Genomic DNA, 57028 nt, shown 5'->3' with positions numbered 1-57028 from the left:
AAACGGGGTAAAGCGCGCATTATCGATGATCGGGTGTACGTCAAGGGTTCGCATGGCATCTGTCGCTCTTGTTTTTGTTGTGGAGGAAAGCTGTTGCCGTGAGGTTGCTGCTCAGCCGAGGTCGCCGCCCCCTACCGGCAGGGTCACGCCGGTGATGTACGAAGCCTCGTCAGAGGCAAGGAACAAAATGGCGCCCACCTGCTCGTCGATGCTGCCGTAGCGGTGCATCAGGCTACTGTCGAGGGTCTGGTCGACGATCTGCTGGTACCAGCGTTTTTCCTGCTCGCTCTGCTCGGCGCTGTTACGCGGCACGCGCCGGGGCGGTGCTTCGGTGCCGCCGGGCGCGGTGGCGTTAACGCGGATGCCGCGGCCGGCGGTTTCAAAGGCCAGGCACGCGGTCAGCGCGTTGACGCCACCTTTGGCCGCGCCATAGGGCACACGGTTGACGCCACGGGTGGCGATGGACGAGACGTTGACGATGGCACCGCTGCCGCGTTCGAGCATGTACGGCAGCGCGGCATGGCAGCACCACAGGGTCGGGAACAGCGAGCGGCGCACTTCGGCTTCGATCTGCTCGACTTCGTAATGCTCGAAAGGCTTGGCCCAGATAGTGCCACCAACGTTGTTGACCAGGATGTCCAGGCGGCCGAAGGCTTGGACCGCACTGGCCATGACTCGGGCGCAGTCAGCGTGTTGCTCCAGGTCGGCAGTGAGGGTGAGCATGCCCTCGCCGGCCAGTTCGTGGACCAGCTCGGAACGGTCTACCGCGACCACTTGCGCGCCCTCGGCCTTGAGCCGCCAACACACACCCCGGCCGATGCCTTGAGCGGCACCGGTGACCAGGGCGACCTTGCCTTGGAATCTATTGTTCATATCCATCTCTCCGGTTCACCACGATCCCTGTGGGAGCGGGTTTACCCGCGAATGCGTCCGACAAGACATAACCGCTGTACCGGCCGGCCTCTTCGCGGGTAAACCCGCTCCTACAGGGGGCAGTGTTGTGTTCGGGGTAAAGGAGTCAGGCCGCCGCCGCGAACTTCTCGTAGTAGAAGTTGGCCGGGGTAATGCCCTGCTCACGCACGTACTGGCTGACCGCTTCTACCATCGGTGGCGGCCCGCACAGGTACACGTCCACATCGCCGTCATTGAGGTGGCGTGGCTCGATGTGCTGAGTCACGTAACCCTTCTGCGGGTACTGGCTGTCCGGGTTGGCCACGCAGGCGCTGTAGGTGAAGTTGGGGATGCGCGACGCCAGCGCTTGCAGGCGGTCGAGTTCGACCAGGTCGAAGTCGTTGGTCACGCCATAGATCAAGTGCAGCGGATGCTCGCTGCCCTGCTCGGCGATCCTCTCCAGCATTGCAGTGAACGGTGCCAGCCCGGTCCCTCCCGCCAGCAGCAACAGCGGGCGCTGGATTGGCCGCAGGTAAAAGCTGCCCAGCGGCCCGGCCAGGCTCATGTTGTCGCCGGCCTTGGCCAGGTTGGTGAGGAAGCTGCTCATCAGCCCGCCCGGCACGTTGCGAATCAGGAAGCTGACTTCGCCGTCCTTCTGCAGTGAGCTGAACGAGTAGGCGCGGCTTTGCTCGCTGCCCGGCACCTTGAGGTTGACGTACTGCCCCGGCAGGAATGCCAGGCGGCTGAGGGCCTCGCCCTTGATGGACAGGGCAATGGTACTGGCCGACAGTTGGCGCACATCGCTGATGGCCGCCTCGAAACTGGCTTGCTCGGTCTTGCACAGCTGCGACGAAGCCGGAATGCGGATCACGCAGTCGCTTTCGGCGCGCATCTGGCACGTCAGCACGTAGCCTTCGGCGATTTCGTCTTCGCTCAGGGCGTCTTCGATGAAGTTGTCGCCCAGGTCATAGCGCCCGGATTCGGCCTTGCATTTGCAGGTGCCGCAAGCACCGTCGCGGCAGTCCAGCGGAATATTGATGCCCTGGCGATAGGCGGCATCGGCCACGGTCTCGTGGCCGCTTGCCTCGATGAAACGGGTAACGCCGTCTTCGAAATTCAGTGCGATCTGGTAGCTCATGTTGCACCTCGCGGGCGAGCCGGCCCACGGCGCGTCGCAGGACGCACCGGGCAGTGCTCGCAAAACCTTGTGTCAGATGTGGTAGATGTCGATGACCTGACGCACGTAGTCGTTTTTCAGCACCACCTTCTTGGCCTTGATCAGCGGCTGTTCGCCGCGCAGGTCGAGGGTGTAGAAACTGGTGCCGAAATAACTGTCAGTGGTCTTGTAGCGGAAGCTCAGGGTGTGCCAGTTGAAACGCACCTGGCAGCTGCCCTCGCCCTGTTCGACGATCTCGATGTTGCTGATGTTGTGCGAGGTGCGGGTGTCGGGCACGGTCGCGCTGGAGCGTTCGGTCTTGATGCGGAACACTCGGTCTTCCAGGCCACCCCGGTTGCCGTACCAGATCAGCGAGATTTCGCTCTGTGGGTCTTCGGTCAGGGTATCGTCATCATCCCAGCTGGGCATCCAGAAGGTGGCGTCGCTGGCGTACAGCTCCAGCCACTGGTCCCACTGGGCGTCGTCCAGGTAGCGCGCTTCGCGGTAGAGAAAGTCGCGCACGGTTTCATACAGGCTCATTGCACGGCCTCCACGGGGATCAGTTGCTGTTCGTCCTTGAGGGCCTGGATCATGGTGTCCTGCCAGTACTTGTGCTGCAGCACGAACAGGCCTTCGTCCTCGGTGCGCACGCCGGACAATAGCGGTTCGAGTTCGATTTCCTTGGCGGCCTCATCAGCGCCTTCGACCCAATGTTTAGCACCGCGGGACATATCGTTCCAACCGGTGCCGCCGCCGTAGCCGGTCTGGCACGAGCGGAACTCTTCCAGGTCGTCCGGGGTGGCCATGCCGCTGACATTGAAGAAGTCTTCGTACTGGCGGATGCGCTTGGCACGGGCATCGGCACTCTCGCCTTTCGGCGCGATGCAATAGATGGTGATTTCGGTCTTGTTCACCGAAATCGGCCGGGCAACGCGGATCTGCGAGCTGAACTGGTCCATCAGGTAAACATTGGGGTACAGGCACAGGTTGCGCGAGTTTTCGATCATCCAGTCGGCGCGGGCCTGGCCGAAGTCGGCGGCCAGCTGGTCGCGGCGCTCGTAGGCCGGGCGGTCTTCGGGGTTGGCCCAGCGGGTCCACAGCAGCAGGTGGCCGTGGTCGAAGGAGTAGAAGCCGCCGCCCTGCTTGGCCCAGGAACCGGCGCTCATGGTCTTGATCTCGTCACCCGCTTCGCGCTGCTTGCGCTGGTTCTGGGTAGCGGCGTAGTTCCAGTGCACGGAGCTGACGTGGTAGCCGTCGGCGCCGTTTTCGGCGGTGAGCTTCCAGTTGCCTTCGTAGATGTACGAGCTGGCACCGCGCAGCACTTCCAGACCCTCCGGCGACTGATCGACGATCATGTCGATGATCTTGGCCGACTCGCCCAGGTGTTCCACCAGCGGTTTTACATCGGCGTTCAGGCTGCCGAACAGAAAGCCCCGGTACGACTCGAAGCGCGCCACCTTGGTCAGGTCGTGGGAGCCGTCGCAGTTGAAGCTGTCGGGGTAGCCGGCATTGCTCGGGTCTTTCACCTTCAGCAGCTTGCCGCTGTTGTTGAACGTCCAGCCGTGGAATGGGCAGGTGTAGCTGGAGCGGTTACCGCGCTTGTGCCGGCACAGCATGGCGCCACGGTGGCTGCAGGCATTGAGGAAGGCATTGAGCTCACCGTCCTTGTTGCGCGAGATGAAAATCGGCTGGCGCCCCATGGTCAGGGTGAGGAAGTCGTTCTTTTCGGGGATCTGGCTTTCATGGGCCAGGTAGATCCAGTTGCCCTCGAAGATGTGTTTCATCTCCAGGTCGAACAGGCGTGGGTCGGTGAACATCTCGCGCTTGCAGCGGTAGATGCCCTTTTCACGGTCGTCCTCGAGCATGGCATTGAGGTAGTCGAATCCCAGGGACATGGCCAGGGTCTCCATTGTTATTGTTTAGACCTGGTCAGGTTAGGGAGACGACTGGCGGGGGACTATCCGGATTGTGCAGAGTGCTATCCAGCTTTGCCGGGATCTCGCACTTTTGGAACGCGCCATCTGGGGTCATGGAGCCAGCTTGCAACAACATCGCTCACAAGCGTGTTCGCGCCTGCTGACGCTTGCATTTTTTCGTTGAGTGGCGCGACTACCGCGAGCGCCTCGATCAATTGACTGTTGGACGATTTAAGGGGCGCAGCCGCATAGGGAGGATAGCCAATGGCTTGTTTCAAGTTTTCTCCAATGTTGCTTGATAGCTTCAATGCGGTGCCTTGCACTAATAATTTTTGAGCACCTGACCAATGCGGTGAATTCATGATGGGTTCTATTTGATCCCCGTAACCGCGTCCAAGGTTGTTGATAGTCTCTACAACTTTCTTGCTTACAGTATGGTCAGCCGCATATTTTCTGACACTTGGTAGCTTTGTAGGTTGCTGACGAGATCTTGGAGTTTCAGGGGCTTCCCATATTGTCCGAAGCGTAGGCGCTTTTGCAATCTTAGGATGCCTGTAGTACCCACTGGGATCAGTATAATTAACCGGGTCCCCACCACAGTAGGCATAACAGTTTATTCCTCCACCCGCCAATGGGCTCAAACTGTCAGGGCTGTGGAACCTCATCAAAACCGGATTGAACGCGCGGTATCCATTGCCCAGCAAGTAATGCCCTGTAGCAGGCTCTTTTCTCTGCCCGCTGAAGCGCAGCACTGATGGGCATTGCTCGCATCCGTCGCACCCATAAACGGTGTACTGCAGCGAACAAGAAGAAATCTGCGACGTCGACATGGTTCCCACCTCTTAGCCGAAATAGAGCAAATGGTGGGCTGTGCATGAAATGTAAACAACTGGCAGAAATATCAGGTGACCACACCAACGCGTCTCATCCCCGTCGCTTGAACGTCTGCGAGGGCAGCTCTCCAAACTGCTGCCGATACACCTCGGAGAACCGGCCTAAATGCAGAAAGCCGTAATCCAGGGCAAGCTCTGTCACGCTGCGCACGCCACAAGTCGGGTCGTTCAGGCATGCATGCACCCGCTCCAGCTTACGCTGGCGCACGTAATGCTTGGGCGTGGTGCCCAGATGCTGATCAAACAACGCATACAATGAGCGCAAACTCATACAGGCCTGCTCTGCCAGCACTTCTGCAGGCAGCTCCAGCTTCAGGTTGCGTTCGATGTAATCAAGAATGCGCTCAAGGCCAGCTTGCGGTGCGCTCAGGCTTTCGCGGCGGATATTGGTGCTCATCAGGGTCAGCAGCTTGCTGGCGACAATCTGGCTGTAATGGCCCTGCACCCTGGGTAGCGAATCGCTCACTTCCGCTTCATGGCAAACCATCGCCAGCAGGTTCACGAACCCGTCCAGTTCATCCAACCGATAATGGTTGCGCAAGAACCGCACGCCGCCTTCTGGCCGATGCCAGCGCTGTTCATCGCAGATCGAGTCCAGCAAGCGGGTCGGCACCTTGAGGATGAACTTCTCGCAGTCTTCTGAGTAAGTCAGATCAACTGGGTCGTCCGGGTTGATCAGCAGCAGCTCCCCTGGAATCAGGTGCTGTTCGCGCTTGTGCCCGCGCCACAGGCAATTGCCGTTGAGCAGCACTTGCAGGTGGTAAATGGTTTCCAGTGCTGGCGAGGTAACGCGCACGCTGCCACCGTAGCTGATACGACACAAGTCGAGTTCGGCGAACTTGCGGTGGCTGAGGCTGGCCTGAGGGTGGGTGGTACGCGACAGACCGATGCAATGCTGGCCCACATGCTGGTTCACATAATCGGACACAGCATAAGGGTCGGCGTGGTGAAACACGCTACTGCGTTCGCTCAGCAGGCGGCTTTCCATAGGCAAGGCACTCGGTATCGTTATTGTTCTGGTCGCCGCGTCCTACTGCCTTGTGGGCTGTGGTTGCGGTCGTCACGGTCATTCTATCGGGCCGGTTGCGGGTCGCGGGGGCAGGCGACAACCGGTGGATGGGCACACTACAGCAAAAAGGCGGGGGTTGGGCAATGCGGCGATGGGATTGGATGGGCGGATAACGGACAGGCCAGGTGCAGCCTGTGTTCGTTTATCGAACAGTTTCTTCCTGCCGCCCTGCCCACCCCTGGCTACGGGCACGATATTGGCGCGGAGCAACGGCAAACAACTCACGAAACCGCCGATAGAAATGCGGGAAGCTGATGAACCCGCTGGCCACTGCCACCTCGGTCAATGACTTGCTGGTGTGTTGCAACAGTTGGCGCGCATGGGTCAGGCGCAGCTCCAGATAGTAACGCGGTGGTGTGGCCTGCACATGGCGGCGGAACAGCCGCTCCAAGTGCCGGCGAGACAAGCCGGCATGTTCGGCGATTTCGTCGATGCCAATGGGGTCTTCGATATTGGCATGCATCAATTCCAGGGCCAGGCGCACCCCCTTGGGCAGGCTGGGGTCGATTTCCGGGGCGCTGGCAGGTGCGTCGCTCAAGACCCTCGCACGGTCACAGGCCAGCATCTGCTCCACGGCCCGGCGCAAGGGTACGCCACCGCACTGTTCAAGCATTGCCAACATCATGTCCAAGGCACTGCTGGCACCGGCGCAGCTCATATGTCGCCGGTCCAGCACATGGGCCTGGCGGCTGATACGTACTTTGGGGAACAGCTCGTTCATCATCGCTCGGCCATCGGGGTGGAAGGCGCAGTCGTGATCATTGAGCAAGCCAGCCTCGGCCAGGAAGTAAGCGCCGTTCCACAGCCCGCCCAGTTGGCAGCCGTACTGGTCGGCTTGGCGCAACTTGGCACGCAGTTGCGGCGCGGCTTCCAGGCGCACGCGAAAGCCACCACACACCAGCAGGCAGTCAAGGCCGTGCACATCCAGGTCAGCGAGCTGAGTGTTGACCGGCAAGGCGATGCCCAGGTCGCTCATCACTTGCGCGCCCTCGCCCACCACCTGGATCTGGAACAACGGCGTGGCACTCATCAGGTTGGCGGTGACCAGGCTGTCCATCGCCGCTGTGAAGGCCATCATCGAGAAGTGCTCGCGCAGGACGAAGGCCACGCGCTGGCACGGCATTGAAAGCGAAGTGCGGATGGCCGGGGCCAGGTGGGCCAGGTTGGTGCTTTTGAGGATGCTTTCGAAGTGGCTCATGGCTTTAACTCAACTGCGGGAGTTGCATTGGCTTCCACGCGGGCTTGCCCGCGAAGAAGCCAGCAGTGCTGGAACAGGTTACTTGCCGGCCTGGGCCGCTGCGTCGCGTGAGGCTTGCAGCCACTGATCGAACTGCTGGCGGTGAGCGGCAACCCACTCCTTGGCATGGCGCTCAATGTCTTTAGGCTTCTTCTCGCCCTGCTGCATCTTCAGGTTCTGGTTGCTCTCGTCGTCGGTGCTGATCTGCACCAGCGACAGGAACTTCAGCGCCGCCGGGTTCTTTTCGGCAAAGTCCTTGTTCAGCACGGCCACCACCTTGTCGATGGCAAAGCCCAGGTTTTTGCCGTGGTAGGTGGTGTCGACGTCGTTCTTGCCATCAGGCAGGTCGGTCTTCGGCACTTCCAGCCAGACCACATCCTTGCCTTCGACCAGCACGCTGGCGATCCACTGCGGCACCCAGGTGAAATACAGGATCGGCTTGCCTTCCTTGTAACGGGCGATGGTGTCGGCCATCAGCGCAAAGTACGAGCCTTGGTTGACGTTGACACTCTTGTCCAGGTCGTAGGCCTTCATGTGGTGGGAAATCACCAGCTCGCAACCCCAGCCCGGATTGCAACCGGTCATGTCGGCCTTGCCGTCGCCGTCGGTGTCGAACAGTTTGGCGATTTCCGGCTTTTTCAGGTCGGTGATGTACTTGATGTTGTACTGGTCGGCGGTTTTCTTGTCGATCAAGTAGCCCTGGGCGACACCCGGCAGAATGTTGCCGGTCTTGACCATCACATCATCGCCGCCAGCCTGCTGGTAGAACTTGTCGTGCAGTTTTTCCCACAGGTGCACGGTGAAGTCGGCATCGCCGTTGGCCAAGGCCACCATCATCACGCCGTATTCGGTCTCCTTGGGTTCCTGCACGTTGTAGCCCAGCTCGCGCAGGCCTTCCATGGCCACTTCACCGCGGAAACGCTCTTCGGCGATCGAGGGGAAAATCGGCGTTACCTTCACGCCATCACCCGGTTTGTCCGCCGAAGCGTTTGCGCCCAGCGCAGCGGCCACCAGGGTCAATGCCGTGGCACATTTGAGGATGCTGCGGGTGAATTTGGATTCGTGCATCGTCGCTTACCTTCTTCTGATTTTTATCTTCAAGTGCGGCAGATCGAACGTATCAAGTGTCTTGCTGTGCTCAGGCGGTCTTGCGCCGCCCTTTCACGGGCGCTGCGCCACACAGGCGCATCACCACGCCTGCGGGGCCAGTGTGGTACCAGCGCAGGCTCGGGTCGGCACTGGTGCGGGCGCCCATGGCCTGGGTCAGGCGGTCGAGGAAGATCGCCAGCAGCACCAGCCCCACGCCACCGACCGTGGCCAGGCCCATGTCCAGCCGGCCGATGCCGCGCAGTACCATCTGGCCCAGGCCACCGACCGAAATCATCGAGGCGATGACCACCATCGACAGCGACAGCATCAGGGTCTGGTTGAGGCCAGCCATGATGGTCGAAGTGGCCAGCGGCAGTTGCACGCGGGTCAACATCTGCCGTGGGGTGCAGCCGAAAGCGCGGGCGGCTTCGATCTTGTCTTCCGGCACCTGGCGAATACCCAGGTTGGTCAGGCGCACCAGCGGCGGCAGGGCGAACACGATGGTCACCAGCACGCCAGGTACATTACCGATGCCGAACAGCATCACCACCGGGACCAGGTAAACGAACGCCGGCAGGGTCTGCATGGCATCGAGCAGCGGGCGGATAATGCTTTCCAGGCGGTTGCTGCGGGCGCAGACGATACCCAACGGAATGCCGATGACCGCGCAGAAGAACACCGACGTCAGTACCAGGGCCAGGGTGGTCATCGACTCCGACCACACACCGATCAGGCCGAGCAAGGTCAGGGTGATGAAGCACAGTACCGCCATGCGCTTGCCTGCCAGCTGCCAGCCCAGCAATGACGAAAGGAGGATGCCGATGGTGGGCGGGATGCTCTGCAGGGTGAACTCGATGCCATTGAGCACCTGGTCGATTGGCCAGCGAATGGCGCGGAACACCTCGCGGAAGTTGTGCACCAGAAAGTTCAGGGTCGCGGTGACCCAGTCGCCCAAGGGGATGGTGGCCGCCTGGAACGGGTCAAGCAGGCTGAATTCGGACATGAGGGCTTACCTGTTCTAATAAACGCTACGGGCGCTTCTTGGATTAGTTGCGGCTCAGGGTCTGCAGCAGCTCGTTCTTCGACAGCGTGCCCTTGAAGGCGCCCTGACGGTCGAGCACTGGCACCGGGTACGGCAGGTCGGCAGCAATCCCGAGGACTTCGTGCAGCGGCGTGTCGGTGTACACCGGGCGCTGTTCGTGCAGGCTGTAGCGGTCACTGGCAGTGGCGCCGTTGACGTCGGTGTCGACCACGCCCAGCAACTGCCCGCGCTCGTCGACCAGGTAGCCAAACGGCACGCCGGCCTGGAAGCTCGGCGCCTTGCCATTGACCTTGCACACCACGGCCGGGTCGAACCTGGCCACATCGCCGGCCTTGAGCACCCGCGAGCTGTCGAAGCTCTTGAAGAAAGTACGCACGTAGTCGTTGGCCGGCTGGTTGATCAGCTCTTGTGGGGTGCCGATCTGCACCACACGGCCACCTTCCATGATCGCAATGCGATGGCCGATGCGGATGGCTTCTTCGATGTCATGGGAAATGAAGATGATGGTGCGTTGTTGCTCAGCCTGCAGGCGGATCAGTTCGCCCTGCATCTCGCTGCGGATCAGCGGGTCGAGTGCGGAAAACGCCTCGTCCATCAGCAAGATCGCCGGGTCGTTGGCTAACGCCCGGGCCAGGCCCACACGCTGCTGCATGCCACCAGACAACTGGTGCGGGTAACTGTTCTCGTGACCGGCCAAGCCAACCTGGCTCAAGGCTTCACGGGCGCGGCTGTGGCGTTCGGCTTCCGGCACACCGGCAATTTCCAGGCCGAAGGCGGTGTTCTCAAGCACGCTCATATGCGGCATCAACGCGAAGGACTGAAACACCATGCCCATTTCCTTGCGGCGCACATCCAGCAAGGCTTTGTCTGAAAGACCGGTAATTTCCTTGCCGTTGAGGTGAATGCTGCCGGAAGTGGGTTCGATCAGGCGGTTGAACAGCCGCACCATGGTCGACTTGCCCGAGCCCGAGAGGCCCATGATGACGAAAATCTCGCCACGCTTGACGGAAAAGCTTGCATCGAACACGCCGACAACGTGGCCGGTCTTGCTGAAGATTTCGTTCTTGTCGGCGCCCTTGCGGAGCATCTCCATGGCCATGTTCGGGTTGGGACCGAACACCTTGAAGATGTTGTTTACCGAAAGAATCTCATCGGCATGGCTCATACGACCCTCTTTATTATGCTTATTAACCAATCAATCAACATCGCACTTTCAATAAGGCGGGTAGCGATCAGTGCGAGTACGCTTGGCAGTCCGTTCAAATTCGAACGTGAGTCAAAACCGGCACGCAGAATGTCCTGCTTCAAAAAGTTATCCGACATCGATGTCTCGAATGTCGCGCCGTGGCGTTAACGTTAGGCCTTGCGCCAGAGGGGGTCCAACGACATTTGCATGGCGCTAACCATTACCTGAAGTTATCAATCGGGCGCTGAGGCCGTAGGTAGAGCCGCCCGCACATTTACCTGTTGGCGAGGAACAGGCTAGAGTGGCCTGATTGGCTAGATGAAGGACCTCCCCCCTACCCATGGTCAGACACTCCGAACCCGATCAGACGCTGATCAAGATGCCCTCGCTGCGTGCGGTCAAAGTCTTCGTCGCCGCCGCCAAGTACCAGAACTTCACCCGTGCCGCCGAGGCGCTGTGCGTCACCCAGGCTGCAGTCAGCCGGCAAATCCGCGAGCTGGAGACCTACCTGGGCGCCGAGTTGTTCACCCGTGTGGGCCGTGCGGTGGAGTTGACCGTGGCCGGTTCGATCTTCTTCGATGCGGTGCAGTTATCGTTCGTCAACATCTCCCAGGCGGCCGAGCGTATCCGCAGCAACACCAATACCAAGCAGGTAGTCACCCTGTGCTGTTCACCGGCCTTTGCCGCCTTGTGGATGGGGCCGCGCATGCCGAAGTTCTTCGCCGAGCACCCGGACATCGACATCAACCTGGTAACCACCCAGAACTTTCTGTCGATGGAGCCTGGGGTGCGCCCCGACATTTACATCACCAAGCTGGGCAAGGTGCAGGCAGGCTATAGCTCGCACCCGCTCAACCATGACGTGATCTACCCGGTGTGCACACCGCAGTATTTGGCGCAGCACCCGGAGGTAGGAACCCTTAAAGGGTTGCGCGATGGTACCTTGCTGAACCTCAGCCCCTATGGCCGCTCGCAAGTCGCCGAACATGTGGACTGGAATGTGTGGCTGGCCTTCCATGACGTCGACCTGAAAAGCCGCGCCAGTACCGCACCGCATTTCTTCAATGCCAACGACTACAACCTGTTGGTGCAACTGGCCCTTGGCGGCCAGGGCGTGGCGTTGGGCTGGCATCACTTGGTCGAGTCGCTGGTGGCACAGGGGATGCTGGTAAGGCCAGTGGCAGAAGAACTGGTGCTCAAGGACACCTTTCACTTCCTGGCATTCAATGAAGACAAGGAGCATGAGGCCAGCTGCCTGCGCTTGCGGGACTGGTTGCTGGACGAGTTTCAGCCGTTGTTGGAGTCGTTGGGTAATCGGTAACCCTGCGCTTTCGGAAACAGCTTGCAACCAAACCAACCTGCCATCCCGTCACTTTTTCGACACCCAGCACAGTGCTTCTGCTAGAAAGCCCACATGCCTACTCTCTTCGTCACCCACCTGCGCCGCCGCTGGCTCCCCTGGGTGTGCGCCATTCTGCTGGTCATCGGCCTGCCCACCAGCTGCGCCGTGCTGCAGTACAAGGAGCGCGAGCTGGTGTTCCGCATCGAGCCTGGCCAAGCCAGTTGGTTTCGCGGGCTGCCTAGCGGCGTGCAGGAACTCGACCTGCGCCCGCACAGCTTCAGCGATAACCAAAGCCTGCACGCCTGGTGGTGGCCGGCCAAACGCGCCAACGCGCCGGCCATCCTTTACCTACACGGCGTGCGCTGGAACCTTACCGGCCAGTTGTTCCGCATAGAACAGCTGCATGCCATGGGTTATTCGGTGTTGGCCGTGGATTATCGTGGCTTTGGCCGAAGCCGTGGCGACCTACCTTCCGAGGCCACGGTCTACGAAGATGCACGCATTGCCTGGGAGCGCTTCGCCCAGCTGCAGCCAGATGCCGGCAAACGCCTGATCTTCGGCCATTCTTTGGGGGGCGCGGTGGCGGTGGAACTGGCCAGTGAGCTGACACGCGAATCACAGAACAACGGTGCCAGTGTGCCGGCACGCGGGTTAATCCTGGAGTCGACCTTCACTTCACTGGGCGATGTCGCGGCGGCAGTGGCCAATACCTCCTTGCCAGTGCGCTGGTTGATGTCGCAAAAGTTCGACTCGCTGGACAAGATCAAGGGGGTTGGCCTGCCTGTGCTGCTGGTACACGGCCTGGATGACCGATTCGTGCCAGCACGTTTCAGCCAGCAATTGTATGAAGCAGCCCACCAGCCCAAGACATTGCTGCTGGTGCCCGGGGCAACCCATAACAACAGCATGAGCCTGGCCGGGCAGCGCTATAAACGCGCCATACAAGCGCTGCTCTGAAGTTACTGCACCGGCAGAAAGTTCATCAGCAACAGGCTCTGCGCATAATTCAAGCCAATCCGCCGATACCGCTCATCCAGCAGCTCGGCCAGCAAATCCAGCCGCGCGACGATCTTGCCGAACTCCACGGCAAAACTCAGGTTGCTGCCCTCCTCCGAGATTTCGTTGGAGAACAACAGCAGCACCCCATTGGCGTCCTGTCGCTGGCTGAGCATCCACGTCGCCTTTTCGATATTGCGCGCAGCGTTGTTGATGAACAGCGGGTCGATGGTGTCGGTCATGTAGAACTCGGTACGCCCGCCGTGCGCGGTGATCAGCATGCTGCCGATGGCGTAGATGAAGGCGCCGACGCGGTCGCCGCGAAACTCGGGGCTAAGGGCGTAGCTCAATGCCGCCAGGTCGCGGCGGTTGCCCAGTTGCGGCAGCGGCCGGCGCTGCTCGATGGCGATGCGGATCTGGCGCTCGGCAGTGGCGGCGTCGACGTAGCCCGACATCTTCCACTGGTTGGGGTTGCGCAGGTACAGCTTGTTCATCAGCAGGTACAGGCTTTGCAAATTGTCGCGCATCGACAACGTGGCCAGGCGGTCGACGCTGGTCTGGAACAGCTCGCTGGGTTTGCCATTGCCGAACTGGCTGACCATATCGCGGCCCTGTTCCTGCGTGCAGGCACAAAGGCCCGCAAGGGCGCCGGCCAGCAGCAGGCGGGGGAAGAATTTGGGGTGTCTTGCAACCATCGGCACCGGGTCAATATACGGCGGCTGCTCTGGGGATCAGAGCAGCCTGGCCAAGCATAGAGCCCGGAAATTGGAAAAAGTGCGGTGACCAGGAAAGCAGTATCCTGTAAGGGCTCTTCGCGGGTAAACCCGCTTCCACAGGTTCAGCACTAGTTTTGAAAACTGTGCCCCACTTGTGGGAGCGGGTTTACCCGCGAAAAGGCCCGTATAGGAGACACACCCATCACATGGCGTGACGCAACATCTCCACCACCTGCGCATGCAGCGCCGGGTCACCACAGGCTACGACGCAACCACCGTTCTGCGCCGAGCTGCCATCCCAGGCCGTAATGACCCCACCCGCCCCTTCGATGATCGGCATCAGCGCCTGTACGTCATACGGCTGCAGGCTGGCCTCGACGATCACGTCGACAAAGCCCGAGGCCAGCATGCAGTACGCGTAGCAGTCGCCACCATAACGCATCAGCCGCGCCTTGCCGGCAACGGCCTCGAACGCGGCCTTGCGCTCGGCGGTGTCGAACATGTCTGGCGTGGTGCACATCAGCGTGGCCGAAGCCAGGTCGGCACAGGCACGGGTCTGCAAGGGCGTGCCACTGCGCCAGGCGCCTTCGGGGGTGCCGACAAAGCGCTCGCCGGTGAACGGCTGGTTCATCACTCCAACCACCGGGCGCGTGCCGTCGTTAAGGGCAATCAGCGTGCCCCACAGCGGCAGGCCGGTGATGAAGGCGCGGGTGCCGTCGATCGGGTCGAGCACCCAGGTCAGCGGGCTGCTGCCGACGGCCACGCCAGCTTCTTCGCCAAGAATGCCATGCTCGGGGTAACGCGCCTGGATCAACTCGCGCATGGCGTCCTCGGCGGCCTTGTCGGCAACCGTCACCGGGTCGTACAAGCGCCCGCCCTTGTCCTCGACCTCCAGGCTGGCGCGAAAGTACGGCTTGATCGCCACAGCGGCAGCATCGGCCAACTGCTCGGCGAAGGTACGGAATTCGCCGATCTGTTCAGCGCTCAGGGACATGGGGCAGGCCTCGTGACAATGATGGGGCCAGCATCATACCCGACACGCCGTGCCAGCCGCACTCAAACAGCCGTCAGGTGCTCATACAGGATGGTCGCGCCCACCAGCATCAGCACGATGCCGCCGATGATCTCGGCACGCTTGCCCACCACCGAACCCAGGGCCCGCCCCAGCATGGTGCCGAGGGTGACCATGGTCATGGTCGCCAGGCCGATCGTCGCAGCCGCCACCCAGATGTTCACATCGACGAACGCCAGGCCAATGCCCACCGCCAGGGCATCGATACTGGTCGCCACCGCCGTCACCGCCAAAATCCAGAATGAGTGCTGGCTTTGCTTTTCTTCCTCTTCCTCATCCGGCTTCAGGCCGGCATGCACCATGTGCGCGCCCAGCAATAGCAGCAGGAAGAAGGCAATCCAGTGGTCCCATTGCTCAACGTACTGGCTGGCCGCCTGGCCCAGCAGCCAGCCAATGACTGGGGTTATGGCCTCGATGACACCAAAGATCAGGCCGGTGCGCAGGGCTTCGGCCAAACGGGGTTTATGCAGGCTGGAACCTTTGCCGATGGCGGCCGCGAAGGCATCCGTGGACATGGCGAAGGCAAGGAAAACGAGGGAAATGGGATTCAACGATCAGGCTCCGCCGGGCTACGAGTCAACGACAGCTCCCTGCAGGCCCGGCTTGGCTACAGAAAGGTCGTTGGTCTCGCCAATCCAGCTGGATGCACAGGCCATGGCAGGTTGCCAAATATGTTGACCGGTGCGCCTTCGCTTGGGTGCGAAGGCAGGCTACTCCCCAAAGAGTGCGGCGATGATAACAGCCCCAGGTGAAAAAAGCGTGAACGGCTTTACCGGCCACACAGGACTAGACTGAACAGAACCAGGTGACCGGGGGGCTGCCACACGTGGAGGTGTGAGATGAGCCAGTTCAAGCGTCTGTTCGTCATGCTCGGCCCGCAAATGCGCCACACGCCAGCGCTGCAACGCGCAGCGGCGCTGGCGGAATCCAGTGGTGCTCTGCTGGATATCAATGTGATCGTCGACGACGTCGACACCTTTGGCTTGATGAGCGATGGTCGCGAGCGTGAGCGGCTGCTCAGCGACAACCGCCAATGGCTGGCGGACGAGGCCGAGCAACTGGGCAACGCCGGCCTCGACGTGTCCACCGAGCTGTTGTTGACCCGCGACCCACTAGGCTGCGTGCTGGAGCGGGTCGAACGGCTGGGCTGCGACCTGCTGGTCAAGGACGTACAGCACGAACCGGTGCTCAAACGCCTGCTGGTCACGCCACTGGACTGGCAGTTGCTCAAGGACAGCCCGGTCGCCGTGCACCTGGTCAGCGACATCCGCCTGCCCCTGCCCCGGCAAGTCGCCGCCGCGGTGGACCTGAACAGCCATGGCGCAGGCGAGCACCTGGACGAGCAGGTAATCCACTGCGCGCACGCCCTGGCCCTGCAATGCAACGCCGAGCTGCACCTGTTGCATGTGTGCGACGCGGCCAAGACCCACATTGCCGACTTCGGTGCTGGCACGGTGACCATGCCCGGCTTCGAGGGCAGCGTGCGCACTGCGCAGCGAGCAGCGTTCAACCGCCTGGGCGACCATCATCAGATCCCGCTGGAACGCAGGCATTTCCTGGAGGGCGCAGCGATCAAGGCCATTGCTCAGTTCGTCGGCCACAGCCGGGCCGATGTGATCGTGATGGGCAGCCACCGGCATGACGCGATGCAGACGTTCCTGGGTGGGACCACGGCGCATGTGCTGGAGCATCCGCTGTGTAACGTGCTGGCGATCAAGGCCGTGCGCTGAATGTGGGTAAGCCTGAACCGATCTCTTCGCGGGAATGAATAGGAGCAGCGCAAGGCTGCTCCTATCTTGTGTCAGAAACCCTTGCTGTAGAACAGCGAGTACGACTCGATCCCGTCGTTAGGCTGCTTGAGCCCAGCGTTGGAGTAGTGCATCGCGCGGATCCCGACTTTTTGCTCGCCCGGCAACTTCAGACCAAAACCGATGCGGTCTTCGAAGTTGACCGACGAGCCCAGGCGCTGGTCGCCCACGTCGGTCTTGGAAAACGCCGCCAGGCCAATACCAGCCTCGATGTACGGTGTGTAGGTGAAACCGCTGAACTCGTACGTGAACACCGGGCTGAATGACAGCGAGTGTGCGCCACTGGCGTCACCGCCCTCCCAATAGGTGTAGGCGGCATCCCAGTAACCGGTCACGTAACCGGTACTGCTTTCCAGCCATTTCTTGTCCCAGTCGAACGACAGGCCGATACGGTAGGTCATGTCGCCTTGGCTAGTGGCGCCCACGGCACCGGATACCTGCGCGGCCTGGGCCAGGTTGGCCCCTGCAAAGGCCAGCACTGCAGCGGCCAGCGAAGCTGCGAGACGGGTTTTCATCAACGACTCTCCTGATGGTCTACACGGCAAGCGGGGGCTTAGGCCCCTCGATCTTTTAGGGTGGACCGGCGCATCCAGACCGGTCACACGAAGTAATAGTTTTTTGATTATTGTCCAGATAATCAGAAAGTTGAAAGTGTATTGCCACTATTGGCTAAATCGCTTGCTTAAGATGTGCCTTGCCGTGCACAGCACTTCAGTCGTATTCCGCCTCTTCATGCTCACCCAGCAAACGCCTTTGCCGAGGCGTGGCTTCCTCCAGCACCTGCGGGTTGAAGCGCCAGTTCAAGTACGGCGAGAACTTCTGCGCGACCATGCGCCGGCCATAGTGCACCTGCAGCATGTCGCGCTCGCGAGCCTGGCTGCAATTGGGCCCGGCGCTGTGCCAGACATCGCTGCGAAACACCAGTGCATCGCCCGCCTTGCACAACACGGCCTGTGCTTCACGCCCCTGCCAGTAATCTTCCCCCGCCTGGGGTGGCCGCGCCGCGCGGTGGCTGCCGGGTACGATGCAGGTCGGGCCGATGCCGTGGTCGATGTCGCTGAGGTACAGCTGCGCAGTGAGGATTTGTGCGGGTTGGGTGAAGTCGCCTTGCGCGCTTAGCCAATCAGGCAACTGCATGGGCAGATAATCCAGGTGCAAGGCCATGCCCGGGTAACCCGGATGGCTGCGCCAGGCAGTTTGCCCGATCAGATGGCAATCAGCGCCCAGCGCCGCTTCAGCCAGGGCTATCACAGGCGGCAGGTCGAGAAAGGGCAACCACAACGGGTTGCGGTTGAACACACACTTGTAGTGTTCCAGCAGCCCCTGGTAGTCCCAGTGAATCGGCTGCAGGTCATCGATGGCGCAGCGCAACAAGGCGATGCGCAGGGGTTCGAGCACACCGGGGAGCAGCACATAGCCCCGCTCGTCCAACATCTCCAGCTGAAGGTCCAGGTTCATGACGATGTGCTCCGCCATGACGGGAGCACATTTGTACTCCCGCCCGTTTATCCATCAACGCCAGTTCAGGTTCACGGTTGTGGGGGCTTTGCCATTCACGGTCACCAATTGCTGCACCGTCTCACCCTGGGCGTTGCCCATGATCTTGTACTTGCCAGGAGGCAACTGCACATACAGCAGCGGCCCGGCATCCGTGATGCTCAGTACAGGCTGGCCTTTTGCGTTCTGGATATCGACTGAAGCCCCGCTCTGGAATTTGCCTTCCGGGCCAGTGGAAAGCTCCACATGCAGGTCATAACCAGATTTCTTGCGCAGCGCATTGGCCTCATCCTGGCCGATACCGCCTTGCAAGTAATGCACGCCGTTCTGTTCCTGTGGTTGCAACTGCACGGCCTGCATGTCGATGGGGGCATTGAGATCGGCGGCGGCAGCCAGGGTCCATGGCAAGGCCAGGGTTAACAGCAACGCGGCGCCGAGTGCATAGTGATGGTTACGCATGGTACGACCCTCCTTTAGAGGATGGCTTACCTATTATCTGATCCTCTCAGGGGGGTGGTGTTCGTGCTGATGCATGGTCGTCATCGTGATATTCGGCACTAAGCCATCAAATAAACGTAAATTTAGCTGTTTATCAATTGGTTGTGCGCCCTTCCTCTAGTAGTTTCACGAACATGCTCAAACTGCGCGATACTGTGCCTCTGCGCCATACCAGCCAGGTTTTCAGGTAGCGGAAGTCCTCCGACATCGGCCAGGCGCTGACGGTGCTGCACCCGGGCATGTTGTCGAGCATGCTGCGTGGCATCATGGCCAGGCCGGCACCGGCGCTGACGCAGGCCAGCATGCCGTGGTAGGACTCCATCTCGTGGATCTTGCCCGGCACTGCCTGGTCCTGCACGAACCAGCTTTCGAAATGATGACGGTACGAACAGTTGGCACGGAAGGCGTAGATGCTTTCGCCGTTTACGTCCTGGGCGCGGGTTACGGGTGCATGGTTCAACGGGGCGATCACCATCATCTCTTCCTCAAAGACCGGTATGCCCTCCAGCGTCGGGTGCAGCACCGGGCCGTCGACGAACGCGGCCACCAAGCGGCCAGACAACACGCCTTCGAGCATGGTCCCGGAAGGCCCGGTGGACAGGTCCAGGTCAACCTTGGGGTAGCGTTGGTTGTACGCCGCCAGCAAGGCCGGAATACGCACCGCTGCGGTACTTTCCAGCGAGCCCAGAGCAAAGGTGCCCTGTGGGTCTTCACCTGCTACGGTCAGCCGCGCCTCGTGTACGAGGTCCAGAATGCGGCGCGTGTATTCGAGGAAGTTCCAGCCTGCAGGCGACAGGCGCAGGCGGCTCTTCTCGCGAATGAACAGCTCCACGCCCAGGTCTTCTTCCAGCTGCTTGATGCGCGTGGTCAGGTTCGACGGCACCCGATGGATGTGCTGCGCGGCAGCGCTGATGCTGCCCTGCTCTGCCACGGCTTTGAAGATCTCCAGTTGCACCAGGTCCACAGCCTTTCTCCAAACGTGAATGTTTCGCTCATTATTATTCAGTTTTCATTAAAGCCATAGCCCACTAGTCTGGCGTCATTGATTAACAACAACGAGAGTGTCCCGCCATGAGCGCGATCAGCAGCCTGACCCACGCCATCTCCCTCGACCCGTACAGCGGCGAGCAGATCGGCGCCTACCCATTCGACACCGACGCCGCACTGGAAGCGGCGCTGCAACGTGCCAAGGTTGGCTACCGCCAGTGGCGCCAGGTGTCGCTGGGTCAGCGCAGCGAGTACTTGCTCGCCCTGGCCAGCACCCTCGAAACCAAGGCCGAAGCCTTCGCGCAAATGATCAGCCGCGAAATCGGCAAGCCGATTGCCCAGGCACGCGGTGAAGTCAGCAAATGCGTAGGCCTGTGCCGCTGGTACGCCGAACACGGCCCAGCCATGCTTGCCGCCGAGCCAACCCAGGTGGAAAAAGCCCGTATCGAATACCGCCCACTAGGCCCCATCCTGGCGGTGATGCCGTGGAACTTCCCGGTTTGGCAGGTACTGCGCGGCGCCGTGCCGGCGATTCTGGCGGGCAACACCTACGTGCTCAAGCACGCCCCGAACGTGATGGGCAGCGCTTACCTTATGGGTGAGCTGTTCAAGGACGCCGGCCTGCCGGAGGGCGTGTTCGAAGTGCTGAACGTGACCCCGGATGGCGTCACCCGCGCCATCAACGACCCGCGTATCGCCGCTGTGACCCTGACCGGCAGCGTTCGTGCCGGCATGGCGATTGGCGCCCAGGCCGGCGCAGCACTGAAGAAGTGCGTGCTGGAGCTGGGGGGTTCCGACCCGTTCATCGTGCTGGCTGACGCCGACCTGGATGCTGCCGTCAAGGCTGCGGTGATCGGCCGCTACCAGAATACCGGCCAGGTCTGTGCTGCCGCCAAGCGCCTGATCGTGGAAGCAAGCATTGTCGAGCAATTCACGCAAAAGTTCGTAGAAGCCACGCGCCAGCTGAAAGTCGGCAATCCGCTTGAAGACGACACCTACATCGGCCCGATGGCCCGCTATGACTTGCGCGACGAGCTGGATGGCCAGGTCCAGGCGACGCTGGCCGAAGGCGCCACCCTGCTGCTGGGCGGCAACAAGGTCGAAGGCGTGGCCAACTTCTACGCCCCCACGGTGTTCGCCAACGTTACCCCGGACATGACCGCATTCAAGCAGGAGCTGTTCGGCCCGGTGGCGGCGATCATCACCGCACGCGATGCCGACCATGCAGTGGAACTGGCCAACGACAGCGAGTTTGGCCTGGCATCGACCATCTACACCGCCGACTATGGGTTGGCCGAGCGCATGACCGCCGCGCTGGATACCGGTGGCGTGTTCATCAACGGCTACTGCGCCTCCGACCCCCGTGTGGCGTTTGGTGGCGTGAAGAAGAGCGGTTTCGGCCGTGAACTGTCGCACTTTGGTGTGCGTGAGTTCACCAATGCCCAGACCGTGTGGCTGGACCGTAACTGATTCAAAGGCATTGGGGCTGCTTCGCGGCCCCAACTGCTTCAATCCCGAACCTGGTCCTTGACCCAGTCCAGCATCCCTCCCGGCACGATCAATTCATGCCGCGCCCGTGAACAGGCGGTATACAAACCCGCCAGCATCCGCGCCCGCTCATTGCGGTTCCCGGCCACCTGAGGCGCGACCATCAGCTCTGGCGACACCATCACCCGGGCAAACTCCATGTTCTTCACATCCCGCACCCGGCCCAGGAACAATTTCGGCGCCTTGTCCCAGCGGTAACGGCTCTTGGCCTTGGCGAAGTGCTCCGGTGTATAGCCCTTGCGCAGCATGCTGGCCACCGCGAGAAACGCTTTGTCGTCACCCTTGTCCTGCTCCAACGCCTGCCAGCTGGGATAACGGAACAGCATTGGATGGCGCGCCCGAGTGCCGTAGCGGTACAGCTCGATACAGTCCTCGACGAACAGTTCGAAGTCCTTACGTGCGCTTTTCAGCAAGATGAACGGCACGCCCTGATGCGTCAGGCGCTGGAACCAGCCAAACAGGCCCCATTCGTCGTCGACGATCAGCGCCGTGGGCTGCTGCGGCACTGTCACCGTATCGAAGAAACTGACCCGGGTGTAATGCTCGGCGCTGCCACTGAAGGCCGCCTGAATCGCGGCAGGGTGCGCCTGGATCAGCGGGTTGAGCACGTTGTCCATTGCCGGCCCGGCGCGCAGCGAATGGTCGATGCAGCGCTGGCGGATGAAGCTGCCATGATGCGGGCTGAGGCCGTTGAGGTTCTGCAGTTCGTCACCCAGGGCAATGATCGACTGCGGGCTGCGATCGAGCACGGCAAGCATCGGTGCAGACAGCTCATGGGCCTCATCGACGATGACGTGGGTGTAGCGGCTGTCAATCACATGATCCGTCAGCGACAACAGTTTCACCCGGTGATAGTCACGCACCGGCAGCTGGATGTCCCGCGCCGACGGACGAATCAGCTCCTGCCAGTACAAACGGGCCTTTTCCAGCAGCACCTCTTGATCCAGCGGCGAGGTGCCCGGCCCGGCCCAGGGCAAATGGTGCAACTGCAACTGGGTATCGGCACTGTGGCAGAACGTGCGCACGGCGCGGATGCACAAGGCGACCACATCACGCGCAGCGAGCGGCCCTATGTCGGGGATGGCCAGCCAGCGCACCACCTGCGCGTCCTGCGGGCGCCATGACAGTTTGGTGCGATAAGGGTCACGCAGGCGCCAGCCGTTGCTGGTGAGGTCGCGGTTGAGCAGCTCGTCGGCCAGCTGGCCGAAGGTCAGCGCGGTGTACGCCGAAGCGTCCTTGACCCGCGCCTGCAGGGCGCGCAACTGGCCTTCGGTCAGTGCCAGCAGCAACGTGCGCTGTGGCTCCAGCAGGCGGGCGAACTGGTGAATCAGAAAGGTCTTGCCGGTGCCGGCGAAGCCTTGCACGGCCACCGATTCGTCGACGCCACTTAGGAACTCACGCAGCAGACGGTTCTGCTGGTCGCTGAGCATCAGGTCGCTGGCCAACGACGGCAGGTGCACCGGATGCAGCGGGGTGGCACGCTGGCGGTAGCTGTCGGCGAACTGGAAGTTCCACTGGCCCTCGCCATCGAGCAGCTCGACTGCCTGATACGCCACTTCGGCCGACAGCAGCGCAATGCCATTTTCGCCGAGCATGCCCAGGCCCATGGCGAACGCCTCATGATCGAAATGCTGCGCCACCTGACCTTGGAATCGCCCAGGCGCGACGCCTTCGACTTCGTTGGCGATGCGCACGATTTCGGCAAAACGGCGCTCCTGCGCGTCGGCCGAGGCGGTGGCGGGCTGGCGTGGCAGATTTTGGATAAACAGTACCGCAGCGGCATCAAGCATGCTGGCAGTAGTGAAGAAGTCGCTGTCAGGCGCGTTGGCGAGGCGGTCGGCCTGGTCGCTGGGCAAAGGCAGGTAGAACATCGGCACCTCGGGTGGAAACAGGGCGGCACGATAGCAACTTTCAGTGAGGAATGCTGATTTTAACCCCTGCCCCGCTTCAACGTCTCGCTCGGAAACTCCTTGAACAGTTGCCTGTAACTCTCTGAAAACCTTCCCAAATGCCAAAACGACCAACGCATTGCTACCTCGGCCACCGTCACCCCACCCCCGCGCAAGAGATCACGCCGCGCACCATTGAGCCGGCGTAACCGTAACCAGTGCGCAGGCGGCATGCCGGTGAACGCTTTGAAGGCCTGCTGCAACTGGCGCAATGAAACCCCGGCCACCTCAGCCAACTCCACCAGGTTCAGCGTCTCCTCCGGGCAGTCGGCCGCCCATTCGCTGACCCGCCGCATGATCGCCCGCTCCTCGTCGCGCCGCCCCAAAGCCACGCCCTGCAAGCGCTGGCAGGCGTTGTCGAGTATGAACAAGCAGTCTTCGAGCAGTTGTTCTGCCAGGGCCTGCCCCTGCAGCGGGCAATCGGCCTCGCCCAACCGGGTCAGCGTTGCGCTCAGCCAACTGCCGAACAGTGCATTCTGGCCGCTGCCCAGCGGCACCATGAACAACCCTTCCAGGCGCTGCGGGTCCAGCCCATGGCGGGCCAGGAAGGCCTGGTCGAACACGACCGCCACCTCCTGGTAGTTCTCCGGTGTGATCCAGATATTGCGGCTTTGTTCGTTCAGCAGGTACAGGCTGTTCTCGCTGCGGTCGAAGCAGAACGCCAGCGAACCCGTTGGCGCACGGAAAAACTGCTCCACCCGGGTGTTGAGCCGCTCTTCGTACACCTCCACGCCATCGAGCCCCAGGCAACGCAGCTCACCGCTGAAATGCCCCGGTGACATCTGCCGGTACTGCTGCTGCCACCCAGGGGTGGCGCGCACTTGTTCGGTGACGTCGGTGGTGTGGAAAGCCTGGACCTGCAACGCATTGGCGATTGTCACGCATCTTCCTGTATGCACTCTTTTGGTGCATTCGATACTGGAGAAAGTGGATAGATTGCCCCGGGGGGCTGCGACCAAGATAGTCTCCAGCGCGTCACCTGGGAAGCGCAGCGCCTTCGAAACCGTGTAACGACTTTCGTCAGCGAAGTGGCTCCCACACTAAAACCCAACCAAGAGGTCTGTATGAACGCCCCCTTCGATCAGCTGTCCACCTGGCTGAAAGAACACCGGATCACCGAAGTCGAATGCGTGATCAGCGACCTGACCGGCATTGCCCGCGGCAAGATCGCGCCCACCGCCAAGTTCCTCCACGAGCGCGGCATGCGCCTGCCTGAAAGCGTGCTGTTGCAGACGGTCACCGGCGACTACGTTGACGATGACATCTACTACAACCTGCTCGACGCTGCCGACATCGACATGGTCTGCCGCCCCGACCCGACCGCCGTGTACCAGATCCCGTGGGCCATCGAGCCTACCGCGATCGTGATCCACGACACCTTCGACAAACAAGGCAACCCGATCGAGCTGTCGCCGCGCAACGTATTGAAGAAGGTCCTCAAGCTCTACGCCGACAAGGGCTGGCAGCCGATTGTCGCACCAGAGATGGAGTTCTACCTGACCAAGCGCTGCGAAGACCCGGATTTGCCACTGCAGGTGCCACTGGGGCGTTCCGGTCGTGCCGAAAGCGGCCGCCAGTCGTTCTCGATCGATGCCGCCAACGAATTCGACCCGCTGTTCGAAGACGTCTACGACTGGTGCGAGATCCAGGGCCTGGACCTGGACACGCTGATCCACGAAGACGGCCCGGCGCAAATGGAGATCAACTTCCGCCACGGCGACGCGCTGGACCTGGCGGACCAGATCACCGTGTTCAAGCGCACCATGCGCGAGGCGGCACTCAAGCACAACGTGGCCGCCACGTTCATGGCCAAACCGATCACCGACGAACCGGGCAGTGCCATGCACCTGCACCAGAGCGTGGTCGACATCGCCACCGGCAAACCGGTCTTCGCCAACGAAGACGGCAGCATGAGCCAGCTGTTCCTGCACCACATCGGTGGCCTGCAGAAGTACATCCCCAAACTGCTGCCGATGTTCGCGCCCAACGTCAACTCGTTCCGCCGTTTCCTGCCGGACACTTCGGCGCCGGTCAACGTCGAGTGGGGTGAAGAAAACCGCACCGCCGGCTTGCGCGTGCCCACGTCCAGCCCCGAGGCGATGCGCGTGGAAAACCGCCTGCCAGGCGCCGATGCCAACCCGTACCTGGCCATCGCCGCTAGCCTGCTGTGCGGCTACCTGGGCATGGTGGAGCGGATCGACCCGAGCGCGCCGGTACAGGGCCGCGCCTATGAACGGCGCAACCTGCGCCTGCCGATCACCATCGAGGACGCGCTGCAGCACATGGAAGACTGCGAGACCGTACAGCAGTACCTGGGCAAGCAGTTCGTCCAGGGCTACGTGGCGGTCAAACGGGCCGAGCACGAGAACTACAAGCGTGTGATCAGCTCGTGGGAGCGTGAATTCCTGATGCTGAGCGTCTGATCCACCATGGGGGCTTTGCAGCCCCCTGCACCTAACTCGAAGAACAAGACCAACGAGGTGTCCCCATGCGTCATCTGCAAGCCCTGATCCCCGCCGCATTCACCCTGCTGTTCGCCACCACCACCCACGCCACCCCTTCGGTCAGCGTGTACAACTGGACCGACTACATCGGTGACACCACCCTGGCCGACTTCCAGGCCAGCAGCGGAATCAAGGTGGTCTATGACGTGTTCGACTCCAACGAAACCCTGGAAGGCAAACTGCTGGCCGGGCGCACCGGCTACGACGTGGTGGTGCCGTCCAACCACTTCCTCGCCCGCCAGGCCCAGGCCGGTGCCTTCCTGCCGCTGGACCGCAGCAAGCTGCCGAACTGGCAGCACCTGGACCCCAAGCTGCTCAAGCAGCTTGAACAGAATGACCCCGGCAACCAGTACGCCGTACCCTATCTGTGGGGCACCAATGGCATTGGCTACAACGTCGACAAGGTCAAGGCAGCCCTGGGTGTGGACCATATCGATTCGTGGGCGGTGCTGTTCGAGCCGGAAAACCTGAAAAAGCTCAAGCAGTGTGGCGTGGCATTCATGGACTCGCCCGACGAACTGTTCCCGGCCATCCTCAACTACCTGGGCATGGACCCACGCAGCGAAAAACCGGGCGACTATGCAAAGGCCGAGGCCCGTCTACTCGAACTGCGCCCCTATATCACCTACTTCCATTCCTCCAAGTACGTCTCCGACCTGGCCAACGGTGATGTCTGCGTGGCGTTCGGCTACTCCGGCGACGTGTTCCAGGCCGCCAACCGCGCTGTGGAGGCGAAAAACGGCGTGAAGGTGGCCTACAGCATTCCCAAGGAAGGCAGCAACCTGTGGTTCGACCTGCTGGCCATCCCCAAGGACGCCAACAACCCCGAGCAAGCCCTGGCGTTCATCAACTACCTGCTCGACCCCAAGGTGATTGCCAAGGTCAGCGCCACGGTCGGTTATGCCAACGCCAACCCGGACGCCAACGCCTACATGGATGCATCGCTGGTGAACAATCCCGAAATCTACCCACCCCAGGAGGTGCTGGACAAACTGTACATCTCCAGCACCCCGAGCCCGAAGATCATGCGCGTCATGACCCGTTCCTGGAGCAAGATCAAGTCCAACCGCTGAGTCGAGAACGCCCATGCCTTTGAACAACCAACACACCGCTTCGTACTACGCCGCCACGGCGCGCGACGCGGCACCCTACCCTAGCCTGGACGGCGAATTGACAGCCGACGTGTGCGTGGTGGGCGGCGGGCTGACCGGGGTCAATACGGCCCTGGAGCTGGCCGAGCGCGGCCTCTCGGTGGTGCTGCTGGAAGGCCGGCGCATCGGCTGGGGCGCCAGTGGTCGCAATGGCGGCCAGCTGATTCGCGGTATTGGCCATGATGTCAGCGGCTTTGCCCGGCATGTCGGCCAGGACGGTGTGCGCTACCTCAAGCAGGCCGGCATCGATTCGGTGGAGCTGGTGGCCGACCGTATCGCCCGCTATGGCATTGACTGCGACCTGCGCTGGGGCTTTTGCGAGCTGGCCAACACAGCGGCGCAGTTCGCCGCCTTCAAGGATGAGCAGGACGACCTGGCCGCCCTGGGCTATCGCCATGAAACCCGCCTGGTCGGTGCTGGGCAGCTGAACGAGGTCGTTGCCAGCGACCAGTACGCTGGCGGCCTGGTGGACATGGGCTCGGGCCACCTGCACCCACTTGATCTGGTCCAGGGCGAAGCCCGCGCGGCCCACAGCCTGGGGGTGCGCATCTTCGAACAAAGCCCGGTACTGCGCATCGAGCACGGCCCCAGCGTGACCCTGCACACCGCCCGTGGCAAGGTGCGCACCAGCAGCCTGGTGCTGGGCTGCAACGCCCACCTCGACGAGCTGGAGCCGCGCCTGAGCGGCAAGGTGCTGCCGGCCGGCAGCTATGTAGTGGCCACCGAGCCCTTGCCCGAAGCTTTGGCCAGCAGCCTGATCCCGCAGAACATGGCGCTGTGCGACCAGAAGGTCGGCCTGGACTACTACCGCCTCACCGCCGACCGGCGCCTGCTGTTTGGCGGGGCCTGCCACTATTCCGGGCGTGACCCCAAGGACATTGCCGCGTACATGCGGCCCAAGGTGTTGAAGGTATTCCCGCAACTGGCCAACGTGCGCATCGACTACCAATGGGGTGGCATGATCGGCATCACCGCCAACCGTTTCCCCCAGGTCGGGCGCCTGAACCAGCACCCCAACGTCTATTACGCCCAGGGCTATTCCGGGCACGGGCTGAACGTGACGCACTGGACAGCGAAGCTGCTGGCAGAAAGCATCGCCCTTGGTCACAGCCACGGCCTGGATGTGTTCAGCGCCGTGCCGCACCTCACCTTCCCTGGCGGCAAGGCATTGCGCTCGCCGTTGCTGGCACTGGGCATGCTGTGGTACCGGTTGCGCGAAGCGCTGGGGTGAGTTCGGGGTGGATTTTGCGGCGCCCGGGAGATCGAGCGCCGCGCGGGCGGCGCTCGGTCTTCCAGGCACCAGATGATCCAAGACGAGCACTTGGGATTAAACCCACTGGCCAACTGTCACGCACCTGCTAGCGTTGTTGAGGCCGACCTCTCAAGGATGCCTCTTCATCATGAAATCACTGCCTCGCATTACCCTGTTGTGCGCCGCCCTGCTTGCGGTGGCCGCTTGCTCCAGCAATCGCGTGGACCCCAAGGATTACTCCGGCTTCCTCAAGGATTACAGCCGGCTGCAGGAGGCCAAGAGCCCGTCGGGTGACCCGGTAATGCGCTGGATCGACCCCAAGGTCAACGTCAACCAGTACAGCCAGGTGTTCATCGAGCCCAGCCAGTTCTACCCCAAGCCGCAGCCGACAGCGGTGATCTCGCAGCAGACCTTGCAGGAGATCACCCGCTACTTCAATGAAGCTCTGCGCCGTGAAATGGGTAGCGTAGTGCCCTTGGCCAAGGGGCCAGGCCCCGGGGTGATCGTGGTGCGCCCTGCAATCACCGCGGTGTCTACCAGCAACGAGGGACTCAAGCCGTACGAGGTGATCCCTATCGCGCTGATTTCGGCGGGGGTGAACACCGCCATGGGTGGCCGTGATCAGGAGGTGGATGTCGGCGTGGAAGCAGCATTCCTCGATGGTGCCAGCCAGAAGGTACTGGCCCAGGTGGTACGCAAAGGTACCGGCCAGGAGCTGGAAAACGATACCCAGAAGCTGACCTTGAATGATGTCAAGCCAGTGCTCGATGGCTGGGCCAAGGACATGCGTGCGAGCTTCCTGGCGGCGAAGCAGAAAGCTCGCTGATGCGGTTTTGACCTGGTTGTTCAATGCGGTCGCTTGCAGGAGCACGCCTGCAAGCGACTGCGTTAAAACTCAGCACTCAACAAACGCAACAGCCAAACCGCCGCGCGAGGTTTCCTTGTAATTGGCATGCATATCCGCACCGGTATCACGCATGGTGCGGATGACCCTGTCGAGCGAGATGAAGTGCTCGCCATCTCCCCGCAGCGCCATCTGTACAGCGTTGATCGCTTTGACTGCAGCAATCGCATTGCGCTCGATGCACGGCACCTGCACCAGGCCGCCCACCGGGTCGCAGGTCAGCCCAAGGTTGTGCTCCAGGGCAATCTCGGCCGCATTTTCCAGTTGCGGCGGCGTAGCCCCCAGCACCTGCGCCAGGCCAGCAGCGGCCATCGAGCAGGCTGAGCCGACCTCCCCCTGGCAACCCACTTCGGCACCGGAGATCGATGCATTCTTCTTGCACAAGATGCCGACTGCCGCTGCGCCAAGCAGGAAGTCCACGACATCAGCGTCGCAGGCGTTGGGATTGAACTTCATGTAGTAGTGCAATACCGCCGGGATAATACCGGCGGCACCGTTGGTGGGCGCGGTAACCATACGCCCACCGGCGGCATTCTCTTCATTGACCGCCAGGGCGAACAGGTTGACCCATTCCATGGCGCCAAGGGTCGAGCCAATCACGTTGGGCTTGCCCAGTTCCTGCAGGCTGCGGTGCAGCCGCGCGGCGCGACGCTTGACGTGCAAGCCGCCTGGCAGGATGCCCTCATTGCGCAGACCGTTCGCCACGCACTCACGCATGGCCGCCCAGATGCGCAGTAACCCTTCCCGGACCTCGGCCTCCGGGCGCCAGGCGCATTCGTTGGCCATCATCAGTTGCGCCACGCTCAGGTCATGGCCCTTGCACAAAGCCAGCAATTGGGCGCCACTGTCGAACTCATAGGGTAGTCGCACTGCATTCGTTTCGCCTGCCGGCGCATCGATCTCGGCCTGCTCGACGATGAAACCGCCGCCCACCGAATAATACGTCTGGCACAACAGGCTACCCTGCCCGTCCATGGCCTCCAGGCTCATGGCATTGGGGTGATAAGGCAGGTTCTCGTCGAGCAGCAGCATGTCACGGCCATATTCGAAGGCCAGCGGATGGCTGCCATCGAGCATCAGGCAGTGCTCCTGCAGGGCCTGGCCTATACGCGATTCGATAGTGGCTGGGTCGATGCGGTCTGGCCACTGGCCCATCAGGCCAAGCAGGCACGCACGGTCGGTGGCATGGCCAACCCCGGTCGCCGACAGCGAGCCATACAGCCGCACCTCCACGCGCGTTACCCGCGCCAGCAGCCCCTGCTCGCGCAGGGCCTGGGCAAAGGTAGCGGCCGCCCGCATCGGGCCGACGGTGTGAGAACTGGACGGCCCGATGCCGATTTTGAAAAGGTCGAAAACACTGATAGCCATGCTAATGCCTGACCGTACCCTGATATGCATCCACAGTACGGTTGTCTGAAGAAATTGAGCGATATTGCGATTTTGCGCGATACTGACGCGCTGACTCACGGATGACCAACGAAACTTTCTAAGCAAGGCTTTAGTGGTACTAAACGATGCGACGACAACTCAATGGTCAGATGTTCGTCTGGCTGCATGTATTCGCCTGCGCAGCCCGGCACCTGTCCTTCACCCGCTGCGCCGAAGAACTGCACATCACCCCGGGCGCGGTCAGCCAGCAGATGCGTCAGCTGGAAGAACGCCTGGGCTATCGGCTGTTTCTGCGTCGAGCGCGGGGCGTGGAACTGAGCGCCGAGGGGCAACGCCTCGCCCAGACTGTGGCCGAGGCCTATGGCAGCATCGAGGCCGAGCTGCTGCGGCTGGACGCAGGAGAAATTCGCGGCACGTTGCGCGTCCGTTCAATCCCCTCATTCCTGGCCAAATGGCTCACGCCTCGCTTACCGCGTTTTCAACAGCGTTACCCGGATATCGAACTGCGTCTGGTAGCCGAAGACAGCGCCCAGGCGCTGACCCCGGGTGACTTCGACCTGGCCATCGACCTGAACGATGGCAGTTACCCCGGCATGCTCTCGACGCCACTGCTGGACGAGCAGATCTTCCCGGTGTGCTCACCCATGCTGTTGCGCGGGCGCCCGCCGCTACACGGGCCCGCCGATCTGGCGCACTACCCGCTGCTGCACGACATCACTGCCTGGCGCGGTAGTTCGGAATATGCCGAGTGGGAGTTCTATCTGGAAGGCATTGGCGCCGTCGGGCTGGATGTGCGGCGTGGGCATACCTTCAACCGCAACCACCTGACCATCGAGGCCGCGATTGCCGGCATCGGCGTAGCGATCGCCCGGCGCACGCTACTCAACGACGAACTGGAGCGCGGCGCTTTGATCGTGCCGTTTGGTGTGCCAATCGCCAACCACAAGCGTTATGTGGTGCATTACCCGCCAGGTGGCTTGAACCAGCCAGGCGCGCGGGCAGTGCATGACTGGCTGGTGGAGGAAGCGCGTGTGTTCAGGGAGCTGCATCCGCTGAACAAGGAATAGCCCAACAGGTTCAATAGGCCTGTTTACCTGTGAACGCATTGAGCGTGCGCACCAGGATCACGAAGTCCAGCCACAACGACCAGTTGTTGATGTACTCGATGTCCGAGTCCACCCGCTGGATCATTTGCTCGATGTCTTTGGTCTCCCCTCTGAACCCGCGCACCTGCGCCAGGCCTGTCATGCCGGGCTTGATGTTGTGGCGGGCAAAGTAGTCGACGATATCCTGCGAATACAAGGTGTCGTGCTGCAAGGCATGTGGCCTGGGCCCGACCAGCGACATTTCCCCGGTCAGCACATTGAACAACTGCGGCAGTTCATCCAGGCTGGTACGGCGGATGAACGCGCCAATACGCGTGAGCCGTGGGTCGTTTTTCTGCGCCTGTTTGACCTCGCCATTCTCTGGCTGGTGAACGTGCATGCTGCGAAATTTCCAGATACGGAATGATTCCCCTGTCCAACCGGTGCGCTCCTGGCGGAAGAACACCGGGCCGCGGCTGTCGAGCTTGATAGCCAACGCAACCGCCAACAGCACCGGTGATGCGAACAGCAGAATCAAGGCTGCCAGCACCCGGTCCTCGAGGTTTTTCAAGAACAGACTCATGCCCGTCAGCGGCGTTTCCGACAAGGTCAGCACCGGAATGCCGGCAATTTCCCGCACGCTGTGGTTGATCAGGCGCAACGAGAAGATATCCGGTACCCAGTTGACCGCAATGCACTTGTCGAGCAACTTGAAATACACGTCATTGATGACTTCGGAGCCGCCCAATGGCGTTACCAGGTACACGGTGCGGATTGCATGTTGGGCCACCAGTTCGTCGAGGTCGGCAATGTGCCCCAACACTGGCAGGCGCTGTTTGCCCTCGGCATTCTCGCGCCCCTGCTCATCGGCCTTGTCGATCAGTACACAACCTAGCACCCGCTCGCCAAACCAGGGGTTGTTGCTGATCTTCTGGTACAGGAAATTGGCCAGGTCGCCGGCGCCAATGATCAGGGCATTGTCCAGGCGCGCATGCGCGCTAAAGCGTTTTTGCAGTTCGCGTACGGCAAAATGCAAAAACAACTGGGCGATATAGCCAATGACGAATAGCTGCCCCACCAATAGCCGCGAATAGGTTTCGCTCTGTTTGGTCAGGAAGGCCATGACCACCAGGAAGCAAAAGGTTGCCGACCAGGCTTTGAACAGGCGGAAGGCCTTGATCGAAAGCCCCACGTTGGTGCGATAAATGGCGTAATGATCATAAATCACGGCCAGTGCGCCAATCAGCAACAGCAGCATGATCACGTAATCGGAGGTGATGTAGCCGAACTGGTCGTAGATCAGGTACCAGGCGATACCGGTCACGGCAATGCCATCGAGGCCGGCCTGAATGGCGTTACTGACACTGCTTCTTCTCTGGAGTAAGGAACGACTGCTTCTGGGTTCGAAAACCATTTCAGACCTCATCAATTTGAGCGTAGCAAGTGCCTTCCATCAAACAGCAAGTCTTGAAACCAGCTTATGCAAAGCCAGTGAAGCAGGTTCGCGGGGCCCCCAAGCCATTGATCTCACTGTAGCAGCCACCCGCCGCTGGCGTGCCCGGAATCGCCGCTGCTACGCATTTTGGCCGATTCATACGGTGCGCCTGGCCGAAACCGCCGCCCGCCGGTACAACAACGTGCGCAACAGGAACAGCGGGTTACCCACCACATAACGCAGGAACAGGCGCTTGGGTTCGCGCAACAACCGGTACAGCCACTCGCCACCCAGACGCCGCAACCACTCGGGGGCCCGGCTGACCTTGCCGCCGAGAAAGTCCAGAATCGCCCCGCCGCAGACGATCAGACAGGGCACGCCAATGGCTGCCAATTCTGCCGCTACCGCTTCCTGCTTGGGCATGCCCATGCCCAGTACGATCAGTTCGGGCTGCTGCTCGCGGGCCAGCTGCAGATAGGTTTCAACGTTGGCAAAACCATCGTGAACTGACACCGGCACAATGCCAAACTCGGCTTCACAGCGTTGTACCGCCTGGCCCAGATAAGGTTGCCGTGTGCCCCAGAAAGCGACTTTGCGCCCACGGTATGCAGCCATGAGGCGGGGAATGAAGTCGGTGCCATTCATGTTCAGCCCAGGCTCCAGCCCCAACCGGCGATACAGGATCGCCATGCCAGAACCATCACGCAGCAGCACATCCGCGGCAGTTAGTGCCCCGCAGTAGGCGCCATCGCGCACCACCAGGTTCATCGCATGGGCATTGACGAAGCCCAGCACGGTGGCCGACTCCGGCGTGGCCAGGCGCTCGAGCAGGTGCTGCGCGGCAGCGTCGTCGACGACCACTTCCAGCTTTTCGATAACACGCTTCCAGCGATGTGGCCACTGTGCCATCAGTCGTCATCCCGTTTTGAACGCACCCATTCAACCTGGCGCTTGATCAGGAAACTCAAGTACAAGGGGACCTTTCTGGCCGCGTAGAACGGCGCGTACAACAGTACCGAGAACGGTATCAGCTCACGACAGAAACGCGCCCAGGCCAACACCACGGCCAAGCCCAGCATGGCCAAGGCGGCAAGTGCCAGCCACGCCGGTGCCGCCAGGCCAAACAGCAGGTACGCCAGCCAGGCCAGCAGGTTAAGCCCGAGCAAGGCCAACACCAGCAACGCCAGGGGGGGCACCAGCAAGTCCAGGGTCATGGCCGCCAGGCTGCCGTTGCGCTGAGTAATGGCAGCCAGCGCCCGTTTGGGCGCGTCGGCCAGCATCAAACCCAGATGGCCGTGCTCCCAGCGCGTGCGCTGGCTGTTGAGGCCTTGCTGGCTGAGCGGAAACTGGCTGGTAACCAATGCCTCGGGGCAGAACACAGGGGGCTTGCCCTGCTGGCAAAGGTCCAGGCCAAGCTTCACATCCTCGACCAGGTGACCATTGGCCAGGTTGATCAGGCTCAGGTCATGCCAACCAAACGCCATGCCTGCACCCATCAGCTGGCATGGCAGGCCCAGGCGCGACCAGCCGCGTGGCCGCACCAGGTTCTTGACGCGCCAGGCGAACTCGGCCACCTGCACCTTCAACCCAGCACCTGCCGGGGCACGCATCAGGTACAGCGACTGTACTGGGCGGGCAACTTCGCGGCAGCGGCGCGCCAGGCAGTCGATTGCCCCTTCGCCCACCTGGCAGTCGGCATCCACCACGATGACGACTTCGGGTGGCCGCTGAGCCAGGTGACGCACGCCAAAGTCCAAGGCGTAGCCTTTGCCGCGCAACCGCGTATCGTAGCGCTCGACCACTTGCGCACCAGCCTCTCGCGCGAGCTGGGCAGTGTCGTCCGAGCAGTTGTCCGCCACCACCAGCAAGCGGTCACCGTCCAGCAGTTGCGGGACAATACTGGCCAACGTCGCGCGAATGATCGAAGCCTCATCGTGGGCAGGCACCAACACCGCTACCGACGGGCGCCCGCCAGTGCCCTGGGGCTTAGACCGCGCCGGCAGGCAGGCCAGCAACACCTGCAGCAACAGCACCAACACCGGCACCAGGACGATGATCGCCAGCAGGCCCAGTAACCAACCCAATACACTTATCATGCGTATGCCTTGAAATAGCCGGCCAGCCTGGCCGCCTCGGTGTCGATGTCATGCCGCTGCAAGACTCGCTGGTAGGCCGCTTCGCCCATGTGCTGCAGCACTTCGGCCGGTTGCGCCAGGCAGTCGGCCATGGCTGCCGCCAGCTCGTCCACGGCACCGGCAGGGAATAACCAGCCGTTCTCGCCAGGGCGTACCAGCTCAGGGATACCCGCCACATAGGTAGTCAGCACGGGTCGGCGCAAGGCCATGGCTTCCATGATGACCACGGGCAAGCCCTCGGCGAAGCTGGGTAGCACCAGCGCACGGGCGGCAAGGATTTCTTCGCGCACCTGCGCGCTGCTGATCCAGCCGGTGATGCGCACCTGCGCCTGCAGGCCGTGTCGGGCAATCAACGCCCCGATCTCCTCGCGCATTTCCCCGTCACCTGCCAGCACCAGCTCGAAGTCGATTGATTGGGCCGCGAGGCGGTGCGCCGCCTCAAGCAGCAACAACTGGCCTTTCTGTTCGCAAAGGCGCCCGACACACACCAGGCGTGGTGCGCAAGGCACGTTAACCGGCGCCACATCATGGAAACCACGTTCCAGGCCGCAATGCACCACCTTCACCTTGCCCCAATGCTCGTGGGCCACCCACCGGTACAGTTGGCTGCGCCCGTACGAGCTTACCGCCGCGACAAAGGCGGCACGCCGCACCTTCTCACCCATGTGCAGGAACTGCGGTTTATCGAACTCTTCCGGCCCATGCACGGTGAAGCTGTAAGCCGGCCCGCCCAGGACGTTGGCCAGCATCACCACTTCAGTAGAGTTGGTACCGAAATGTGCATGCACGTGTGTCGCCTCCCCTGCCTGCAACCACTGCAGCACCTGGCAGGCCTCGGCCAGGTAGACCAGATGGTAGGGCCAGGCACGATCGGCCCGTAAACCAAGGCGCATGGCCAGCCACAGCGCCTGGAAAAACCGCCGCGGCTGCGCACGCAGCACTTGCCACGTAGGCCCCAGCAGCCCCTTCAGCCCGCCTTGCAGTACGTAGCAGGTCTTGTCCCGTTCGGTTGCATCCTCGGCATCCTGCACCTGGGCGTCCCACCCGCGCAGCGCTATACGCTGCACATCCATCCCCTGGCGCTCCAGCGCCAGAATTTCGCGACGTATGAAACTGTGGCTGACCTTCGGGTACTGATTGATGAAGTAAGCAATGCGCATACGAATCCAGATCCAAACCCGCTTGATGACGTACCTTCCCTGGCAACCTTCACTTCAGGCTGTCGACCACGGGAGGTCTGTCCACTGCCGATGCACTCACAGCAAATGCATCCCCCTGTTTTCCTTGTAGTCCAAGGTTGTGATTGCTGCTTGGCAATGCTGCCTGCAAGCGGGTAAAAACATCGTCGAGCAACGCCTCGCGGCGGCGGTACATCGCCCTTTTCTTCGCCGGGATGTCGGCTTGCGCCCGTTGCGCCGGGGCCTGCGGCAGGGTGAAAAAGTCCTCACGGTCAGACGCGGTGGCGCCGTGCTCCTGCCAGATCACGTCATAGTTGGCTGCAAGGTCCTGGCCCTTGTCGTTGCCAAAATACGGGTGTCGATGGTGCCGACAGGTATCGTTGACGGCATACAGCCGCGTCACACCCAAGCTCCTGGCCAGGCATTTCAATGCTTCGAGCAGCAGGCTGCGTGGGCGCAGCCCTTCGAAGTCCTTGGTCAGGTCGCGGTAGATGGCCAGCGAAGTTTCACTGTCGATGCCTTTATGGATGCCCTGCACCGCACCGATGAACAGGCTTGGTTCACCTTGGCCATGGCCCAGGGTAAAGGCCAGGGATGCCACGCGCAGGTCGCCTTGGAACAGGTTCAACACCAGCTCGCCTTCGCGCTTGAACCAGATCGGCCGGTCCAGCACCAGGCTGCAGCCCGGCGAATGGCTGGACAGGTCACACAGCCGCAGGCTTTCGTCGCGCCCCAGCAGTAACAACGCCGGAAACTGCCCAGTCACCAGTTCGAAGTGCGTAGCCACCACATCCAAACGCTGTGGGGCCTCCCAACATTGGCTGATGTAAGGCCATTGCACGACACCAATGCAATCCACACCCAGCCGATGCAAACCATCCGGGCCCAGCGCCGAGGTCATGCGCCGCATGAACCCGTTCAGCTCAGGCCACTGCCTGGCGATCTGCCGCGTCAACTTGTACTTGTTGTGCAACGCCCGCAACGAGTAACCCGGTTGCAAGGTGAACACGCTTTTCACGAGGGTGCCGAGCATCATGGGTTTCTCTCACTTGTACTCGATCAAAGCCGATTTACCAGCCGCCAGGCGGTGGCGCAGGAACTTCAGCTGGCCGAGCATTTCCGGGAACTTGCCCAACACCAGAAACACCGCCTGCAGCCAGTTCTCGCGCGCCGACTTGCCACCACGGCGGGCCAGGCGCAGCGCCTGCAGTGGGTAGATCAACAGCAACAGCAGGCCCCAGCCGCCTGACACCAGGCAGGCCAGTACGATCAACACGGGTATGCCCAGCCCCCATATCCAGGCCCGGCGCGACTCGCGCAGCCAGTGCCGTTCGGGTGGCTGGCCATGCAAGTAGGCACCCTCGGCATAGGCATGCCCAGCGCGCAGGCTACGCCGCCACCATTGGCTGAAGCGGGTCATGCCGGCGTCGTGCAGGGTCATTTCGGCGGCCAGGCGCCAGACTTTCCAACCGTAGGCCCGCAAACGCACGCACAGCTCTGGCTCTTCTCCCGCGATCAGGTCAGGGCGAAAGCCCTCAACCGCAGCAAAGGCATCTGCGCGCATCAGCGCATCGCCGCCACAGGCCTTGGCCTCACCGACAGGGGTGTCCCATTCAAGGTCACACAGCAGGTTGTACACCGAGCGCTGAGGGAAGCGCTCACGCCGGCGACCACACACCACCGCCACTGCAGGGTGCTGCTCAAGAAATGCCTGCGCGGTGGCCAACCAACTGGCATCCACCTCGCAGTCGCCATCGACGAACTGCACCAGTTGCATCTGTGGCAACAGCTGCTGCAAGGCGGCGAAGCCTTCGTTGCGAGCACGTGCCGCAGTGAACGGGGTACTCATGTCCAGCGCCAGCACCTCCACCCCCAGGTTGGCGGCCAACTGCAGCGAACCGTCGGTGGAACCCGAGTCGACATACATGACCTTGTCCGCCCCCTGGGCCAACGAACGCAGGCAGCGCTCCAGGCGCTGGCCTTCATTGCGGCCGATCACTACCACACCGATCACAGTCGCCATGGGCCTCACTCGACTGGCGCTGCAGCAGCCGGTTGCCGAGCCTTGATGATGGCCGGTACCCCCACCGCCAAAGAATTGTCAGGCACATCCACCAGCACGACAGCATTGGCGCCGATGATCACGTTGTTGCCAATGCGAATGCTGCCGAGCACTTTGGCACCGGTGCCAATATCGACGTTGTTGCCAAATATCGGGGCAATCGGCTCCTCGACATTCTTCAGGCCCACCACCACGCCGTTGCGGATGCGGCAGTCGTCGCCAAAGCGGGCATAGCCACTGACGACAATGCCGCCAAAATGGTCGATGACGAAGTTGCGCCCGATCACCACTTCGCAAGGCAGTTCGATACCGGTGATGATCTGGACGAATTTGAACAGTACTTTGTAGATCAATGAGCACAGTTTGCGCAGCAGTGCCGGGCGCACGGTATAGCGCCAGCGGCCAAAGCGGTACACCAGCAATACCCAGAAACCCTGGGCGCCCCAATCCCCGCCATGGGCCCGCAGGTCGGCCCGAATATTCTCGAACATGGCTCCACCTACCTTGTCGGTTGGCTGGCGTACCGGGTCTTGTACAACAGTGACCAGGTTGCCCGGCAATGACGCCAGCAGGCCTGTATCGCGCCCCAGCCGCGTCGCTTCAACAGCGCCTTGAGTGCCAGCACCAGGTCGCCCAGGGTGACCAACAGCATGTGCAGGGCAAGCCCCGCTACCCCGTGATGCTTGCGAAAGTACAGCAACTCGCTTTCGATCTGGTAGGACGAGATCTGCCGGCTGGCCGCTTCCAGTTCCGCCACCGACTTGGAGCTTTCGCCACCGATGTGCACCACCGTGGTATGCGGGTAGAACACCACCTTCCAGCCAGCCTCCTTCACCCGTTTGCAGTGGTCCACCTCTTCGTAATAAAGGAAGTAGCGTGGGTCGAACAAACCCACCGTGTCGAGCACTTCGCGGCGTACCAGGTAGAAGCAGCCAGGCAGCCAGTCACACTCGCGCACCGAGGCATGGTCCCAGTTCATTTCGTCGACCATCTTCAAGCCAGGGAAGAAGCGGCCCAGCCCGGTACGCCCGACAAACACATTGAGCGGCGTGGGGAAGTAACGGCAACTGGGCTGCAAATCACCATCGCGCCCCTCCAGACGCACCCCCAACACGCCGCATTCCGGGTGAGCATCCATGTAGTCGAGGGTTTTTTGCAGGGAGTCGGCGGCAACGAAGGCATCGGTATTGAGCAGCAAGGCGTACTTGCCCTTGAGGTGCGCCAGCAGCTGGTTGTTGGCCCGGCCAAAACCCACGTTTTGCTTGTTGCTCAGCAGCAGTGCCTCGGGGCACACCTGGGCCATGCGCTGCACCGAGTCATCGCGCGAGGCATTGTCCACCACCAGGTAACTGGCCAGCCGTTCACTATCGGCCCGGCGCAGCGCATCGAACATCGGCTGCAGCAGCCCGGCAGTATTGAAGTTGACCACCATGACGTCCACGGGTTTGCTACCCATTCTTGCTGTCCCCGAAGAAATACTGGCGCCTCTGCGCCATCAACAACGGTTCAACTTCCGGGTCGTAGGCTCCCTTGCGCTGCTTCACCAGGTCGATCCACGGGTAGGATTCGCAACGTGCCTCGACCCGTTGAATCAACTGCTCGGTCGTGCAGATAAACACGGCCGGGTTACCACCATAGACGGTGCCTGGCGGCACATCCTTGGTCACCACCGCCCCTGCGGCTACGATGGACTCTGGCCCGATGGTCACGCGGGGCATCACGATCGCACCATGGCCGATGAAGCAGTTGTCCTTGATATCGATGAAGCCAACCGAATCGAGGTGCTTGCCGAAGCGGTGCTCGATCAGCAATACCACCCCGTCATGACCGATCAACGTGCAGTCGGACAACCCCACGCTGTTACCGATGCGTACCAGCGAAGGGTCAAGAAACTTGCAGCCTGTGTTGACGAAGAAGTTGCTGCCGACCGAGTGAAAATTACCCCACTTGGCGAGGTAGGCGCCCCACTCAAGCCCGGAAGGGTTGCAGAACCTCCTGTAGAACCTGCCCCCTCGCCCCGTTGCATGGGCATAGTGCGCCACTGCCTTGCGTATCCATCCCTTCATACTGCCTGGCCTCGCGATTCGAACAATCTGGAGTGTCCTGAGGCGTTCCGGTCTCGTTCTTCTAGGTGCTGACCGCAGCGCACTCAACCCATGTACAACCTGCATCACGCAGCGGCGCCGCTGGCCGCTCTCATCTTGCTATCGAGGTGGTCGGCCAGCCGCACGGCAAATTGCAACAGCGGCATGGTCGGGTTGGAAGCGCCGCCCTTGGCGAAGATGCTGCTGCCGGCGACATACAGGTTTTCGGTGCCGAACACTTTGCAATTGGCATCGACAACACCGAACTGCGGCGAAGCGGCCATGCGCGTGGTGCCCATGTGGTGGGCATGGGGCGCCATTTTCAGCGGAATCGAGGTGTCATAAACGAAGTCGTTCAGCTTGACGAAGCCCAGGTCCATGTCGGCGAACTGCTTGGCCAGTTCGCTGCCAATGCACTTGATGGTATGCCGGTCATCGGCGCTGAGCGCCCAGTTGACATTGACCTTGGCTACGCCCAGTGCGTCCTTTTCCTCCAGCAGCGAGATGCGGCTGTGCAGGTTGGGGAACTGCTCGATCATGGTGCTGATCACGCCGTCACCAGGGCAGCTGAACTTGGCGACGAAGGCGACCTTGCTGGCAACCCCCATGTCGCAGGCCAGGTTCTCCAGAAAGTGCTTGACCTCGGCAGTACGGCCATAGGTTTGCACATCCGCCAGCAAAGCGGCGGTGACATTGCCTTTACCGGCCTTGTACTCGTCGACGAAGGCATCGGTGGTGTAGTACTGGCGGGGCTCCGGGTCCTGCCCGGACTTGAGGATGAAGGTGCCCAGGTCGATGTTCAGGTGTTCCATGAAACACCCGCCGGCCAGCCCTTCCTTGTTCACCACACCGGCCGCCACCAGCGTCTCGCTGTTAAGCAACTGCCGGGCATTCTCGATGGCCCCCGTGGCCAGAATGAAGTTTCTGGCCACCAGGCGCTGACGATTGCGTTCATAGTCGGACAACACCACCGCCGCCAGGTGGCCGGAAGCTTTGTCGAACTCAAGGTCCACGCAGTTGCAGTTGATGAACACGTCCAGGCCTTTGGTCTGCTCCAGTGCCGTGGCGTACTTTTGCGCAAAGCGTGTCGGCGTGCTGAGCAGAAACCGATCTGCCTCGAAGTCACCACCCGCCAGGCCGGTGTTCATGGCGCGAAAATCCGAGCCGGCAGGCAGGTCGACGATATCCATGGCTGCCGGCAGGTAACCTTCGATCTCCGAATAAGGAATAGGCCAACCCGGTAAATCACCCGGAGGGGCGATGGTAAAGTCCGAAGGGGTGAACGGCCGACAGCGCCCTGCCCAGTGGTTGGACGTGCCTCCCAGATAGCGCAGGCGAGTTTCCTCGGGATACAGCTCCAGGCCCGTGGATGCGCAGGCGTACAGGCTTTGCGAATGCGGCGCATATTCGCGCCCACCGCCTTCGGCGAGCATCACGTTCCAGCCAGCGGCGGCCAGGCGTAAGCCCAGGGTAATGCCCGCCGGCCCGGCACCGATGATGCAGAAATCGTAGTTGTCGCGCAGCGCCTTCTGCTGCTGATAGTCCTTGATCATGCTGGCTCGTTCCGGAAATAACGGGACGGCAATACCCAACCGTTGATGACCACGAACCCAGGCTTTTCGAGCGGTTTGCCAGCAACGGCCGCCGAGGCGCCAAACACCGCGCCACCCACACCGAGCAAGACACAACTCTGGAGAAAGCCTCTACGGCCCAATTGCGCAGTACAAAAAGTGAGCTTCCCCATGATCCCGTGACCTGTACCCATGAAAGTTACACCCAGCGCGCCGCTTTACAGCCAGTCGAAAAAGGCCGTCAGCAACGCCCCGCAGAGCGCCCCGACCAGCAACATCGGCAGCACCACCAGCTCACGTTTGAGGCTGAACATATCCAGTTTGCAGTTCACATACACAACCAGCACCAGCGTTGGCACGGCATGCAGGGCAACCCCCCAGATCGCCCACTCCACACCACCAATCGCCAGCAACAGCGGTAGCAGCCCCCACAGCGAAACCAGGCGAATGATGTTGTCCATGGCCTGATACTTGGTCAGGCCCAAGGCAATCCACACCTGATGAGCCAATGTATAGCGCATAACGATGAACGACAGCGAAAGAATTGCCAGCATCGGGCCAGCTTCACGGTAGCGATCATCGTACATCCAGCCGATCAGTAGCGGGCTGGCGGTCAGAAAACCACCGCAAATAAACAGCACCAGCAGGTCGACCAGCAGGCGGAAGCGGTGATACAGCGCTTTCAGGCGTTCCTTGTCGTCAGCCCGGGCCGCTTCACTGAACGCCGGCAGCGCCACGGCGCCCACTATTTTCATCAGCGCTGTCTGCACCGCGCCAAGGATCAGCACCGCAATCGAATACACCCCCAGTTGCGCCGCCGACATGCTGGCGCCAAACCAGATGCGGTCACCGTACATGGCCAACACGCCGACCATCGACGACAACAAGATCCAGCGGCCAAACACGATCAGTTCGGTCAGCGCCGTGCGGTCCCAGCGCAGGTGGTTGTTCGGCCCCTCCAGGGCGGTATGGCCCAGCACGGTCCAGGCCACCGCCGACACCAGGCCCGAGACCACCAGTGCCCAGATCGAGTGGGTCAGCAAGCCCAGCACCAGCATCACCACCAGGCCGGCTACCTGCGAGGCCAGGTCGACCAGCACCACGCGCTTTTGTTGGAAAGTTCGTACAGCCACATCTATCTTGGTGGACTGGAACCCCCAGATGGCCGCCGACAGCCCGGTTATCGCCAGCACCATCGGCAGCACCGGGGCGGCATAGGTAGAGTCCGCTGGCCACAGCTCGGCCAGTTGAGCCAACCAGGCGCCCAGTGCCAGCAGCAGGGTCAGGGCGAACAGCAGGAAACCGCGAATGATCTGCACGGTCCAGGCGGTGTTGAGAAAATCCGGGTCGTCACCGCGGTGACTCTGGATGATGTTCTGCCGCAGGCCGACATCGGAAAGCAGATGCAGAAGTACCGAAACGGTGGTGGCAATGACCATCACCCCGAACATTTCCGGCAGCAGCAAGCGGGCCATGATCAGATTGCCGCCCAGGCGCATCACCTGAGAAGCCACCTGCGAGACCAGGTTCCACGACCCGGCGTTCAGGGCCCGCTTGCGCAGGCTCGCAGTGGCTGACGCATCAATCGACGGCATGACTTCATTCTCTGACTGATTGGCTAAAAGTCACTATAGTTTCAATTAGCCACGATGCTAGCCGTTGCCCACCGAAGGAAAGGTGTACATAGCCGATGCCTGAACATTTTCGTGCGTTGATCGTCATCCTGTTTTTGGCGAGCGTGGTCTTCCTGCTGGCGCGGCGGCCTGCCACCGACCTGATTCCGCTTGGCGACTACAAGCGCCGGCGCAATCTGTGGTTCCTGCTGACCGTGCTGGCCTTTGCCTCTCACAGCTTCTGGCTGTACCTGGGGGCGGGCGCGGTCATTTTGCTGCTTGCCGGGCGCCGCGAGCACAACCCCATGGCGCTGTTCTACATGCTGCTGTTCCTGATCCCGCCAGCGTCGGTGCAGGTGCCGGGGTTTGGCGTGGTCAATTACCTGGTCGACCTCAACCACATCCGCCTGCTGACCCTGTGTGTGCTATTGCCGGCCGCGCTGCAACTACGCCGCCAACCTGACACGCTGCGCTTTGGCCGCACCTGGGCCGACAAGCTGCTGGCGGCCGGCCTGGTGCTGATGAGCGTGCTGTATTTGCGCGAAACCACGCCCACCGACACCCTGCGCCAGGCGCTGTACCTGTATGTCGATGTGTTCCTGCCGTACTACGTGGCCAGCCGTGGCCTGCGCCAGATCAGCGACTTCAAGGACACCTTGCTGGCCTTCGTGCTCACCGCCTTCGTCATGGCGCTGATTGCCGTGGCTGAATATGTGCGCCACTGGCTGCTGTACAGCGCCCTGGTCGACGCCATGGGCGTACCATGGAGCATGTCCGGTTACCTGAGCCGCGGCGGCGCGCTGCGGGCCAGCGTCACCACCGGCCAGGCGATTGCCCTGGGTTATGTGATGAGCGTGGCGATTGGGTTGTTCTTGTTCGTCCAGGGTTATGTGCAGCGCCCGCTGCACAGGGCCATGGGCGCCCTGCTACTGGCCGCCGGGCTGTTCGCGCCGTTATCGCGTGGCCCGTGGATCGGCGTAGTGGTCATCGTGGTGGTGTTCATTGCCTTGGGCAAAGGCGCCGTCAAGCGTCTGGCGCTGCTAGGCGCGGCCGGCATGCTGGCGTTGCCGCTGCTGACCGTCGTGCCTGGCGGTGACAAGGTGCTGGACCTGCTGCCGTACATCGGCAACATCGAAAAAGAGAACATCACCTACCGCGAGCGACTGATGGACAACTCCTGGATCGTCATCCAGCGCAACCCGCTGTTCGGCTCGTTCGACTTCCGCAACACCCCGGAAATGCAGTCGATGATCCAGGGCGAAGGCATCATCGACATCGTCAACACCTACATCAACCTGGCACTGAGGGTCGGGCTGGTCGGGCTCGGCCTGTTCGTGGCGTTCTTTGCCGTGGTGCTGAGGGGCATCCGCAGAGCCATGCTCAGCTTCCCCGACAAGGATGACGAGCGAAGACAGCTCGGCCGGGTGTTGCTGGCGACGCTGATCGGCATTCTGGTGATCATCTTCACCGTCAGCAGCATCACCTTCATCCCGGTGGTGTACTGGTCAGTCGCCGGGCTGGGCGTGGCCTACATCCAGATGGTGCGTCGGCTGCACAACAGCCAGGCCATGGAACTGACCGAACCCGGCCTACTACCCAGGTAATTTCATGAACGTGCTTACCTTGCGTCATTTCGTGCGCCTTTCGGCCCTTGCCGGCCTGGCCCTGTTACCGTTGGCCGGCTGGGGCTCAGACTGGCAGGTCAGTGTCGATGAGCAGAATGGCCTGCCTACCGTGACACGCGGTGGCGGCCCGGTGATGAAGGCCAAGTTCGATTTCTGGGCCGCCAACTGGAGCTGGACTGGCTTTTATACCGACTTCAAGGTCAATGGCCCCTACCACTACACGCTGAAGGGCAAGAACAAGGAACTGGACTTCGACCTGCAGGCAGATATCCGCAAGGAACAGGCGCAAACCCTGAGCTGGGCCTTCGACCTCGACGCCCACAGCCAGCAGCGCGGTGTAATGGGAGGCGGCATGGTGTTCCAATTCGACCCGGCGCAAATCGCCGGCGACATGGGCGCCCCGCAGCTGCTGCCCGACAACCGCGGCTGGACGTGGGGCAAGGCCGACCGGGGCCGGCGCATCGAGATGCGCTTCGACCCGCCACTGGCCAAGGTCTACTTCGAGCGCGGCAACCCGTCCGAGCTGCGTGCATTCCTCTACAAGGACCCGATCGCCGCCGGCCGCCAACAGCTCAAGGCCGTGCTCAACGTGACCGGCGACATCGACCTGGGCCCCACCCCCAACGAGCGCTTCGGGCTGGCCGACCCTGCCAGCTGGCCCGATGACCAACTGGATTGGCGCACCTCACCGGTGGACCTGGCATTCCTCAACGCCGCAGAAAAGCCCGCCGGCAAGCGCGGCTTCGTCAAGGCGGTCGGTGACCAGTTGATGTTCGCCGACAACACCCCGGTGCGCTTCTGGGGCACCAACTTGTCTGCCTACTCGCTGTTCAAAAGCCCGGACGAAGAAATCCGCCAACAGGCCAAGCGCCTGTCGGCCCTGGGTTTCAACCTGGTGCGCCTGCATCACCACGACTCGCCCTGGGTCAGCCCCAACGTGTTCGGCGACGGCACCCTGGTGCGCGATACCCAGCAGCTCAGCGCCGAATCGTTACGCAAACTAGACCTGTGGATCAAAGCGCTCAAGGACGAAGGCATCTACATCTGGTTGGACATGCATGTGCAGCGTGCATTTACCGCCAACGACAACATTGAAGACTTCAAGGAGTTGCCCGAGAAGGAAGGTCGCGTTGACCTGAAGGGTTACGCCTACGTGAACGACAGTATCCAGAAAGCGATGAAGCGCTTTGCCGAGCAGTACATGACCCATGTGAACGAGTACACTGGGCTGGCGTACAAGGACGACCCGGCCATCGCCGCCGTGCTGATCACCAACGAGAACGACCTCACCCAGCACTACGGCAACGCCCTGTTGCCAGACAAGGATGTACCACGCCACAGCGAACGCTACATGTCGGCCGCCAAGGCCTTCGCCAGGCAACATGACCTGCCCGCCGACCTCACCTGGCGTGCCTGGGAGCATGGCCCGTCCAAGCTGTTTCTCAATGACCTGGAGCAGCGCTTCAATGCCGACATGATCGCCCACTTGCGCGGCCTCGGTGTAAAAGTACCGATCGCGACCACCAGCACCTGGGGCGGCAACGGTTTGAGCGCGTTGCCGGCGCTTACCGCAGGGGATGTCATCGATGCCCATAGCTACGGTGCCAATGGCCAGCTGGAGAAGAACCCACTGACCAGCGACGGCATGATCGACTGGATAGGCGCCGCCCAAGTGGTCGGCAAACCACTTACTGTCACCGAGTGGAACGCTGAACCCTTCCCGCTGCCCGACCGTCACTCACTGCCGCTATACGTGGCCGGTACCGCCAGCCACCAGGGCTGGGACGCGATGATGCAATACGCCTACAGCCAACAGGGGTTCAACCCCGGCTGGCGCACCGCGGACAACTGGCACGCCTACAACGACCCGGCGATGATCGCCACGCTACCCGCCGCCGCCCTGCTCTACCGCCGTGCGGACGTCAAGCCAGCCACCACTCGCTACGTGTTCGCACCAACACCTGCCACCCTCTACGATCAGGAAATCACTCCACGCAATTCAGTGCTGTTGCGCACGGCCATGGAAAAGGGCCAGTTGCAGATCGCGCTGCCACAAACACCGGAACTGCCTTGGCTGAAGCCTGCGGCTATCCCAGCAGGCGCACAGGTACTGCAGGACCCAGGGCAATCGCTGCTGCCCGCCGATGCCACCGAGTCGGTAACCGACACTGGCGAGCTCAAACGCAACTGGCAACAAGGCCTCTACACCATCGACACGCCGTTGACCCAGGCCGCCACCGGCTGGCTGGGCGGCCGCTCGATCAGCCTGGGGGCCATTGAGGTTAATTCGAAAACACCTTATGCCAGCGTCGTGGTGCAGAGCCTGGACGGTAAACCCTTGGGCCAGTCGCGTGAGCTGCTGCTTTCTCTGGGCACCCGTGCCATGCCCAAGGCCGATGACAAGACACCCTTCAATGTCGAACCCCTTGAAGGCAGCCTGACCCTCAAAGCGCCCGCTGGCCTGAAACTGTTCGCCCGCGATGCGCAGGCACAACTGAAGCCACTGCCGGCGGCGTACAAGGATGGGCAATACACCCTTACCTTCGACGGTCACTACATGTCCAACTGGCTGTTCTTGAAATAGAGCATATGGCCATCTACGCTCAGGTCACCTGTCGCTGATCATCCCACCTGCACGTTTCAGGGAGGGTTCGCTGCGTCTGTCAACAGCAGTTTCCAGGAGGTAGGGATGAAATTTCTGGTGGTGGGTGGCGCGGGTTACATTGGCTCGCACATGGTCAAGCACCTGCTTGCTGTGGGCCACGAAGTGGTGGTGGCAGACCTGGTCTGGCCTGGCCCGGGCATCCAGTGGGCCAAGCTCGACATCGCCGACGAGGCCGCACTGGATGTGCTGTTTGGCGTCTGTCGCTTCGATGCGGTGTTCCATTTTGCCTCGTTCATTCAAGTGGGCGAGTCGGTCAGCGCGCCCGGCAAGTACTACCAGAACAACGTCGCAGCCACCCTTGCCCTGCTGCAGGCCATGGTGAATGCCGGCATCAAGCACCTGGTGTTTTCTTCGAGTGCCGCCGTTTATGGCAACCCACAGTACGTGCCGATCGATGAAGCGCACACCAAGGGGCCGATCAACCCTTATGGGCTGAGTAAATGGATGGTCGAGCAGATTCTTGAGGACTTCGACCGTGCCTATGGCTTGAAGTCGGTTTGCCTGCGCTATTTCAATGCCGCAGGCGCTGACCCCGAAGGGCAGCTGGGGGAACGTCACGACCCGGAAACCCACCTGATTCCATTGATCCTGCAGGCGGCATCTGGCCGGCGGGAGGCGGTGACCGTGTTTGGCCGCGACTACGATACGCCGGATGGCACCTGCATACGTGACTACGTGCATGTTGCAGACCTGGCGGCGGCCCATGCGTTGGCAGTGGACTATTTGCTGGCAGGTGGCGAGCGTACCGCGTTCAACCTGGGCAACGGCTTGGGCTTTTCGGTGCAGCAGGTGATCGATACGGCGCGGACGGTGACCGGGCGGCAGATCAATGCCCTCGATGCGCCGCGCCGCGCTGGCGACCCGCCACGGCTGGTGGCTGATGCGAGCAAGGCGATACAGGTACTGGGCTGGCGGCCAGAGTTTGCCTCGCTGGAGCAAATTGTGCGGCATGCCTGGCAGTGGGAGTTGCAGTATCCCTGGACCGTGCAGCAGGGCTGAGGATCTTGGGGGCGCTTTGCGCCCCATCGCGACACAAGGCCGCTCCCACAGGTGCAGCGCAAATGGTCGATTTTTGCGCTGCACCTGTGGGAGCGGCCTTGTGTCGCGATGGGCTGCAAAGCAGCCCGACAATCAGTAATAGGTCCGCGGTTGCTCGTCCGCCTTGTTCAACACCGTCCCAATCAGGTTCACCGTGGCCAGGTGATGCAGGCAATCCTCGATTTCCTTTTTGTTGTTCATCCCGTTGGCCACCACCAGCAACACACAATCGAACTTGGGTATCACGGTGATCGCATCGTCCGAGCTGAGCAGCGGTGGCAAATCGAAAATGCAAATACGCGACTCGTAGCGGTTGCGCAAATCGCTGATCAGGTTGTTCACCTTGGGCGACGACAGCATCTCGGTGGACAGCGGGACTGGCACCCGCGTTGGCAGCACCACAAAGCGCGGCAAGGTCGGGTTGACCAGGCATTCCTGCAACTCGGCCTTGTCCGTCAGGAACTCGTTCAGCGCCTGCTCCATGGGCAGGCCCAGGGTGCTGCCAACCTTGGGCCGGCGCAGGTCGAAGTCCACCAGCAACGCCGTCTTGGTGGTGTGGTGGGCAATACTCATGGCCAGGTTGATCGCCAGCACCGTCTTGCCCGCTTCAGGCGTTGGCGAGGTGATCGCCAGCGTGCGCCAGCCGTTTTCCTCCATGGCCCTGAGCACCTGCGTGCGCAGCAGGTCGATCGGCCCGTTCATGTTGGAGTTCTTGTTGTACGCCACGATGCGGTGGCGCTCCAGGTGGTCCGCACGCAGGGGCACCACCTTGGTATTCACGTAGTCGAACTGCCCCGGCACTTCTGCCAGCGCCGTACCGGGGGCGGGAGACAGTGCCTGGGGTGTGCCTGGGGTAACCTGATGAAGATTATTGCCAACAGCCGGCTTGGTCCTGTCCATCACTGCTTTCCCTATACAAACCGAGACATGACTTTGAACAACAGCACATCCAGTGGCATGTAGAACATGTGCACCAACACTACCATGATAGCCGCCAACGCCAGTGCCGCCAGGATCAGCCGGTTGCGCCAGCGCTTGCGCCTGGCCACGTCGGCCCTGGTATCGATATAGGGCACCGCAACCAAAACCCGTTTACCCAGCAGGTTTTCCAGGGCGCCAACACCGCGCACGCGCTGATTGAGCATTTCCATCAGCATCACCAGCGCACCGCCGCCAGCAGGTGCCAGCACCAGGCCAAGCGCCGCGATTTTCTTGCGGTTTGGCTTGATCGGCTTCTCAGGCAGCAGAGGGGGCTCCAGTAGCACGAAGCGTTCGGCCTTGTTTTCCTGCTCGAGGCTTTCGGTAATCTTCGCGCCCATTTCCTTGGCGCGGATTTCTTCATACTTTTTACGTGCGTTGTCGTGGTCACGCATCAAGGTCACCAACCCGCGCTCGACCTGCGGTGCTTCGAGGATCTCGGCTTCGTAGCCTTCCATCTTCTTGGTCAGCTCACGCTTCTGCTCGGACAGTGAGGCAATCCGCTCCTGGGCAGCGCTCATCTTGGCGCGCACACGGGCCACGTCGAGGCTGACCGTGGACGCTGCCGCCGTACGATCGCCACTGGCTTCGAGCGCCTGGATCTTGCGTTTGATCGCCACCACATCCGGGTGGGCGTCCTTGTAGCGGGTCAGCAGCCGGGCATACTCGGCCTTCAGGCTTGGCAGGTCCTGGGGTTGGTCGGCAGAGGCTGGCCTGGTGCCCTCAGTCGTTTTGGTCGCCAGGCCGGCATTGGCCGCGGACAGTTCCAGCTCCAGGTAGCGCAGCTCTTCCTGGGCAGCCTTGTAGTCACGGTCGACTTCGCGGAACTCCAGCTCCGAACGCGACAGCATGTTCATGCGCAGGGTCTGGTGCTCGGGCAACGCATTGGCATGAGCCTGCTTGAAATCGGCCAGCTGGTTTTCCAGGCTGGCCAGTTCGGCGCCCAGTTTGTTGGCTTCCTGGGTAAGAAACTCGGTGGTTTCGTTGGCCCGCTCGGTGCGCTGCTTGAGGTTTTCGTTGAGGAACAGCGTCACCAACTCGTCGGCGACTTCCTTGGCCACTTGCGCTTGCTTGTGCTCGAACGACACATTGAACGCCACGGTCGCTTCACCACGGCCACGGACAAAGGTGGTGAGGGTTTCGACCACGATGGCGTTGCGCATCTGGTCGATCTTGTCGCTTTCACTGAGGCGTTTGTCGGCGAACAGGTCGTACTTGCCGATGATGCGCAGCAGGTTTTCACGGGTCATCACCCGCTGGCGGATCACCTCGATGCGCTCATCGGCAAAGCTGGTGTTGTTGGTCGACACCAGCTCGGGCGAAATCTGCTGCGACTCCACCAGAATGGTGCCGGTCGATTGGTAGATCGGCGGCACCATCAAGGCGACGGCGACGGTCGCGACAAGAATGACTGCGGCACTCACCCCTAGCACCAGGGCTCTGTCCTTGATAATGGCGATGTAATCTCTGAGGGAGAGCTCGTAGTCAGACTTCATGGGGCCACCTGCCTGCGGTTCAGATGTCGGGGTACCTGTACGTCAACGTCAAACCAACGATCGTTGCGGTCGCATCCGGTACATGGTCCTGTTGCCGTTCCTTGTACATCAGTGACAGGCGCAGGTCCCAGTAAGGCGAAAACTGGCGGCTGGCCCATACGCTGTAAGTCTGCAGCGTGTTGGGCGACTGCCCTTTGCTGTCTTGCCAGGCCGCGTCGGCGCCCACCCGAGTCAGTTCGGCCACCGCGTAGCTCCATACACCACGCACCTGGTCCAGCTCGGCGAAACCGCCTTCGGCGCTGGCCACCGTGCTGCGTTCGGCGGTAAAGCTGGCATCGGCACGCGGGCCGGTGTACAGCAACGCAACCCCACCCTCCCCACGCCGGCCGCCGTCGTCACCAGACACCTGGTTGACGCCAATGTGGGCATCGGCGCTCAAACCTTCGGCAAGCTGGTACTTGACGCCGACTGCAGGGGTGTAGCTGTTGGAGGCGGTCGCGGTAAGGTCCTGCTCAGGCTCATAGCGTCGTGCGCCAAAGCGGGTGTACACATCGGCCCGCTCGCTCCAGGCGTAAGTCCAGGTAAATACGTTCGCCAGCTCCTCGTAGCCCGTCAGCGTACTGATGTCATAACGGGCACGGTTGTAAGTGGTTTCGTTGCTCAAGGTGCTGCGTTCAGTTACCGCCTGGCTCCAGTTGCCCGTCAGGGTGTAGAGCTTTTGCGTACCGTCGGTGGTGATCACCCCGGTGTCCAGCACTGTCCCCGACAGCGTCGAGCTTTCGTTGTAGCGCGCCACCAGGCCGAACCGCCCACGCTCGGTGGTGCGCTGCCAGCCCAGGCTGATATCGGGATCTTCACGGTCATCGACTATATCCGTGTCGGACGAGCGCAACACATGCATGCCCAGCCCCAACCTCAATTCGTCACGGTCGAACGTACCGATCAGGGTGTAATCAGGCGCAATGATCGTGCGCGTTATGCCCTTCTCCCCCGAGGTCAGCAACAAAGGGTTGCTGTCGTACTCGACGGATGTCGGTACCGCCACCGTAGACTGCCAATTTGCCGCCAGGACCGCGTCCGTAAACGGCAAGGCCAAGATTGCCGTTGCAATGCTAGTTGTTCTAAGAAGAGGCATTAAATGTTCTTATTAAAAGGCAAGATCAAGGAACGACCAGCGTATCGCCAGCCTGAAGTTGGATGTTGGTGGACATGTCCCGCCCAGACACCAGGTCCTTATATCGCACGGGCAGGATCTTTTGGGAAGCGCCTGCGCCACGGACCACCTTGATTTCGCTTTCGTCAGCAAACTTGTCCAGGCCACCCGACATGCTCAAAGCTTGAAGCACCGCCGTAGGGCCTGCCATTTGCACCGGCCCAGGCTTGATCACTTTGCCTTGGACGTAGACCATGTTGCCGGCGATGCTCTTGACGACAACGCTGACGTTAGGGTCGGGAAGGAACTTTTCGAGTTTGGCAGCCACCTGTTTTTCGACTGCCGTCACATCCAGGCCGGCGACATTGATGCGCCCGGCCAGGGGGAAGGTGATACTGCCATCGGGAAGAACGGTGGCTTCTTGACGCAGGCTGTCTTCCTGCCACACCGAAACCATCACCACATCGCCGGGGCTGAGCAGATAGGCAGCACTGCTCTGGTCGGCGTTACCGGCGCCAGACCACACCGTCAGCAGGCAGAACGCGGCAAACATTGAACGCACCATGAGGGTCCCTCCGGCCAAATGGCCCGACAAAGAGCACTGAATGAGAACAACACACCAACTCTCGCTCCGCTTCGCGACGTACCGCTGCCGCGATGGCCTCGACCTTCCTGGAGGCCCTTGCCTTGACGCTGTAGACGTGGGCTGCAACACCCTGCAGACATGGGCCTATACAGGCTACTGGGAATATAGCAACGGTTGAAGAATTCACAAGCCAGGTCTTGCGCTTGCGGCATGCATCCCTTCACATGCCAGGCATGCGGTTCAGATCTTTCTGCGGTTGGCAACGGCTACAAAGCCGATGACGGCAAAGGCAAAGAACCAGCCGGCAGTTGAAACAGGAATGATACTGTTCTGATTTATATACGAATCTGCCGCGCGCGCAGCGCCACTCAGCATTACCAGCAAAAACATCGATTTGATAATCAGAGTCGTGCGCATACACCCCTCCAGAAAACAGGAAAAATCAAATAGTTATTAGCGCGGTGTGGCGGGAGTTGTTTCTTTGTTGACTTGAGCTTATGGGCACAATGACATTACGTCAATGATCCGACACCATAATAAAATTCAATGGGCGATGGGGGCTTTCGTCAAAATATCGACATGCAATTTATGCAAGGGCGCGCTATCAGGGCGGAGGCTGCGTTTCACGGCTGAGAACGCATAGGGGGCATGCCCTGCCCCCAGAGGTTTCACTCGTCTGCGTGGTGAACCACGACCAGCAACTGCGCCGGCGTGACACCTACCGAGCGTAGCCGGTGCGGCGTCTGGGCGTTGAAATGAAGGGCATCGCCCTGTTCCAGCAGCACCCGTTCGTTCATGAAGTCCACTTCCACCTGGCCAGCATGCACGAACAGGAACTCCTCGCCCTGGTGTTCCTTGAACGTGGGGTCACTGAATTCGGAGGGTGGCTGGATCAGGAACGGCAGCAGGCTGCGTTGGCCGACCTGGCTGGTGAGGGCCGCGTATCCCGGCCCTTGCCCATCGCCTACCAACGCCTGGCGCTGGCCATGGCGCACCAGGCTGTAGCGGCTCTGCCCAGCCTGTTCTTCGGCGAACAGCTCTTCGACATTGACGTTCAGCGCCCGTGCCAGTTTCAGCGCCGCCGCGATCGAGGGCGTGTTGAGGCCGCGCTCGACCTTGGACAGGTAGCTTTTGGTCATGCCGGTCTTTTCGGCGAGCATTTCCAGGGTCATCCCCAGTTTCTTACGCAGCAGTTTCAATCGAATAGACATGTAACGCGTGTTTCCCAGGCTGAGGCAGCCATGATACGCGTCTGAAAGCTGACGCCAAGCCTGCAGGGATGGCCTTCAATCAAGGCATCACTGGCGGTACGTACTGCAACGTCGTACCCAGTGCCCACAGCAACACCAGCACCAACGGCACATGCACCAGCAACTGCACGAACGAGAAGCCGATCAGGTCGCGCGCCTTGAGCCCCAGTACGCCCAGCAGCGGCAGCATGTAGAACGGGTTGATCAGGTTCGGCAAAGCTTCGGCAGCGTTGTAGATCTGCACCGCCCAGCCCAGGTGGTACTGCAGGTCATTCGCCACCAGCATCACGTAGGGGGCCTCGATGATCCACTTGCCGCCGCCCGAGGGGATGAAGAAGCCCAGCACCGCCGAATACACCCCCATCAGCACGGCATAGGTGTCATGGGTGGCAATCTGGGTGAAGAACAACGAAATATGGTGGGCCAGGGTCTGTTCGTCGACACCCTTCACCTGGGTGAGGATGGCGGCGATCGAACCGTACAGCGGGAACTGGATCAGCACCCCCGTGGTGGTCGGCACGGCACGCGCCACCGCGTCAAGGAAACTGCGCGGGCGCCAGTGCAGCAAGGCACCGAGCATGATGAACAACAGGTTGTAGGTGTTCAGCCCGGAGATAGCGGTAATCGCCGGCTTGGTGGCGAACTCCTGGTACAGCCAGCCAGCGGCCAGGGCCACCAGCAGCAGAATCAGGATGGGGCTGTGCTCCAGCCACTCACCTGGGCGGGTACGTTGCGGTGCGGGCGGCGCCGTGAAGGTGGGGTCGACACCACAGTCTTCAGCGCTGCGTGCACTGTTCGGGCCCGGGGCGGTGGCGTAGGCGATCACCAGCGAGACCACCACCAGCGCCGCCAACATCACGCCGGACTGCCAGAGGAAAATGGTTTCGGTGAACGGGATCACCCCAGTAATCGACAGGATCGAGGGTGGCAGGCTGGCCGGGTTGGCTTGTAGCTGCGCCGCCGACGATGACAGGCCCAGCGCCCACACCGCGCCCAAGCCCAGGTAGGCAGCCGCACCGGCGGCGCGGTAGTCCATTTTCAGGTCGGTGCGCCGCGCCAGGGCGCGTACCAGCAAACCACCGAACACCAGCGACAGGCCCCAGTTGAGCAAGGAGGCCAGCATCGATATCAGCGCTACCCAGCACACGGCCGAGCGACCGTTGCCGGGGATGCGCGCCAGGCGATCGATCAGCCGCGCGGCGGGCGGCGAACTGGCAACCACATAGCCACCAATGACCACGAAGGCCATCTGCATGGTGAACGGGATCAAGCTCCAGAAACCGTCGCCAAACGCTTTGGCGGTGTCGGTCGGCTTGGCCCCCATGGCCAGTGCGCCAATGCACACCAGCAGCACCGCCAAGGCGGCGAACACCCAGGAATCGGGGAACCAGCGTTCGGCCCAGTTGGAGCAGCGCAAGGCAAAGCGCGCGGAACGGCTGTCTTGAATTTCAGCGGCCACAGTTGAATTCCTTTTATTGGTTTTATGAGGTGACACGTGTTGCCAGAAAACACAAAACCCTGTGGGAACAGCCATGCCCGCGAATGCATCGGTAAATTCACCGCAGCATTCGCGGGCACGCCCGCTCCCACAGGGTAGGATCGTGTAATGCCTTAGAAGGTCATTTCCTTCACATCATCCGGCACGATCAGCTTGCCGGCGGTTTTCTCGATGATTTCCTCGACGCTCACCCCCGGCGCAGTCTCGCGCAGGATGAACGCGCCGTCTTCGATTTCCAGGTAGGCCAGGTCGGTAAGCACCTTGCGGATGCAACCGGCACCGGTCAGCGGCAAGCTGCACTGGGGCAATAGCTTGGACTCGCCATCCTTGGAGGCGTGGGTCATGGTGACGATGATGTTGTCGGCGCCAGCCACCAGGTCCATGGCGCCACCCATGCCCTTGACCAGCTTGCCCGGGATCATCCACGAGGCGATGTTGCCCTGCACGTCCACCTCGAAAGCACCCAGCACGGTCAGGTCGACGTGGCCACCACGGATCATGGCGAACGATTGTGCCGAATCGAAGATCGAGGCACCGCGGCGGGCGGTGACGGTTTGCTTGCCGGCATTGATCATGTCGGCATCGATAGTGCTTTCGGTCGGGAATTCGCCCATGCCGAGCAGGCCGTTTTCCGACTGCAGCATCACATCCATATCGGCCGGTACATAGTTGGCCACCAGGGTCGGAATGCCGATGCCCAGGTTGACGTAGTAGCCGTCCTTCAGTTCACGGGCGACGCGTTGTGCCATCTGTTCGCGGGTCAGTGCCATGGTCAGGATCTCTTTGTTGTTCTGGTGATGGCGCTCAGGCCTTGACGGTGCGCTTTTCGATACGCTTTTCGAAGGTGCCGACGATGACACGGTCCACGTAGATGCCCGGGGTGTGGATTTCGCTGGGCAGCAGCACGCCTGGCTCGACGATTTCTTCCACTTCGACCACGGTGATCTTGCCGGCGGTGGCCGCCAGCGGGTTGAAGTTTTGCGCGGTGTTGCGGTACACCACGTTACCGTAGTGGTCGGCCTTCCAGCCCTTGACGATGGCGAAGTCACCGGTGATGGATTCTTCGAGGATGTACTTGCGGCCCTTGAACTCGCGCACTTCCTTGCCGTCGGCTACCGGTGTGCCGTAGCCGGTGGCAGTGTAGAACGCCGGGATGCCGGCCCCTCCTGCGCGCATTTTTTCGGCGAGGGTGCCCTGCGGGGTCAGTTCCACTTCCAGTTCGCCGCTGAGCAGCTGGCGCTCGAACTCGGCGTTTTCGCCCACGTAGGAGGCGATCATCTTGCGGATCTGCCGGTCTTCCAGCAGCACACCCAGGCCGAAGCCGTCGACGCCGCAGTTGTTGGAGACCACCGTCAGGCCCTTGACGCCACGCCGCTTGATTTCGCTGATAAGGTTTTCCGGGATGCCGCACAGGCCAAAGCCACCGGCCAGTACCGTCATGTTGTCGGTCAGGCCTTCGAGGGCCTGTTCATAGGTTGCAACGC

At 61.5% G+C, this 57028-nt stretch carries 53 protein-coding genes (1 of these 53 cut by a window edge); 12 read left to right on the top strand and 41 right to left on the bottom strand.

Annotated features, from left to right (window positions below):
* The 11 genes from APH35_RS14125 to APH35_RS14075 all read right to left on the bottom strand — a co-directional run.
* Positions 1–54, bottom strand: partial view of an MFS transporter gene (locus APH35_RS14125; RefSeq protein WP_012272321.1) — the 5' portion only. Its footprint begins 1275 nt before the window's first position; 54 of the gene's 1329 nt are visible here — the first part of the coding sequence; the start codon lies at positions 52–54; the stop codon falls past the left edge of the window.
* A gap of 57 nt (positions 55–111) precedes the next feature.
* A complete protein-coding gene (locus tag APH35_RS14120; protein ID WP_012272322.1) occupies positions 112–873 on the bottom strand; it encodes a 1,6-dihydroxycyclohexa-2,4-diene-1-carboxylate dehydrogenase in 762 nt (253 codons plus the stop codon).
* 145 nt (positions 874–1018) lie between these two features.
* A complete protein-coding gene (gene benC / locus APH35_RS14115) occupies positions 1019–2029 on the bottom strand; it encodes a benzoate 1,2-dioxygenase electron transfer component BenC (protein ID WP_012272323.1) in 1011 nt (336 codons plus the stop codon).
* 72 nt (positions 2030–2101) lie between these two features.
* Positions 2102–2587 carry a benzoate 1,2-dioxygenase small subunit gene (benB, locus tag APH35_RS14110; RefSeq protein WP_012272324.1) on the bottom strand — a complete coding sequence of 162 codons (486 nt, stop codon included), beginning with the start codon at positions 2585–2587 and terminating at the stop codon, positions 2102–2104.
* Positions 2584–3942: a benzoate 1,2-dioxygenase large subunit gene (benA, locus tag APH35_RS14105; protein WP_060514997.1), complete on the bottom strand. Its 1359-nt coding sequence runs from the start codon at positions 3940–3942 to the stop codon at positions 2584–2586. The genes benB and benA overlap by 4 nt, the downstream gene beginning before the upstream one ends.
* A gap of 83 nt (positions 3943–4025) precedes the next feature.
* The gene (locus tag APH35_RS28355) at positions 4026–4793 is read right to left on the bottom strand and encodes an RHS repeat-associated core domain-containing protein (RefSeq protein WP_082425798.1); all 768 of its coding nucleotides are present in this window, start codon (positions 4791–4793) and stop codon (positions 4026–4028) included.
* 94 nt (positions 4794–4887) lie between these two features.
* A complete protein-coding gene (gene benR, locus APH35_RS14095) occupies positions 4888–5844 on the bottom strand; it encodes a benABC operon transcriptional activator BenR (protein WP_060514995.1) in 957 nt (318 codons plus the stop codon).
* A 223-nt stretch (positions 5845–6067) separates the two neighbouring features.
* Positions 6068–7123, bottom strand: coding sequence for a GlxA family transcriptional regulator (locus APH35_RS14090; protein ID WP_060514994.1), 1056 nt, complete (start codon positions 7121–7123; stop codon positions 6068–6070).
* A 78-nt stretch (positions 7124–7201) separates the two neighbouring features.
* Positions 7202–8230 carry a glycine betaine/L-proline ABC transporter substrate-binding protein ProX gene (gene proX, locus APH35_RS14085; protein WP_060514993.1) on the bottom strand — a complete coding sequence of 343 codons (1029 nt, stop codon included), beginning with the start codon at positions 8228–8230 and terminating at the stop codon, positions 7202–7204.
* 70 nt (positions 8231–8300) lie between these two features.
* On the bottom strand, positions 8301–9254 hold the full coding sequence (gene proW / locus APH35_RS14080) for a glycine betaine/L-proline ABC transporter permease ProW (RefSeq protein WP_012272329.1): 954 nt from the start codon (positions 9252–9254) through the stop codon (positions 8301–8303).
* Between the two features lie 43 nt (positions 9255–9297).
* Entirely contained in the window at positions 9298–10458 is a 1161-nt protein-coding gene (locus APH35_RS14075; protein WP_012272330.1) for a quaternary amine ABC transporter ATP-binding protein, read from the bottom strand.
* 361 nt (positions 10459–10819) lie between these two features.
* On the opposite strand from APH35_RS14075, the gene APH35_RS14070 reads away from it, so the two are divergent.
* Positions 10820–11800 (top strand): LysR family transcriptional regulator, encoded by a 981-nt coding sequence (locus APH35_RS14070; protein ID WP_060493652.1) that lies wholly within the window; start codon positions 10820–10822, stop codon positions 11798–11800.
* Between the two features lie 93 nt (positions 11801–11893).
* A complete protein-coding gene (locus APH35_RS14065) occupies positions 11894–12778 on the top strand; it encodes an alpha/beta hydrolase (RefSeq protein WP_012272332.1) in 885 nt (294 codons plus the stop codon).
* A gap of 2 nt (positions 12779–12780) precedes the next feature.
* Here the strand turns inward: APH35_RS14065 and APH35_RS14060 are convergent, their stop codons facing one another.
* The 3 genes from APH35_RS14060 to mntP form a co-directional block, all read right to left on the bottom strand.
* On the bottom strand, positions 12781–13512 hold the full coding sequence (locus APH35_RS14060) for a hypothetical protein (protein WP_012272333.1): 732 nt from the start codon (positions 13510–13512) through the stop codon (positions 12781–12783).
* Positions 13513–13735: 223 nt separating this feature from the next.
* Positions 13736–14527 (bottom strand): histidinol-phosphatase, encoded by a 792-nt coding sequence (gene hisN, locus APH35_RS14055; protein ID WP_060514992.1) that lies wholly within the window; start codon positions 14525–14527, stop codon positions 13736–13738.
* Positions 14528–14589: 62 nt separating this feature from the next.
* Entirely contained in the window at positions 14590–15156 is a 567-nt protein-coding gene (mntP, locus tag APH35_RS14050; protein WP_060514991.1) for a manganese efflux pump MntP, read from the bottom strand.
* A 288-nt stretch (positions 15157–15444) separates the two neighbouring features.
* Between mntP and APH35_RS14045 the strand changes: the two genes are divergently transcribed.
* Complete coding sequence (locus APH35_RS14045) at positions 15445–16335, top strand: universal stress protein (RefSeq protein ID WP_060514990.1); 891 nt, start codon at positions 15445–15447, stop codon at positions 16333–16335.
* Positions 16336–16406: 71 nt separating this feature from the next.
* Here the strand turns inward: APH35_RS14045 and APH35_RS14040 are convergent, their stop codons facing one another.
* The 4 genes from APH35_RS14040 to ptrR form a co-directional block, all read right to left on the bottom strand.
* A complete protein-coding gene (locus tag APH35_RS14040) occupies positions 16407–16928 on the bottom strand; it encodes an acyloxyacyl hydrolase (RefSeq protein WP_012272337.1) in 522 nt (173 codons plus the stop codon).
* Positions 16929–17124: 196 nt separating this feature from the next.
* A complete protein-coding gene (locus APH35_RS14035; protein ID WP_060515005.1) occupies positions 17125–17871 on the bottom strand; it encodes a phytanoyl-CoA dioxygenase family protein in 747 nt (248 codons plus the stop codon).
* Between the two features lie 54 nt (positions 17872–17925).
* Positions 17926–18369, bottom strand: a complete 444-nt coding sequence (locus APH35_RS14030; RefSeq protein ID WP_060514989.1) for a hypothetical protein — start codon at positions 18367–18369, stop codon at positions 17926–17928.
* Between the two features lie 133 nt (positions 18370–18502).
* Positions 18503–19372, bottom strand: coding sequence for a putrescine utilization regulator PtrR (gene ptrR / locus APH35_RS14025; protein ID WP_012272340.1), 870 nt, complete (start codon positions 19370–19372; stop codon positions 18503–18505).
* 107 nt (positions 19373–19479) lie between these two features.
* Between ptrR and APH35_RS14020 the strand changes: the two genes are divergently transcribed.
* Positions 19480–20865, top strand: a complete 1386-nt coding sequence (locus tag APH35_RS14020) for an aldehyde dehydrogenase family protein (protein ID WP_012272341.1) — start codon at positions 19480–19482, stop codon at positions 20863–20865.
* 38 nt (positions 20866–20903) lie between these two features.
* Here APH35_RS14020 and APH35_RS14015 read toward each other — a convergent pair whose 3' ends face one another.
* Complete coding sequence (locus APH35_RS14015) at positions 20904–22814, bottom strand: AAA family ATPase (RefSeq protein ID WP_060494294.1); 1911 nt, start codon at positions 22812–22814, stop codon at positions 20904–20906.
* A 59-nt stretch (positions 22815–22873) separates the two neighbouring features.
* Positions 22874–23773, bottom strand: a complete 900-nt coding sequence (locus APH35_RS14010; protein ID WP_012272343.1) for a helix-turn-helix domain-containing protein — start codon at positions 23771–23773, stop codon at positions 22874–22876.
* Positions 23774–23956: 183 nt separating this feature from the next.
* On the opposite strand from APH35_RS14010, the gene APH35_RS14005 reads away from it, so the two are divergent.
* The 4 genes from APH35_RS14005 to APH35_RS13990 all read left to right on the top strand — a co-directional run bounded on the left by APH35_RS14005 (position 23957) and on the right by APH35_RS13990 (position 28625).
* On the top strand, positions 23957–25315 hold the full coding sequence (locus APH35_RS14005; protein WP_012272344.1) for a glutamine synthetase family protein: 1359 nt from the start codon (positions 23957–23959) through the stop codon (positions 25313–25315).
* A 65-nt stretch (positions 25316–25380) separates the two neighbouring features.
* Entirely contained in the window at positions 25381–26469 is a 1089-nt protein-coding gene (locus APH35_RS14000) for a polyamine ABC transporter substrate-binding protein (RefSeq protein ID WP_060514988.1), read from the top strand.
* 13 nt (positions 26470–26482) lie between these two features.
* Positions 26483–27778, top strand: a complete 1296-nt coding sequence (locus APH35_RS13995; protein WP_060514987.1) for an NAD(P)/FAD-dependent oxidoreductase — start codon at positions 26483–26485, stop codon at positions 27776–27778.
* Positions 27779–27947: 169 nt separating this feature from the next.
* Positions 27948–28625 (top strand): DUF3313 domain-containing protein, encoded by a 678-nt coding sequence (locus APH35_RS13990; protein ID WP_012272347.1) that lies wholly within the window; start codon positions 27948–27950, stop codon positions 28623–28625.
* A gap of 69 nt (positions 28626–28694) precedes the next feature.
* Here the strand turns inward: APH35_RS13990 and APH35_RS13985 are convergent, their stop codons facing one another.
* Positions 28695–30071 carry an L-serine ammonia-lyase gene (locus tag APH35_RS13985; protein ID WP_060514986.1) on the bottom strand — a complete coding sequence of 459 codons (1377 nt, stop codon included), beginning with the start codon at positions 30069–30071 and terminating at the stop codon, positions 28695–28697.
* 146 nt (positions 30072–30217) lie between these two features.
* Here APH35_RS13985 and APH35_RS13980 point away from each other — a divergent pair, with 146 nt between their 5' ends.
* On the top strand, positions 30218–31159 hold the full coding sequence (locus APH35_RS13980) for a LysR substrate-binding domain-containing protein (RefSeq protein ID WP_012272349.1): 942 nt from the start codon (positions 30218–30220) through the stop codon (positions 31157–31159).
* 10 nt (positions 31160–31169) lie between these two features.
* Here the strand turns inward: APH35_RS13980 and APH35_RS13975 are convergent, their stop codons facing one another.
* The 11 genes from APH35_RS13975 to APH35_RS13920 form a co-directional block, all read right to left on the bottom strand.
* Positions 31170–32591 carry an undecaprenyl-phosphate glucose phosphotransferase gene (locus APH35_RS13975; protein WP_060494290.1) on the bottom strand — a complete coding sequence of 474 codons (1422 nt, stop codon included), beginning with the start codon at positions 32589–32591 and terminating at the stop codon, positions 31170–31172.
* 177 nt (positions 32592–32768) lie between these two features.
* Positions 32769–33521, bottom strand: a complete 753-nt coding sequence (locus APH35_RS13970; protein ID WP_060494289.1) for a WecB/TagA/CpsF family glycosyltransferase — start codon at positions 33519–33521, stop codon at positions 32769–32771.
* The gene (locus tag APH35_RS13965; protein WP_012272352.1) at positions 33521–34708 is read right to left on the bottom strand and encodes a glycosyltransferase family 2 protein; all 1188 of its coding nucleotides are present in this window, start codon (positions 34706–34708) and stop codon (positions 33521–33523) included. Before APH35_RS13965 ends, APH35_RS13970 begins: the two co-directional genes overlap by 1 nt.
* Positions 34705–35907, bottom strand: a complete 1203-nt coding sequence (locus APH35_RS13960) for a glycosyltransferase (protein ID WP_012272353.1) — start codon at positions 35905–35907, stop codon at positions 34705–34707. Before APH35_RS13960 ends, APH35_RS13965 begins: the two co-directional genes overlap by 4 nt.
* Before the next feature lie 49 nt (positions 35908–35956).
* Positions 35957–36961 (bottom strand): VirK/YbjX family protein, encoded by a 1005-nt coding sequence (locus tag APH35_RS13955; RefSeq protein WP_060514985.1) that lies wholly within the window; start codon positions 36959–36961, stop codon positions 35957–35959.
* A gap of 9 nt (positions 36962–36970) precedes the next feature.
* Positions 36971–37948: a glycosyltransferase family 2 protein gene (locus APH35_RS13950; RefSeq protein ID WP_060514984.1), complete on the bottom strand. Its 978-nt coding sequence runs from the start codon at positions 37946–37948 to the stop codon at positions 36971–36973.
* A gap of 5 nt (positions 37949–37953) precedes the next feature.
* Entirely contained in the window at positions 37954–38478 is a 525-nt protein-coding gene (locus APH35_RS13945) for a serine O-acetyltransferase (RefSeq protein WP_012272356.1), read from the bottom strand.
* 8 nt (positions 38479–38486) lie between these two features.
* Positions 38487–39443 (bottom strand): glycosyltransferase family 2 protein, encoded by a 957-nt coding sequence (locus tag APH35_RS13940; RefSeq protein WP_012272357.1) that lies wholly within the window; start codon positions 39441–39443, stop codon positions 38487–38489.
* Entirely contained in the window at positions 39436–40053 is a 618-nt protein-coding gene (locus APH35_RS13935) for an acyltransferase (RefSeq protein WP_012272358.1), read from the bottom strand. Before APH35_RS13935 ends, APH35_RS13940 begins: the two co-directional genes overlap by 8 nt.
* A 104-nt stretch (positions 40054–40157) precedes the next feature.
* Positions 40158–41624 (bottom strand): GMC oxidoreductase, encoded by a 1467-nt coding sequence (locus APH35_RS13930; RefSeq protein ID WP_060494286.1) that lies wholly within the window; start codon positions 41622–41624, stop codon positions 40158–40160.
* A gap of 236 nt (positions 41625–41860) precedes the next feature.
* On the bottom strand, positions 41861–43237 hold the full coding sequence (locus APH35_RS13920) for an oligosaccharide flippase family protein (RefSeq protein ID WP_012272360.1): 1377 nt from the start codon (positions 43235–43237) through the stop codon (positions 41861–41863).
* A 95-nt stretch (positions 43238–43332) separates the two neighbouring features.
* Here APH35_RS13920 and APH35_RS13915 point away from each other — a divergent pair, with 95 nt between their 5' ends.
* The 3 genes from APH35_RS13915 (at position 43333) to galE (ending at position 48544) form a co-directional block, all read left to right on the top strand.
* Positions 43333–44859, top strand: a complete 1527-nt coding sequence (locus tag APH35_RS13915; RefSeq protein WP_060514983.1) for an O-antigen ligase family protein — start codon at positions 43333–43335, stop codon at positions 44857–44859.
* Positions 44860–44863: 4 nt separating this feature from the next.
* On the top strand, positions 44864–47464 hold the full coding sequence (locus tag APH35_RS13910; RefSeq protein ID WP_060514982.1) for a cellulase family glycosylhydrolase: 2601 nt from the start codon (positions 44864–44866) through the stop codon (positions 47462–47464).
* 105 nt (positions 47465–47569) lie between these two features.
* Entirely contained in the window at positions 47570–48544 is a 975-nt protein-coding gene (galE, locus tag APH35_RS13905; RefSeq protein ID WP_012272363.1) for a UDP-glucose 4-epimerase GalE, read from the top strand.
* Positions 48545–48676: 132 nt separating this feature from the next.
* On the opposite strand, the gene APH35_RS13900 is transcribed toward galE, so the two are convergent.
* The 9 genes from APH35_RS13900 to APH35_RS13865 form a co-directional block, all read right to left on the bottom strand.
* Positions 48677–49483 (bottom strand): CpsD/CapB family tyrosine-protein kinase, encoded by an 807-nt coding sequence (locus APH35_RS13900; protein WP_012272364.1) that lies wholly within the window; start codon positions 49481–49483, stop codon positions 48677–48679.
* Between the two features lie 11 nt (positions 49484–49494).
* The gene (locus APH35_RS13895; protein ID WP_012272365.1) at positions 49495–51057 is read right to left on the bottom strand and encodes a GumC family protein; all 1563 of its coding nucleotides are present in this window, start codon (positions 51055–51057) and stop codon (positions 49495–49497) included.
* A 19-nt stretch (positions 51058–51076) separates the two neighbouring features.
* Positions 51077–52192 carry a hypothetical protein gene (locus tag APH35_RS13890; protein WP_012272366.1) on the bottom strand — a complete coding sequence of 372 codons (1116 nt, stop codon included), beginning with the start codon at positions 52190–52192 and terminating at the stop codon, positions 51077–51079.
* 25 nt (positions 52193–52217) lie between these two features.
* Complete coding sequence (locus APH35_RS13885) at positions 52218–52775, bottom strand: polysaccharide biosynthesis/export family protein (protein WP_012272367.1); 558 nt, start codon at positions 52773–52775, stop codon at positions 52218–52220.
* 261 nt (positions 52776–53036) lie between these two features.
* On the bottom strand, positions 53037–53213 hold the full coding sequence (gene eppA, locus APH35_RS29035; protein WP_012272368.1) for an EPS-associated small membrane protein EppA: 177 nt from the start codon (positions 53211–53213) through the stop codon (positions 53037–53039).
* Between the two features lie 251 nt (positions 53214–53464).
* Complete coding sequence (locus APH35_RS13880; RefSeq protein WP_012272369.1) at positions 53465–54007, bottom strand: helix-turn-helix domain-containing protein; 543 nt, start codon at positions 54005–54007, stop codon at positions 53465–53467.
* Positions 54008–54086: 79 nt separating this feature from the next.
* Entirely contained in the window at positions 54087–55505 is a 1419-nt protein-coding gene (locus APH35_RS13875) for a short-chain fatty acid transporter (protein ID WP_012272370.1), read from the bottom strand.
* A 152-nt stretch (positions 55506–55657) separates the two neighbouring features.
* Positions 55658–56314, bottom strand: coding sequence for a CoA transferase subunit B (locus tag APH35_RS13870; RefSeq protein ID WP_012272371.1), 657 nt, complete (start codon positions 56312–56314; stop codon positions 55658–55660).
* Positions 56315–56348: 34 nt separating this feature from the next.
* A partial coding sequence (locus tag APH35_RS13865) for a CoA transferase subunit A (RefSeq protein WP_156341219.1) occupies positions 56349–57028 on the bottom strand: 680 nt, incomplete at its 5' end.

The sequence above is a fragment of the Pseudomonas sp. NBRC 111132 genome (assembly GCF_001320565.1).
GTDB lineage: Bacteria > Pseudomonadota > Gammaproteobacteria > Pseudomonadales > Pseudomonadaceae > Aquipseudomonas > Aquipseudomonas putida_P.
Note: the sequence above shows the minus strand (reverse complement) of the source record. Positions and strands in the feature narration are given on the sequence as shown.

What these genes read in the sequence shown, in the direction of transcription:
- APH35_RS14090 (WP_060514994.1), bottom strand. Translation starts at nt 7,123, where the DNA reads ATGAGCCACTTCGAAAGCATCCTCAAAAGCACCAACCTGGCCCACCTG.
- APH35_RS14060 (WP_012272333.1), bottom strand. Translation starts at nt 13,512, where the DNA reads ATGGTTGCAAGACACCCCAAATTCTTCCCCCGCCTGCTGCTGGCCGGC.
- hisN (WP_060514992.1), bottom strand. Translation starts at nt 14,527, where the DNA reads ATGTCCCTGAGCGCTGAACAGATCGGCGAATTCCGTACCTTCGCCGAG.
- APH35_RS14045 (WP_060514990.1), top strand. Translation starts at nt 15,445, where the DNA reads ATGAGCCAGTTCAAGCGTCTGTTCGTCATGCTCGGCCCGCAAATGCGC.
- eppA (WP_012272368.1), bottom strand. Translation starts at nt 53,213, where the DNA reads ATGCGCACGACTCTGATTATCAAATCGATGTTTTTGCTGGTAATGCTG.
- APH35_RS13870 (WP_012272371.1), bottom strand. Translation starts at nt 56,314, where the DNA reads ATGGCACTGACCCGCGAACAGATGGCACAACGCGTCGCCCGTGAACTG.
- APH35_RS13980 (WP_012272349.1), top strand. Translation starts at nt 30,218, where the DNA reads ATGCGACGACAACTCAATGGTCAGATGTTCGTCTGGCTGCATGTATTC.
- galE (WP_012272363.1), top strand. Translation starts at nt 47,570, where the DNA reads ATGAAATTTCTGGTGGTGGGTGGCGCGGGTTACATTGGCTCGCACATG.
- APH35_RS14015 (WP_060494294.1), bottom strand. Translation starts at nt 22,814, where the DNA reads ATGTTCTACCTGCCTTTGCCCAGCGACCAGGCCGACCGCCTCGCCAAC.
- APH35_RS14075 (WP_012272330.1), bottom strand. Translation starts at nt 10,458, where the DNA reads ATGAGCCATGCCGATGAGATTCTTTCGGTAAACAACATCTTCAAGGTG.
- APH35_RS13950 (WP_060514984.1), bottom strand. Translation starts at nt 37,948, where the DNA reads ATGGCGACTGTGATCGGTGTGGTAGTGATCGGCCGCAATGAAGGCCAG.
- APH35_RS14120 (WP_012272322.1), bottom strand. Translation starts at nt 873, where the DNA reads ATGAACAATAGATTCCAAGGCAAGGTCGCCCTGGTCACCGGTGCCGCT.
- APH35_RS14065 (WP_012272332.1), top strand. Translation starts at nt 11,894, where the DNA reads ATGCCTACTCTCTTCGTCACCCACCTGCGCCGCCGCTGGCTCCCCTGG.
- APH35_RS28355 (WP_082425798.1), bottom strand. Translation starts at nt 4,793, where the DNA reads ATGTCGACGTCGCAGATTTCTTCTTGTTCGCTGCAGTACACCGTTTAT.
- APH35_RS13935 (WP_012272358.1), bottom strand. Translation starts at nt 40,053, where the DNA reads ATGAAGGGATGGATACGCAAGGCAGTGGCGCACTATGCCCATGCAACG.
- APH35_RS13985 (WP_060514986.1), bottom strand. Translation starts at nt 30,071, where the DNA reads ATGGCTATCAGTGTTTTCGACCTTTTCAAAATCGGCATCGGGCCGTCC.
- APH35_RS13910 (WP_060514982.1), top strand. Translation starts at nt 44,864, where the DNA reads ATGAACGTGCTTACCTTGCGTCATTTCGTGCGCCTTTCGGCCCTTGCC.
- APH35_RS13885 (WP_012272367.1), bottom strand. Translation starts at nt 52,775, where the DNA reads ATGGTGCGTTCAATGTTTGCCGCGTTCTGCCTGCTGACGGTGTGGTCT.
- APH35_RS14020 (WP_012272341.1), top strand. Translation starts at nt 19,480, where the DNA reads ATGAGCGCGATCAGCAGCCTGACCCACGCCATCTCCCTCGACCCGTAC.
- APH35_RS13965 (WP_012272352.1), bottom strand. Translation starts at nt 34,708, where the DNA reads ATGATAAGTGTATTGGGTTGGTTACTGGGCCTGCTGGCGATCATCGTC.
- APH35_RS14035 (WP_060515005.1), bottom strand. Translation starts at nt 17,871, where the DNA reads ATGAACCTGGACCTTCAGCTGGAGATGTTGGACGAGCGGGGCTATGTG.
- APH35_RS13895 (WP_012272365.1), bottom strand. Translation starts at nt 51,057, where the DNA reads ATGAAGTCTGACTACGAGCTCTCCCTCAGAGATTACATCGCCATTATC.
- APH35_RS13880 (WP_012272369.1), bottom strand. Translation starts at nt 54,007, where the DNA reads ATGTCTATTCGATTGAAACTGCTGCGTAAGAAACTGGGGATGACCCTG.
- APH35_RS13960 (WP_012272353.1), bottom strand. Translation starts at nt 35,907, where the DNA reads ATGCGCATTGCTTACTTCATCAATCAGTACCCGAAGGTCAGCCACAGT.
- APH35_RS13995 (WP_060514987.1), top strand. Translation starts at nt 26,483, where the DNA reads ATGCCTTTGAACAACCAACACACCGCTTCGTACTACGCCGCCACGGCG.
- proW (WP_012272329.1), bottom strand. Translation starts at nt 9,254, where the DNA reads ATGTCCGAATTCAGCCTGCTTGACCCGTTCCAGGCGGCCACCATCCCC.
- APH35_RS13970 (WP_060494289.1), bottom strand. Translation starts at nt 33,521, where the DNA reads ATGGCACAGTGGCCACATCGCTGGAAGCGTGTTATCGAAAAGCTGGAA.
- APH35_RS13990 (WP_012272347.1), top strand. Translation starts at nt 27,948, where the DNA reads ATGAAATCACTGCCTCGCATTACCCTGTTGTGCGCCGCCCTGCTTGCG.
- APH35_RS14030 (WP_060514989.1), bottom strand. Translation starts at nt 18,369, where the DNA reads ATGCGTAACCATCACTATGCACTCGGCGCCGCGTTGCTGTTAACCCTG.
- APH35_RS13890 (WP_012272366.1), bottom strand. Translation starts at nt 52,192, where the DNA reads ATGCCTCTTCTTAGAACAACTAGCATTGCAACGGCAATCTTGGCCTTG.
- APH35_RS13930 (WP_060494286.1), bottom strand. Translation starts at nt 41,624, where the DNA reads ATGATCAAGGACTATCAGCAGCAGAAGGCGCTGCGCGACAACTACGAT.
- APH35_RS13920 (WP_012272360.1), bottom strand. Translation starts at nt 43,237, where the DNA reads ATGCCGTCGATTGATGCGTCAGCCACTGCGAGCCTGCGCAAGCGGGCC.
- benA (WP_060514997.1), bottom strand. Translation starts at nt 3,942, where the DNA reads ATGTCCCTGGGATTCGACTACCTCAATGCCATGCTCGAGGACGACCGT.
- APH35_RS13915 (WP_060514983.1), top strand. Translation starts at nt 43,333, where the DNA reads ATGCCTGAACATTTTCGTGCGTTGATCGTCATCCTGTTTTTGGCGAGC.
- APH35_RS13955 (WP_060514985.1), bottom strand. Translation starts at nt 36,961, where the DNA reads ATGATGCTCGGCACCCTCGTGAAAAGCGTGTTCACCTTGCAACCGGGT.
- APH35_RS14005 (WP_012272344.1), top strand. Translation starts at nt 23,957, where the DNA reads ATGAACGCCCCCTTCGATCAGCTGTCCACCTGGCTGAAAGAACACCGG.
- APH35_RS13900 (WP_012272364.1), bottom strand. Translation starts at nt 49,483, where the DNA reads ATGGACAGGACCAAGCCGGCTGTTGGCAATAATCTTCATCAGGTTACC.
- APH35_RS13945 (WP_012272356.1), bottom strand. Translation starts at nt 38,478, where the DNA reads ATGTTCGAGAATATTCGGGCCGACCTGCGGGCCCATGGCGGGGATTGG.
- proX (WP_060514993.1), bottom strand. Translation starts at nt 8,230, where the DNA reads ATGCACGAATCCAAATTCACCCGCAGCATCCTCAAATGTGCCACGGCA.
- APH35_RS14070 (WP_060493652.1), top strand. Translation starts at nt 10,820, where the DNA reads ATGGTCAGACACTCCGAACCCGATCAGACGCTGATCAAGATGCCCTCG.
- benB (WP_012272324.1), bottom strand. Translation starts at nt 2,587, where the DNA reads ATGAGCCTGTATGAAACCGTGCGCGACTTTCTCTACCGCGAAGCGCGC.
- benR (WP_060514995.1), bottom strand. Translation starts at nt 5,844, where the DNA reads ATGGAAAGCCGCCTGCTGAGCGAACGCAGTAGCGTGTTTCACCACGCC.
- APH35_RS14000 (WP_060514988.1), top strand. Translation starts at nt 25,381, where the DNA reads ATGCGTCATCTGCAAGCCCTGATCCCCGCCGCATTCACCCTGCTGTTC.
- benC (WP_012272323.1), bottom strand. Translation starts at nt 2,029, where the DNA reads ATGAGCTACCAGATCGCACTGAATTTCGAAGACGGCGTTACCCGTTTC.
- APH35_RS13940 (WP_012272357.1), bottom strand. Translation starts at nt 39,443, where the DNA reads ATGGGTAGCAAACCCGTGGACGTCATGGTGGTCAACTTCAATACTGCC.
- APH35_RS14040 (WP_012272337.1), bottom strand. Translation starts at nt 16,928, where the DNA reads ATGAAAACCCGTCTCGCAGCTTCGCTGGCCGCTGCAGTGCTGGCCTTT.
- APH35_RS13975 (WP_060494290.1), bottom strand. Translation starts at nt 32,591, where the DNA reads ATGGTTTTCGAACCCAGAAGCAGTCGTTCCTTACTCCAGAGAAGAAGC.